We start from the raw sequence: 52,429 nt of genomic DNA on the forward strand, positions 1-52,429 counted from the left end.
CAGGGGTCGCGAACGTAGGGTGGTGCAAGTCGAGGTCTTCCGGCGGACGGGCAGTTGAGCGCCGAGCGCGACGGCGGTGTAGCGAGAGCGGAGCACGGATTGCCCCTTTCGGTGTGGCGGTCAGGTACTCATATAGGCCGCCGTCTCCGGGCTTCGCGGACACGCGAGGGTGTGGATCGTCGTGACGGCGGCCGCGGCCGCGGTTCTACGCTCGGGCGATGGACGACGCGATGGAGGCCCAGGTGCAGCCACGCTGTCGCGACTGCCGGGTGGTGATGCGAGACAGTCCCGGCGGATGGCGTTGCCCGGCGTGCGGGTTGGTGATCCCGGTTGACCAGTCGATCGTGGTGCCTGTGTTCTCCGGGCCGTCGATCTGGGGCGGCTGACCCGGGCCGCTATCCGGCGAGCTCGGCGGCGATCGTGACCAGCAGCGCCGCGGCGACCAGGTAAGGGCCAAACGGCAGGCGCGTGTCAGTGCCGGGTACGCGACGTCGACGAGCAAGCAGGATGCCGGCGTGCGGGATGGCGAGGATGTAGCCGGCGACGAGCGCGTACAGCGGCAGTAGCCAGCTGAACCATCCGGTGAGCAGCCCGATCGCGAGGAACAGCTTGATGTCTCCGGCGGCGAGAGTGCCGACCAGGGCGATCACCGCGGCGATAGCGAAGATCACCGCGGCGGTGATGGTCGCTTGAGCGAGCAGCTGCCACTGTCCGGTCGTGGTGGCGAGTCCCGCCCAGTACCCCAGTAGCCCGGCCGCCAACGGGAAGGTGCCTGCGTTGGGCAGTCGGCGGGTTCTGCCGTCGATGACGGCCAGGGGCACGCCCACGGCCGCGAACACGGCGATGGCGCCCCACTCTCCCACCCCGAGGCGCGATTCGGCCGCGAGAGGCGCTGTGAGAGCCGCTGAGAGCGCGAAACCGGCTGCGAGGGCACCGAGACACCACCACAGCAGCCGAGGAGCCGCAGGGCGTCGCTGCGGCTCCTCGGTGCGTGCGGACTGTTCGGTCACCATGGCGTCGGGGTCAGCTGGCGACAGCGTGCCGGCGGCGCAGCTGCTCGATGAGCTCTTCGGTCTCGGGTTCCGGCTCGGCGTAGTCCGGGTCGATCTGCGTCAGAGCGTGCTCGAGTTGCGTGACCAGGCGCTCGACGCCGGCGCTGTCGCCGGCCATGTGCTCGGCGCGGAGTGCGTCACGCCAGAAGACCTCGTTGATCGGGTCGACCATGCGGCCGATCGCGGCGGCCAGGCGTGCGTTGCGGGTGTTGCCCTCGCGCAGCGCTCTGGTGGCGAGCTCGTGGGCGGCGTCACCGATCGCGGCGATCATTTCCTGGCGCAGCGTCTCGGCCCACACGTAGTACTTCTCCTTGACGCCGGAGATCGGCTGGCCCTTGACCAGGCCGAGGGCGCGCACGAGGTTCTCGGTCGTCGCGGTGGTCGGGTCGGTGCCGATCAGGGCGAGCCATTCGTCCCAGTCGCTGGCGAACGTGTCGGTGAGGGCGTAGACACCCTTGGTGGCCGGGACGAGGTAGCTGTGCCCGGCGCGGTCCTTGCCGAGCCAGCGTCGCGCCGCCGTGGTGAGCCGGTTGCGCGACGACGTGCCTCGGGCCGGGTCGCTGCCGGGCCACAGCGCGTCGTGCACCTGCTCGGTGCTGGCCTCGGGGTGGGTGGCCACGAACGCGATGAGCTCGATCGCGCGCAGACGCTGCGAGTTCCACTGCTGCGCGTTGCTCGGTGCTTCACCCTGCGGGTTGAGCACGGTGACGGGGCCGAGCAGCTGCAGCCGGGGCGATCGCAGGTCGACGATCGGCGCGAGGGTGCTCAGGTCGTGCGCGTTGTCGTCGGCGGAGATCTCGGCGGTCGCGACCGTGTCTGCGGTCGGTGCTTCGTCGGCGACGGCGGTCGGCTCGAGCACCTGGTCGACGGGAGCGGCGTCGACCAGGTGCTCGGCGGGAAGCTCCTCGGCGTCGACGGCTGTGCCGTTCGGGTCGAGCTCGGCGGTCTCAGCCTCCGGGTAGGGAGCTTCGTCGGTGGCGCCCTGGAAGATCTCGTCGAGCGCGACTTCGGCCGACGCCGAGGAGTGCTCGACGGCGGGCTGGTCGTTGGCGACGGTGAACAGGGCGAGGATGCGGGCGTACTCCTCGTCGGTGACGACCTGCGGGGTCAGCGGCAGGGTCGCGCCGTCCGTGTCCGGGATCTCGAGCTCGGCTGTCGTGCGGTCCTGCAGACGGAAGTTCCAGCCTCCGGCCAAGTGGCCGGCGGAGATCGCGGCGATTCCCACGCGCGGCACGCGGCTGACGAGCTCGGCGAGCTCGAGCCGGGTGTGCTCGTCGGGCAGCTGGCCGAGCACGATGATCTCCGGGGTCCACGACTCCGCCAGGGGGCCGGCGGTGCGCGCCTGCTCGAGGCTGGTGATTCCGGCGTCCTCGAGCGCGGCGGTGACCTCCTCGGCCTGGCCGCGCAGATCCCGGATCAGTGCGTCGACGTCGTCGACGTGGCGGACCCTGCCGGACCCGACCGCGTCGGGAAGCCCGGCAGCGACACCCACGAGGGTGACCTGCAGGTTCTCCGCCCAGGTGCTGGTCGCGAGCTCGAGGGCCAGAGCGGTCAGCGTCGCCTCCTCGAGCTCGGGGGTGCCGTCGATGTTGAGCGAGCCGAGCTTCTCGAGATCCACGAGCAGGTGGGCGTCGTTCTCGTCGTGGCCGAGGGTGACCAGCGCCGGGTACGGCGCTGACGGGGTGCGCTCGAGCGGGGTGAGGTCGTCGAAGCCGATCGACCACGCCATTTCGTCCGGGGTGTCCTGGCGGAACGGCGCGGGCAGCTGAGCGGGCTCGTCGAGGAAGACCGAGATCTCGTCGGCCGAAAGGCGCAGCGCGTACAGGGCCGGGAGGGTGGCGCCGGTGTCCTGAGCCCACACGGCCAGCATCCGCAGCGCGTGGTCGACGGCGTCCATGCCTTGCGGGTTCTCTACGGCGCGAAGCTCGAGCTCGACGGTGGAGATCTCCTCCGCGGGCATCGCGATGCGCTGGCCGGGCTTGCGGTTGCGGCGCTGCTGGACGCGGCGCAGACCGAGGAAGCTGAGCAGACCGGCGGCGAGCACTCCCCCGATCCCGAGCGTGCGCCAGTCGGTGACGACGTCGGCCCAGTCGGGGGCGTCGCTCGCCTCGGCGGCCTCGTCGACCTCAGCCGGCACGGGTGCCGACTCGGCCGGCGCGTTCTCCTGCGTCGGCGCCGTCTCGGCCGCGCCACCATCGGTCACGAAGCCGAGGCCGGTGTCGGTGCCCGCGTTCTCGGCGGGCTCAGCAGCGGGCTCGTCGGCATCACCGGCGCCGCCCGCCTCGTCTACGGTGTCCTCGGTCGTCGACGACCCTTCACTGCCCACACTCTGATCGGTGTCGGTCGTCGCCGATCCGGCGTCGTCGGTCTCGGTCTGAGTGCCGTCGACGACAGCAGGGTCATCGGTGGCGCCCTCGGCGCCGTCGATGGCGGTCGGCGGCGTGGTCGGCGCGGGAGTCTCGGCCGGCGCCTCGGTGATCGACGCAGCCGCGGCGACGTAGGCGGCGGGGATGGCGACCGTCCATCCGGGCACGATGAGGCTGGGGTCGGAGATCTGCCGCCCGTCAGGCTGGGTGATGTCGCGGGAGGCCTCGTAGATCTCGGTGTACCGCTCCCCCGAGCCGAGCTCGTCTGCGGCGATGTCCCAGAGAGTGTCCCCGGAGACCACGGTGCGCTGCTCCTCGCCGGCCTGCGTCACGCTGGCGGCCGCGTCCGGGAGCTCGAGCACCATGCCGGGGTCGATGCCGTCGCGCTGCCCCACGGTGTAGCCGCCGGGCTGGGGGCGGTCGCGGTTGAGCTCGACGATCTCCTGGTAGCGCTGACCGTCGCCAAGGTGCTGCTCGGCGATCGCCCACAGAGAGTCGCCGGCCTTCACGGTGTAGGTCTGCGCAGCAGCAGGCGCCTGCTCCGCAGTGGCGGCCTCCGGTGCGCTTTCAGCTGCCGGGGCAGGTGCCTGGTCGGTGTAGCTGGTGACGCTGGCAGACACGCTCGCGGGGGCGACATCGGCAGCGGTCGGAGTGGCGGCCATGGCGGCGTTCGGCGCGAAGATTGCGATGATGGCTGCGATCAGGACGCCGGCAGCCTTCTGCTGCACGCCCAGGCCGGGCAGCTTCATCCGCTTCACGCCGGGGCCCGACATGGCGATGCGCAGCTGGTTCGGGATCTCCGCGAGGTAGCCGATCGCGAAGGTTGCCCACGCGGTCCACGCGATGAGCGGGATGACGGTGCCGACCAGGAACTCCCCGCCGTAGTCGGGCATCGTCAGCGCCGACATCAGGCGATCCCACGAGGGGATCGGGTTACCGGCCAGGAAGACCAGCGCGGCAGGCAGACCCACCAGCAGCGCGGCAGACAGGATGAGAGCTCCGAGCCCTGCGGTGATTCGCCTCACGGTCGTCTCCTCGATTTCAGCGTCAGCGCCCGCGCGGTGCGGGTCCTACGTCATATAGGCCCCACAGCTGGCGGTTCGCGGACATCTGGCTTTCACCCGCCGACGTTGACGGTCTGCAACTCGTTGATCTCGAGCGGGACCGAGCTCGAGGTCGTCAGGTTGATCGTGCCGGTGGGACCGGCGAGTGAGGTCCACTCCACAACCCACTGGCTCGTCGCGGTGACGGTGTAGCGATCGCCGCCCTGAGACTCCGAGGTCGTGCGGTAGCGGTAGCCGCAGGTCGGCGAATCAGTGACGCCGTAGCCGGTCGTGTACGCGGTGCCAGTGCCGCCGCAGACCTGCGATCCGCCGTCGCCCATGTCCCACCGAACGGAAGTCACGCGGGCGGTCGCGGTGATGGTCTGCCCGCCGAGGGTGGCCGTCTCGCTGTACGGTCCCCAGGTCAGCGGTTGCGGGTTCTCAACCCAGAGCCACACGGGTACGCCCAGGTAGGAGCGGCGGTGACCCCACGCGGGGTTGACCTCGGGCGCCATGCCGATGTCAATCCCGCGCAGCGCGAACGTCGAGATCAGCCGCTCGGCGGCGACGCCAGGGGGCAGAACCTGCAGGCCGGGCGGGACCGTCTCAGACCAGAAGTTGGTCTCTTGGCCGACACCAGGCGAACCGCCCGGCGTCGGGTTGAACATGATGCAGCCGTAGTAGCCGGCCTTGTCGGAGTACCCAGGGGGGCGCGTCGGCCAGACGCCGTCCTTCATGAACACGTAGCACTGCCGGGTATTCGACCAGTACGACGTCGAGCCACCGCAATCGATGATCGCGTAGAACCGCTGATAGCTGCCGCCGTCGAAGACGCGGATGTCGGCCTCGCTCCACCCCAGCTGCAGCAGGCCCGACTCCGAGTTCTCGTAGTAGCAAGTCGGCGCACCAGGCGTCCACCCGTTGCTGTCTGGGTTCGGCGCCGGGTCGGAGGGCACGTTGGAGATCGTGATGTAGCAGACGGCGAGATCGTTGCAGTAGACGCCGCCCGCAGCCTGAGCGGGGGCCGCAGCTACAACAGATCCAACCGCGATCATGAGTGCGGTGGCGAGGACCGCGAGCGTTCGCCTCAGCATGTGGTCCCCAGACTGATGCGGTCATTGACGAGCCACGTCTTCGTCTCGGCGTTGTAGATCACATGGAACTCGACCTCGTTGCGGGGGTTCGGGTTCTGCATTGCCGGCTTGCCATCGGCTGTCGTGATCTTGCGCTGAGAGCCATCGAGGCAACCCGGCACGATCACGAGTCCGTTGGCGATTCCCTCGTACTCCTGGCCGTAGCCGGTCGCGGGCTCGAAGATGAGAGACCCTTCGACGGTCGACTGCCCCTCGATGCTCTCGCCGTCCTCGTTCAGAATCGGTCCCTCGGCGATCCGGGTGGCGTCGTCCTGGAACTCGCGCAGGGCCTTCCCTGTGGCGACGGCTTCATACCGCTCGGGGTTCGCCCCGCCGGCCGCGCCGATCTCTGCCTGCGTCGCGAGCAGGAGGTCGATGGTCGCCTCGGCCTGGTCGATGGCTTCGTTCTCGTCGGCGGGTGCTTCGCCGGTGATCGCCGTAGCCGAGGGGGTGGGCGTGGGGGTCTCGCCCGCGCTGCCCGTGGGGTTGGGGGTGCCGGTGCCCGTGCAGGCGGTCAGCGTCAGTGCGGCAGCGATGATGCCGGCGATGGCGAGGCGCTTGGTGCTCATGGGGGGGCTCCTATTGCGTGATGATCTCGGCGGTGGCGGTCGCCCCAGCGGGGAGGGTGGTGATGCCGATGATGGAAACGAACTTCGTGCTGTACGACGTTTCGACGCTAACGGTGATCCGGTCTCCGACGACGTTCACGGTCCCGGTCATGCCGGACGCTTCGATGTAGTCGGTCGCAGCGGTGCGTGCCCGGTTGTTGTCGAGGCTGATGCCGCCGTTAGAGACGACCTGGGCGGCGACGGCGTTGGCTGCGGCGCGGCTGGCGCCGGAGGCGATGGCTTGCGCGTTCTCGTTAGCCTGGATCTTCCCGGCGCCGTCGACGACGAGCCCGACGATGAGGACGAGCGCGGGAACGAACACCACGAAGAACGGCGTGATGGAGCCGCGCTCGTCGTCGCGGAGCTTGCGGAGCAGCCGGCGGATGGTGGTCACGGGGTCAGCCTCGCTCTCGGTAGGCGTCGACGGGTGAGGCGGCCGACGAGCTCATGGTCCGGCTTCCGGGGATGCCTGGGAGGGTGATGTCGGCGAGGCTCACGTCGCAGTTGACGGCGGCGGAGACGGTACCGGTCGTGCCGATCGCGGTGTTCAGGCCGCTGGCGTCGACGCTCACGGTGAGGGTCGTGCAGGTGATGCCGGACTGGCTCATCGCGCGGCGTGCGGCGTCCTCGGCGTTGGTGACTGCGGTGCTGGCGTCTCGGGAGAGGGAGGCGGCTCGTGCGGCGGCGTAGGCGGCGCTCTGGGTCGCGTTGTCGGCGAGGGCGGTGCGGCCGCCGGCGACGAGGACGAGGACGAGCATCGCGATGACGGGGGCGATGATGACGATCTCGGCGGCGTTGGAGCCGCGCTCGTCGGCCACGAGGCGCTGCCGGAGGCGGGTGATCATGGCACCCACCTTTCGACGGGTCCGGTGATGGTCTTGGTGACGGTGGTGTTCACGCCGGGGATGAGGCCGGGCGTGATGGCGGTGACGGTTGCGGTGACCTCGGTGGCGTTGCGATCGACGTTCACGTTGACGTCGGTGAGCATGCCGCCGGCCTGATCGGCGGTCGCAGTGCCGGCATTGACGCCGTCTGCCGTGGTGGCGTCGTACAGGCGGGCTGCCTCGTAGGCGTTGACAGCTGCGGCCTGGACGAGGTTGGTGCCGTGGTACCAAAGGCCTCCCTGCACGATCGCGAGGATCAGCAGGAGCAGCGCCGGCAGCACGATCACGGTCTCGGCGGTCTCGAATCCGCGCTCGTCTCGCCCCGCCTTCCGAAGCGGACGGAGGAGGCGAGCGCGGATCGATGCCATGACCACGGGTTCAGTTGCTGGGCAGCAGTGCGATCTGGCCGGTCACGAAGGTCGTGATGGCGGCGATGGCGGCGGCAGCCAGGATGACCGCGCCGACCGTCAGGAAGATCTTCTCCGCGGTCTCGAGGCCCTCTTCGGGGGCCTCGGTGAGCTCGCGGTAGCGGCCCTTGGCGGACTCCACGGCGAGGGTGATGCGTTCGGTGATCTTGCTCATTTCTCTCTCTTTCCGGGGTTGGGTGGTGCGTGGACTGGGTGTCTTGAGTTGAAAGTCAACTATGGGGGCGGGCGACTTGGGGAGCCTTATGTCATATAGGCCGACCGATCAGGGGTTCGCGGACATGGCTCTTATGTCGCGAGGAGGTTCAGGATCAGCGGCGTGATGATGATCCCGACGTAGACGAACAGAGTGGTTGCCAGAGGCATCTGCATCCGCTCGCTCGCGCTGTTCGCTTTCTCGTGCTCCTCGGCGAGGAGCTTGTGCCGGAGGGTCTTTCCCCTCGATCTGAGTGTCTCATATATCGATGCGCCTTCCTCCCCCGAAAGTCGCACGATCTTGGCGACGTCGGCGAGGTCTGGGACGTCGATTTCCTCAGACAGGGACCGCAGTGCGTCCCACGGTGCGACACCGGCGTAGCGGGCTCGGGTGAGCTCCTGGCGGATGCGGACGAACACCCATGACCGGCCGACGTCGGCGGCTGTTTCGAGGGCGCGTGCAGCGGTGGCGCCGCGCTTGCGCTCAGCGGCGACGAGCTCGAGGTAGACGGCGACGGCTCGGGTGAACTCGGCGCGCGCGTCGTTGGCCTTCGAGCGGATGTCCTGGTCGACGCTGAACCACAGCCACGCGGCGAGGGGGATGCCGAGCAGCCCGGGGATGTAGAACGGCATGAATCCGAGGGCCTGCGCGAACAGTCCGAGCGCGAGGGGTGCCACCAGCCCGACGAGGGCGAGGAGCACCTTGTCGTAGTAGTACTTGTCCAGCGGCATCTGGATCAACCGCAGGTCAGTGGTCGGCACTTTGAGCCAGGAGCGCTCGGGAAGGTGCTGCGCCACCCACGACCCGACCCGGTGCTGCAGCGAGTCGTCGCCTGCGTCGGGTAGGGCGATGGTGGTTTCGGTGAGTCGGTCGAGGGTGGCCGCCAGGTGTGGCTGCCGTGGGATGAGGGCGCTGATGATCAGCGCCACGCCGGCGCCGAGGATCAGGCCGGGGATGAGAGCGAGCAGGTTCACAGCGCGTCCTCCTTCGTCTCGGGAGCCACGAGCAGCCGGGGGGCGGGCTTGCCGATGCTGATCGAGCGCATCCACATCAGGAGCAGTCCGAAGAGGACGACCCAGATGGTCAGGAGCACCTGGCCGAGCGGGGTGGCGTATGCGGCGGTGTAGGTGCCCAGGAACGGCAGTGCGGCCAGCACGACCAGGGTGGCGATCGCCACGATGCGGACCTGCGTGCGCGGCTTGGCGCGGTCGGTCTCGATCTGTCGCCGCACCTTCACTTCCTCGAAGATGATCTCCGCGAGGTCGTCGAGGGCTTCGGCGAGGCCGGCGCCGCGGGCCTGCTCTTTGAGCAGCAGGTGCATCACGATCAGGTCTGCGGTGGGATCGTCGAAGTCGCGGGCGAACGCCTCGAGGGCTTCCCGCGTGGGCCAGCGGGCGTTGAGCCGCGCGACGAGCGAGCCGACCTGCGTCTTGATCGTCTCGGGGGCGGAGGCGAGCGACGAGGTCAGTGTCTGCTCGAGGCCGGTGCCGGCGACGGTGAGACCGGAGAGGCTGCGCGTCCAGGTCTCGAGCGCCTCGAGGCGAGCGATCTTCTGCGGCGCGTCGCCCTTGCTCAGGAACAGCGGCAGGGTGGCGCCGGCGACGGCAGCGATGGGGATCAGGATGAACCACCCGGAGTAGAGGAACAGCAGCACGCCGGCGGCGAGGCCGATCAGCGCCCACATCTGCTGCTGCCTGCTGAACCGAGGGGTGGTGCGCTTGGCGCGCACGGGCTTTGCGCTGCCCGGTTCGGGGGGTTGGTAGGCGAGCCCGAGCACGATCAGGATGCCGCCGGCGGCGGCGACCAGAATCGCGATCAGGATGCCGGCGGTGTTCATGCGTTGGCCTCCTGCGAGTAGGGGCTGAGCTCGCTTTCGCGGAATCCGACCTCGGCGAGCTTGTCGAGCAGTTCGCGGGAGGGCAGCTGGCCGAGCTCGAGGGTCTGCGTCGCCTTGTCGAACGTGAAGATCTTGCTGATCGTGGGGCGGGCGACGCCGTAGCTGTCCTCACCGGGCTGCACTTCGCAGATCGACGTGATCACGCGCCGTGCCTTGCCGGTTTCGTGGTCACGGATCTTCGCCATCTGGATGATCAGGTCGATGTTCTGCGCGATCTGGCGGTAGCAGTATGCCGGGGTGGCGTTGGAGCCGTCCTTCATCATCAGGGTGACCATGCGCTCGATCGCGTCTTCGGGGCTCTGCGAGTGCAGGGTGCTCATCGAGCCAACGCCGGACTGCATGGCCTGCAGCATCGCGTTGATCTCCGATCCGCGAACCTCACCCACGATCAGCCGGTCGGTGGTGTGTCGCAGCGAATCCTCGAGGCCGCGGATCAGGGGGAACTCACCTGCCCGCTCCCCCGACGCCCCGGGCTCGCCCTCGCCGGGCCGGTACTCGAAGGCGATCACGAGGGGGTGCTTCGCGGGGTTCTTGTGCAGGTAGAGCTCGCGTTCCATTTCGATCGTTGCAAGCTTCTCGTCCGGCGGGATGCAGTCGGCCAGCGCGCGCAGCAGGGTCGTCTTGCCGCTGGACTGGAAGCCGTTGGTGACGAGACTGAGTCCTGCCAGAACCGAGGCCTCGAGGAACTTGGCCGCGAGGGTTGTGAGGGTGTGGGTCGCGACCAGGTCGCCGAGCGAGATGTCGACGTGACGGTGAATACGGATGGTCACTGAGGGTCGTTCGGCGACCGGTCGAGCAAGAGCGGCGAGACGCGCGCCGCCGGGCAGGTCAAGGTGCAGAGACGGGCGGGAGGCGTTGAACGATCGCGCTCCCTCACCGCGACGGGTGGCGATGAAGTTGATCTCGCGCTCGAGCTCGTCATCACTCACCGACACCGGGTGCGGGTACTTCTGCCGGTTGCCACCGGCGAAGGTCAGCCACACGTTGTCGTAGCCGACGATGTCGATGTTCTCGACGCCTTCGATGTCGACCAGCGGCTGCAGCCGGCCGAGGCGGAACATCGCATCGAAGACGGCTTGAGCGATGTCTTCCTGCAGCGTCGGGCTCCACTGCTCTCGGCCGTGCCGCGTGAGATCGTCGACCCGTGCGCGGATGAGCTCGGCCGTGTGCTGGCGGGCCATGATCTCGCGAGCTTCGTCGGTGAGGGTGGGGTCAGACTGACCGGCGTCGGCGAGGATCACCGAGACGGCGTCGCGGAACTCCGATACCGCGTCCCACGGGATGCGGCCCTGATCCTCGAACATCGCCGCAGCGCTTCGGCGGCTCGGAGGCACGACCGCTTGCGTCGTCGGGGGGATGGATGCGGCCGTGTCAGCGACCGCGAACGGGTCGATGGTCGGGGTCGGTGTCGCCGACTGTGCGGGCGCCTGCTGCTCGCCCCGAGCGGCGGCGCGCAGCAGGTGGCTCGCTGCGGGGTTCGCTGCAGGGCGCGGCGGCTGGTTGAACAGGGGCAGCGTGGAGAGGTCTGCGGGGTCTGGGGTGTCGTTCTTGGCCATGGTCAGTCCTGTGCTGTCGGCGTGTAGCGGCGGCCGGCGAGATCACCGTCGAGGGCGGTGATGATCTCTGTCAGTGCCTTGGTGTAGGGCGAGCGCTTTGCGGGGGCCGCGGCTCCGTGCGAGTAGTGCGCGGCGGTGGCGGGGTCCCAGGGCAGTGCGCCAACGAAGGGCAGGCCGGTCTTGGAGGAGATCTCGTTGGCGCTGTATCCCTGGCCACGCAGCGGCGTGGTGGTGATCGTGAGCCCGAGGTAGTCGCGGTGGCCGGATGCCTCGAGCGTGGTCGCGAAGGCACCCGCGCTCGCGTACAGGGAGTGGATGTCCGGGAGGGTGTTCCCGGTGACCACGAGCACGGCGTCTGCTGCAGCAATCAGCGGGCTGCGAGGGTCTCCGGGGGCGAACCGTCCGGCGTCGACGATGATGTCCAGGTCGGGAGCATCGGCCGTGCGCGGCAGCTGCTCGAGTGCGCGCAGCAGGTTCGCCCAGAACGCGCTGGTCGTTCCGCGTGCTCCGCCGAGGTCGTTGAACCCCGGGATGACGTAGCGGCCTTCGCCGAGACTGATCGTCTGCGCGAAGAGGGTCTCGCCGTCCAGGCCACCGCGGAGGTTGGCGATCGCGGCTTCGGTGAGGCTCTGGACGTGCTGGTACTGGCCGCGCAGGTAGCCGGAGAGGACGTGGCTGGTCTTGGCGATGTCGGCCTCGAGCAGGAGCGCCGGCCGCGGCCAGTTGAGTGTGAGGGCGGTTGCCAGGGTGGATACTCCCGGCGCGCCCGATGTGCTGGTGAGGTAGACGATCGACATCGGGGCTTACTCCCCCACGCCGTCGAGGACGATGGACACACGCTGTGTGGCGGCGCGCGCTGCGATCGATGCTGCTTCCCGCTCGGGGACCACGACGTCGACGATCCAGGTCTGGTTGGCCTCGTCGTAGGTGGTGGTGAACACGGTGGCGTCGAAGGTCTGCGGATCCGATGTCGGCGGCTCTCCCTGCGCGACCGGGGTGTCGACCAGGCGGACGGCGTCGCCGGCTGCGAGACGGTAGGAGGGCAGCTGGCTTGCGTTCACAGCGATGCCGACGATCGAGGAGCCTTCCGGGACCGGCAGCGTGTCGAGGGTGTTGCTGGTGGTCAGCAGCGATCCGGCGGGCAGGTCGACGGCTGCGACCTGCCCGACGATGTCGGATGCTTCCGAAGCGGGGATCGCGTCGACGTTCTGCCCGCCGGCGATCGAGATCGTCGTGAGGTCGTTCTGAGTGATCGCTTCACCGCGCTGGACGGTGTCGCTGACGGTCAGGACCGAGACGGTGCGCGACGTGGTGGTGGTGATGTACCAGGTGGCCAACGCGCCGATGAGGACGATGGTGATGCCGAGGGCGATCATCCACACGCGGCGACGAGACTTCGTCGGCTGCCCGACCGCGGCGGGTCGGGTCGGGGCCTTCTCGGTGTTCCGGGCTCGCTTGCTGGTCTTCTCAGGGGCGGTTGTGCTCATGGGTCAGCTCTTCTCGATGGTGGGCAGGTAGGCCTCGTAGGCCACGGTGATGAGGAAGTTGCGGCTGGGGGCGCCGACCTCGGCGGTGACGCGGTCGAGGACGTTCCTGTTGGTGTCGCTCATCTTCACGGTGTGCTTGACCCGGGCCTCCCCCGACGCCTTGGGCGCGGTGGGGTTGGGTCGGGCGAACAGGACCGTGCGCTCGGCCTTGCGGCTGGCTGCGGCGGTGGCTTCGGCGATGAGTTCAGGCAGGCGCTCATACGTCGTCTCGATCGCGTCGAGGAGGACGTTGTGGTGGCTCCACCGGGTGGTGGCCATGTACGCCTGCAGTCGCTCGTTGAGCTCCTCGGTCAGGTGCACCGGGACGCCCTTGGAGGCGGTCTCACGGTCGCTGTCACCGTCAGCGGCCGCGGCGGTGCGGCGAGGGCCGCGCGTCTTGCGGGCCGGCGTGCTGGTCTCCTCTGCGGCGGGAGGCGGCGTCGCCTTCTCGGTTGCCGGAGTCGGTGCCGGTTCAGTCTGCGCCGGTGGGGTCGGTGCGGCTGCCGGCGTAGGCGCCGCCTGCTCCCCCGCGGTCGGCGCGGGTGTGTCAGCGTCCTTGCCGACCAGTGATCCCAGGCTCTTGCGTGCCATCAGTTCGCTCCCTTCATGGCGGGCGTGGCCTCTAGTGCGGTCTGTAGTTCTCGGGCGACGGTGGTGAAGTCGAAGATCGCGTTCTGCGTCGCGCGGGTGTCGCTGTACTGGGTGACGACCTTCCCGTCCAGCGGGCCGTCCGCGATGCTCTTGCTCGCCCGGATGTACCCCTGGAAGCGGGGCATCTTGAGGCCGCCGTCGACGAGCTCCTGCCAGTCCTCGAGTTGGCCGAACACTCGGCGGTCGATCTTGTTCAGGAGCACCCGGTACTCGAGGCCGCGCGGTGCGATGTGCTGGGCGACGGTGCGACGCAGCGCCGGAACGACGAGGGGCTCGGGGTTGAGTGGGAGGACGACGAAGTCCGCCACGTCGAGGACGGCGGAGAGGACGGCGGTGTTGTCGAGGCTGCCGGGGGTGTCGATCAGGACGTAGTCGTAGTCGTCGGCGTTGCGGATCAGCGAGAGGTTGTTCGGGTCGACGTCGGCGGTGAAGTCGAAGGGCAGCTCCTCCCCCGCGTTCTCGGCCCACCAGGTCGTGGACTCCTGCGGGTCGACGTCGACCACGAGGACGCGGTTACCGCGCGTCAGGCAGGCCGCGACGTTCATGACGGTGGTCGTCTTGCCGACCCCGCCCTTCTGCCCGACGATCGCGATGACCTTCATCCGTCCCTCCCGTTCCTCATAAGCGCCGATGTGGTGGTGACGCTGCGACGACGTGGCGCATTAGCCACGCTCGACAGTAAGCACATGTGCAGATTCATGGCGGCAGTCTAGCGATCTACCCCCGACATACCCGCGCAAGACTGGCGCAACAGGAGTGCAATACCGCGGGGCGTATGCGAGTAGCTAAGGCGGCAGAAGGGCGCTAGACCCCCGCCATAGTTGCAACTGAGCATGCGCGCTACTGCCGGGGGTATGGCAAAGCTATTGCGCTACGCAAGTGGCGACACGGCGGCGATACGGCGCCAGTCGGGCGCAATACGTGGCGCAATACTGGTGCATCACACGCAGCATATATTGCCGCTGTATTGCGCTTGATGTTGCGCCGATGGGGCAAGGTAGGAGCGCGGATGGGGCGCGATGCTTGCGACTGTCGACCGCTGGTCATCCGGGATCTATTGCGCCCAGGTTGAGCAACCGGTCGTGCGTCGGTGTTGCGCCGATGAGCCTATAGACCTTGGTGGCGATGTTGCGGCCGATCGGTGGGGGAGCGGAGCACGTCAGGCGGGAGGGGGTTCGGTCCCGGCGGGCGAGGGGCTTCCATCGACCCGAATAGGTGTCGATGGGAGGGGACGCAGGAGCCGATCACGTCCTGCGCGGCCGTCAGAGCGATTCTGAGCGCCGAACGGGTTCGTGCGCGTGTGTCAGGGCGCCAGCAGGCGTGACAAAGCCCCTGGGGGCCATCCAGGGGCTTTGTCGGATCGGGGGGTCGAGCTCAGCTGCGGCGGGGGGCGTAGGAGACTCGCTCCTGCACGTCACCGCACACCGCGGTCATGAGCTTCGTGCGGACGCGGTGCACCCGGCGGTTGAGCGTGTCGCGGCTGATGCCGAGCTCGTCTGCTGCCTGCTGGCGCTCCTCGCCGGGGTTGCCCTCGGCGAGTTCGATCCGGGCGAGCAGGCGGACCTCGTCTGCCGTGAGGATGCCGTTGTCGATGGCCCAGGTGAACAGGGTGACGAGGTCGCGCAAGGGGTCGTCGATCTCGGTGTCGGCGTCGGCGTTCACGAGGTGCTCCAGGGTCTCGTCGTCGACTGCGAGCTCGACGTCGGCGGAGGCGCCGAAGCCTCGCTCGAGGAGCTTGATGCACTCGAGTCGGATGTTGCCGGCGACCGAGCTCGTGCGGTGCAGCGGGTAGGTGCGAATGACCTCCCACAGCGCGCCGATCGTGGTCGCGGTGGCGTCGGTGGGGGAGTTGCGCCAGATGGCGCGAACGCTGCTGCAGGTGCGTGCGAGACGGAACGCCAGGGGCAGGAAGGACTTGAGGATCACCTTGCCGGCGACGACGTCGCCGCCGTGCTCGAGCTCGAGCAGACGGCTGAGGATCTGGTCGCGGTCCTCGGCCAGCTGGGGCCGGCGGATGAGCTCGATCGCCTCGTCGCCGGTGAGCTCGCCGAGGACGCCGTAGTCGTGGCGCAAGGTCGCGAGCGTGCTGTTCCACTCATTCAGTAGTGCCCGCTCGAGGGTGGTGGCTGCGTTGTAGACGTGCATGGAAATGGCCCTTCGTCGCTACGTCGATTGACGGCGGCCACGTTCCTCAGCACCCCAGGGTCAACGTCTGGATAAGGGCGGGAGCGATCTGCGCACGCACTCGCGCGGTGGCAGTCGCGACTCTGGATCAGACCTAGAAAAAGCCCGGTCACAGGGATGAAAAGTGCGTGGCTAGAAGGGCGCAATATTCCTGCAAGAAATCTCGTCGTCCGGTGTCCGCGAAGCGGCGGAAGGGGGGCCTATATGACGTAGAGCCCCCGGTGCGGGGGAGTGAAGACGACGACGAGAAGGGAACGTGGCCGTGGCGGATGACAACCTCAGCGACCCGACCTGGGACAGCTTCAAGCCCGATGCCGCGCGCGCCATCCGTGCGACTCAGGGATTCGAGGATGCGGTAGCTCGGACCCTGGATCGCCCGTTCGACACGGGCACCTACGGGGGTGTCGAAGCGGCCCTCGCGGAACTGCGCGCAGCCGCGCCGGCAGCGATGCGGGTGGCCGGCATTCAGCTCAGCGGGGGTGCGTGATGGGCCTGCGCAAGCCGAAGGAAGCGAAGCCGTCCAAGGGGTCGAAGACGACGCCGGCGAAGGGCAGCGAGTGGACGGCCGGACGTGGGTTCGGTCAGAAGGCCGTCACCGGTGCGCTGATCGTCGCGGTCGCGTGCGGGCCGCTCGCGTTGGTCAACGCGACCATCAACGGGCAGCCTCGCCAAGCGGTCGCGCAGGTCGCCGTCGACGCCCCGCTGACCGCCCAGGAGCAGTCGGCGGGGGAGTACGGGGCGGCGTTCGTCGCGGCATGGCTGGGCGCTTCGCGCGAGGACGAAGGCACTCTCGCCGCGTACATCAACCCGGCCGCGGTCGGGCAGCTGTCGGCCACCGCATGGAAGTACCGCGACCTCGCCGTGGTGTCGGTGGAGAAGACGGACGAGTCGGACCTGATGAGCGTGGTCGTCGCCGCGAACGTCGAGGAGTTCGACATGGAAAGCGAGAGCGGCGCCACCGTCTGGCCGCGCCGCTACTTCGCCGTCACCGTTCGCGTCACCGACGTCGGTCTGTCGGTGGTGGGTCTGCCCGCCCCGATCGCTGCGCCGGCGAAGGAAGAGAGCGCCGTGCGTCTGGCGTATGGGCAGACGGTGCTGCAGACCTCGAGCGCCCGGCAGACGGTCGAAGCGTTCCTCTCCGCCTACCTGGCCGGCTCCGGGGAGATCAGTCGCTACGTCTCGCCCGGTTCGGAGATCTCCGCGATCACCCCCGCGCCGTACATGACCATCACGGTCACCGACGTCAAGAGCGACGTCGAGCCCAGTGACACCCCCAGCACGGGATCGGTGGTGCACGTCCTCGCGACAGCTGAGGTTTCGAGCGCCAGCGACCAGCGGCTGACCACGACCTACGCCCTCACGCTCACCGCGCGCGACGGGCGTTGGGAGACGACGTCCGTCGATCTCGCCCCACTGGAAAGCGCCGCGCCCGGCGCCGACCCCACACCCAACCCGTCTCGATAGCCCGGGACGCACCGAAAGGACAGCACTGCAATGGCACTCTCCGAATACCTCAACAACCTCTTCTCGACGTGGACCGGCGTCGTGCAGGCGTTCGCGCTGCTCGCCTCGATCGTCCTGGTCATCGTCGTGGCGATCGTCACCCGCCTGGCCTGGGGCAAGCTCCTGGTCACGTCGCTGGTGGCCGGCTTCGTCATCTGGGCGGTGACGATGAACGGTCTCGGCTGGTTCTCGCAGACCATCAACAACGAGACCAACGCCGCCCCCGCCGCCATCACCGACGTCGTCGGTCACGACCTGGCTGCCTGACTCGTGGCCAAAGAGGAGATCGCCCGCTTCTACACGCGGTCGCGCCGATTCCCGAAGATGATCGGTCGGATGACCGACGGGTCTCGCATCCCGGGTGGGCCGTACACGCTCACCCAGGTCGGCTTCGGCGGTGTGGCTCTCATGGGGCTGCTCGCGACGCGAACGCTGTGGAGCACCGGAGCGACTCTCCTCGATCTGGCTATCACGGTCGGTGTCGCCTGGGGCGTGACCTGGCTCGTCGGACTCATCCCGATGACTCGCCGCAACCTCGTCCTCGCCTTCGTCGGTGCGGTCGCGGCGATGTTCAAGCCGCACGGGGGGAGGTATCAGGCCCGCCCGATCCGCCTTGCGCGTCCGCACCAGGCGATCGGCTCGACCCGGATGCCGCCCCCCGTGGCGGACCCACAGGACGCCGAGCTCGAGGACGCTGCCCCCGAGCAGCCCCCGGCACTGCCCGAGCGCCGTCCCGAGCGCCCTGCCCCCGCGCCTGCTGCCAAGCCGCGCGCCGCCGTCAGCGCCGTCGAGCGTCTGCTGCAGCAGTCCAAGAACACGAACTAGGAGCACGTCTCATGCGCATTCCCGCAGCCTCTTTCGCCGGTCACCTGATGTGGACCCGTACCGGCACGATCTGGGCCACCTGGCGCCTGCAGGGCCTTCCGCACGGGTACGGCACCGACGAGCTCCGCCAGCTGGTGCTCGGCCAGCACCAGGCCCTTTTCCAGTCCCTCCGCGGAGAGGCGCTGCTGATCGGTCTGTGCGCGACGAGCGACCCCGTCGACATCGTCGACAAGATGCTCGCCGGCGTCGACATCCGCCAGCACCCCGAATGGGCCGAGGAATGCGCCCTCACCCTCGACTCCCTCGAGGAGATCGCACTGGGCGAGCGCGCCTACTGGCTCTCCATCCCCCTGTCCGCCGGCAACTGGCGCACCCGCTCGCAGGCGGCCTGGCGCGCCGGCCTCGAGCAGTTCCGCGAGCAGCTGGCGCTTCCTCGCACCACACCCGCCGACTCGGAGATCGCCGCGGCCATGGCCGCCGCGCAGGAGATCGAGAACCGCATCCCCGCCGACTTCTACGCGCGCCCCGCCACCGTCGCCGAATACGTCTGGATGGCGCTGCACTCCCAGCACCGCGGACTGGACATCGACGGCTCCGTCCCCGAGACCGGCGACGTCGGCATCGCGGAAGTGCCCGCCACTCAGCTGCCCACCGCCATGCCGAACCCGTGGCTCGACGAGGGCGGCCAGTCCGACCTCTCTCCGGCCGAGCTCAAGCGGTTCCTGCCGTTCAACCGCCGCTACCTCAAGGTGCAGAGCCCGCACGCCGATGCCCCCAGCTACCAGATCATGCAGGCCGTCGTGGGAGGCCCCAAGGGCGGATGGCTGATGCCCGGCGTCGAGTGGATCTCCCGCGTCGAGCAGTACGAGCTCGACGTCGACTGGGCCATCCGGCTCACGGTCACCAGCGCCGACGCCGTCAAGCGCCGCAACAAGCGCGCCGAGGAGCAGCTGCTCGATCAGGTCGACCAGCAGTCCGGCACCCTCGCCATCACCGGCAGCGGGTCAGATCTCGCGCAGGTCGCCGAGACCCTCGCGGCGTACCACGCCTCCCTCAACGCCAGCGACAAAGAGGTCGAGGTCCAAGCGACTGTGATCTACGCGGTCGGCGGTCCCGACCCCGCCACCGCGCAGGCTCGCGCCCGCTACATCGCCGCCGACTACAAGGCCTCCGACTTCCTCCTGGAAGCGCCCCTCGGCGGCCAGGAAGAGCTCTGGTGGGCGATGCAGCCGGGTGTGCCGACCTCGCGCATCGTGCGCGACCTGTCCCAGATCACCACCGGCCGCGAGTTCGCGTCCGGCCTGCCCGTCGTCAGCAGTGCCCTCGGCGATGACCGCGGCATCCGTCTCGGCGACAACATCACCACCGGCCGGCACACCCCGATCCTGGTCGACCTGTTCGGCAACATCCAGGCGGACTCCTCCGGCAGCTTCGGAGTCGTCGCCGAGCTCGGCGCCGGCAAGAGCGTCCTGCTTAAGAGCGTCGCCGGCGACGTGCTCGATCGCGGCGGGCTGATCGTGGCGCTGGACCGCACCGTGGCCCGCGAGTACGCCACGTTCGCCGAGTCGCTGCCGGGAACCTCCACCCGCGTCATCGACATGCTCGAGCCGCAGTGGTCGCTGGACCCGCTGCGGGTGCTCGGCCCGCGCAAGGGCGCCCGCATGGTGCAGTCGCTGTTCTCTCTGATGCTCGGCATCCAGACCATGGACACCCGCGGCGTGCAGCTGTCCGGGCTGCTGGAGGCGGAGTACATGGAGACGCACCGGATCACCAGCCTCGGTGCGCTCATCGAGCACCTGCGGCAGCTGGGGCAGCAGAACGCGGTGGCGGCAGAACTGCTCGGCCTGATCCGTGTCGTGGCCACCAAGGACTTCGGCGCCGTTCTGTTCGACGAGTCCCTGCCCCCGCTGGATCTCAAAGCCGTCGACGCGGTCGTGTTCACCACCCACGGGCTGAGCCTGCCCGACCGCGCCGAGGTCGAGAACGAGCACCTGTTCAAGCAGATGCCCATCGAGAAGATCGTCGGCCGAGCCATGTACGCGATGCTCGCCCAGCTGACTCGCGAGGTCTGCTTCATGGACCGTCACCGGTTCGCGCTGGCGATCTTCGACGAGACCCACCACATCAGCGCCTCCCGCGACGGCCAGGCCGAACTGCAGACGTTCTTCCGTGACGGCCGCAAGCACGCGGCCGCGGCCGCGGTCGGCTCCCACGACCCCCACGACTTCGGCGACGAGGTCACCCGAGGCCTGATCCCCATCCGCTTCGTCATGCGCCAGCGCGACGAGACCCTCGCCAAGCGCGCCGTCGACTGGCTGGGCCTGCCCGTCTCTCCCGAGCTCGTCCGCGAGGTCATGACCGACCTGAGCCCCATCGGCCCCGACCGGAAGGTGCCGCTCGAGCGCCGCGGCGAGGGGATCATGCGCGACGTCCGCGGCCGCTACGGCAAGTTCCGCAAAACGCTGCCCGCCCGCCCCGAGCGCCGTCAGGCGGTGCTGTCCACTCCCTCCGCCCCCGTGGAGATCTCATGATCACGTTCTACGTCGACGCCTTCCGCTCGATGGGCGGATGGGCCTGGCGCGCCCGGGTCTGGGCGCACCGGCACCCTCGGTGGGCGAGAACCCTCGCCACCGTCGCGCTCATCGGGTACTTCACGTTCATCCAGGGCCAGACCGCGCACGCGGTGAGCTTCCTCCCGGACGGCGTCGACTACACCGACAGCCACGGCAACCCGTTCTCCAAGTACGGGGTGATCGACATCAACGCCGGCGACGTGTGGACCCCGGGCACGGTCGTCGTCAACTTCATCGTGCAGCTGCTCTGGTCGATGCAGTACTTCGCGACCGGCGTGATCCTCTGGCTGTTCGACTTCCTCCTCAGCTTCGAGTGGGTCGCCTGGCTGGCCACCCCGTTCAACACCCTCGCGGTGTGGGTGCAGGAGCAGCTGGGCACGGTCAACTGGATTCCCTTCGCGCTGATGATCAGCGCCCTGGTGGGAGGCATCGCGCTCTACGTCGGGCGTGTGTCCGGCGGCCTCTGGGAAATGCTCGTCTCCGCCGTCCTCGCCGTCCTGGCGGTGGGGGTGCTCGCCAACCCGGTCGCCACCCTCACGGCCACCGGCGGCGTTCTGGATAACGCGCAGGAGTTCGGCAGCCAGCTGGCCAACTCGATCGTCGTGGACCCGGACGCCCAGAGCAGCGACGGGACGCTGTCGACCGCGGTCAACGCGACGCTGATGGACATCTTCGTGCGCGTCCCGTACCAGGTGATCTCCTACGCCCAGGTGCTGCCCGACAACTGCCAGGGGATCTTCGACACCTTCATCCAGTCCGGCGAGCCCCAGACGGCGCTGCGAGACTGCGCCCCCGAGGCGGCGAGGTTCGCGCACGACAACCCCGGCGGGATGAACATCCTCAACGCCATGGTCGCCGGCGGCGGCGTCTCCGTCATGTTCGTGTTCGGGATGGTGATCGCGGCGCTGCTGATGGTGTCGGTGGTGTTCTTCCTGGTCGCCGCGGTCAAGTCGATGCTGCTGGTGTACCTGTGCATCCTCCCGGTCAACCGCGAGCCGCTGTGGAAGGCGATCTCGGACACCTACATGGGCGCGATCAGCCTCGCGGTGATGACCGTCGTGATGGCGCTGTACCTCAAGATGACCACCTGGATCATGGGGCAGACCGGGTTCCTCCCGCACCAGCTGCGGATGGTTCTGCTGATCATCTTCCTGATCATCGTCATCGTCCTGGTGTGGCGTGCGCGTCGGGCGACCCTTCGCGCCGGCCGCGGCGTCGCCGGCCAGCTGAACAAGCTCGGCCTCGGCATGAAGCCCGGCCCGAAGGACTCCAACGCCCTGCTGAAGATGAGCGCGATCGCCAGCATGGCCAACACCGCGAAGGATCTGATCAAGCGCCGACCGGCCAAGCCGAGCGCCGCAGCACTGCCGGAGAAGCCCGCAGAGCCTGAGCCCGAGCCCGTGACGCTCACCCAGGTCCGCGACCCCGGCCGCGGCCCCCAGGGCGGCGCAGGAGGCGGCAGAGGCCCCTCCGGCGGCCGCGGACCCTCGCTCGCCCCCGGTGCCGCTCGCAAGGCACTCGGGGCAGCGACCACGGCAACCTCCGTCGCGCAGGGCGCCGCCACCGTCGCGAAGGGAGCGGCCAGTGGCGGCGTCGCCGGCGCGGCCGCGGCCGGTGCCGTGGTCGTCGGCAAGAGCGTCGCCCGGAAGACCGCAGCCAAGGCCACATCCGCCGCCACCAACGCCGCCGCACGTCGGGTGGCGCCCCAGGTCGTCGACGCCGGCGAGCTCAAGGTCGTCAAGGTCGCCGAGACCCGCGCCAGCCGCATCGAGGTCGACGCGCAGGGCGTGGCCACCGCGCACCGCAGAGCCGCGACCGGGGTGCAGGACATCTCCTCGCTGCCGCCTCGCCCGACCCAGCGGCCATCCGCCCGCTCGCTCGAGCGGCGTCGCCAGCTTGAGGCCTACCGCCCGCGGGAGCTCACGCGCTGATGACGGACCTGACAGTGGACGAGGAAGAGAGCCGTTCGCCGTGGAAGCGGATCGTCGCGGTCCTCTGCGTCGTCGGCCTGATCTTCGCCATGGTCGCCGGCGGGTTCCTCGCGCTGTTCATGGGCATCATCGCCTCCTCTGCCGGCGCCGTGGGATCGGACGGCTCCGGGTGCGTCCCCACGTCGACGACCGCCTCGGCGTCGTGGGGGGATGCGACGTCGACGCCACCGACCCCGCCGGCGTCGACGAGCTCGAAGCCGCCCGCCTCGTCGACGGGCTGGGGGAGCTCGTCGACGGGTGATGCGGCGCCGGCGGCCGCGGCCGCCCCCCAATCGATCGAGATCCCCTACGGCACCAGCGGCACCGTCACGCTGAACGAGAAGCAGATCGCGATCGCCACCCGCATCATCACGATCGGGCGCGACCTCGGCGTCTCCGACCAGGGCCTCAAGGTCGCGCTGATGACCGCCTTGCAGGAGTCCCGGCTGCGGATGCTCGCCAACTCCTCCGTCCCCGCGTCGCTCGACTACCCGCACGATGGGGTCGGCAGCGACCACGACAGCGTCAACCCGTTCCAGCAGCGCGTGTCGGGGTGGGGAACCGTCGCGGAGCTCATGGATCTCGACTACTCCATCAAGGCGTTCTTCGGCGGCCCCACCGGCCCCAACGGGGGCTCCCCTCGAGGCCTGCTCGACGTCAAGGGCTGGGAGAGCATGGCGCCCGGCGTCGCGGCTCAGACGGTGCAGGTCAGCGCGTTCCCGGACGCCTACGACAAGTGGGAGCCTGCGGCCGAGCAGCTGATCGCCACCCTCGGCGAGGGCATCACCGGCGGCGGCTGCAGCGGCAGCATCGAGGGCGAGATCCAGCTGCCCCTGCGCTCCGACTACAACATGACCAGCGGCTACGGACCCCGCAGCAGCGGCGTCCCCGGGGCCTCCACCTGGCACGCCGCCATCGACCTGCAGCGCTGGCCCAACCCGTGCGGCGACCCCGTCTACGCGATCCTGCCGGGGAAGGTCACCCTCTCGAGCGCCCTGTGGCTGTCGATTGAGCACGCAGACGGGTACGTGGTCTCCTACCTGCACATGTACAAGTCGCAGCGCCCGGTCGACGTCGGCGACACCGTCGAAGCCGGCGAGCAGATCGGCGTCGTGGGCAACGTCCCGCCCTCCGGCGGCTGCCACCTGGATCTGCGGATCAACGTCGCCAACAACACCAACCCCGAGGTCGCAAAGCTGATCCTCTCTCAGAACGACACCCGCCTACCGAGGCCGGCCACGCTCCCCGAGCACCAGAACTTCGTCAACCCGGAGGACTTCTTCGATCTCTGGGGCGTCGATCTCTGCCCGGCCGGTTCCTGCCAGTAGCAGTGCGGCTGAGCCCCGGACGTCTGGATAACCGGCGGGTAGGCTACCGACTACCCGAACACCTGCGGGCTCTGCCCGCCATTTTCCAGACGGTGATGTGTGACCGATCGACACGCCCCCCACGTCGACGATCAGGCAGTATCCGGTCCCGCTGCGCGCACCACAGCAACCGGATACCGATCTGTTTCGTACTACCTCCCGGCAGCGCTGCACGCGCGGCTCAAGGCTGCCTGGTGGGCGACTCGCGACTGCCCGGATGGTGCGCCGACGCTCTCGTCGCTCGTGGAGGGGATCTTCCTCGAGTACGTCACGAGGGCTGAGCTCGAGCACAACGGCGGCCGACCGTTCCCGCCCGCACCCCGGGGCGCGCAGGGGCCGCGAAGCGGCGCCTCGGAAGGTCACCGGCTCGTGGCGTACTACCTCCCCGCGGATCTGCACGCGCGACTCAAGGCCACCTGGTGGGCGCTGCGCGATGCGCGCACACCGGCGCTGTCATCGGTGGTCGAGGCGCTGTTCGTCGACGCGGCCGCGAACCTCGAGCAGCGGCACAATCACGGTACCCCGTTCCCACCGGCGCCCGACTCCGCACGCGGCGTCAGCCGGGCCGCGGCGGTGCGGCAGGGGGAGTGGATGCGGCGCGAGTGGGAGAATCGTCGCGGCGAGAGCTCCGCTCAGGGCTGAGGCGTCGACGCGGTCCCCGTACCCGGCTGACCCGTCGACGCGGCCGGTGAGGTCATGGCGCCCACCGCGCGCTGGAATGCGAAGCGCACCACGCTCCACGCTGCGCCCCAGAACCCTCGAGCGAGCCAGCGACCCAGCGCCAGCATCGCGAAGCCCGAGAAGGTCACCAGGGCAGGCCCCGCTGCTCCGGTCAGCGCCACCGCCACTCCGCTGAGAGCGAGAGAGGCGGAGGTCGAGATCCCGATACCTGTCGGCGTCATGGTGAGAACGGCCACCCATTGCAGAGCGCCCCTGGCATCCCGGTCGCGCGTGATCGCGAAGCCGAGCCCGACGACCACCGCGGCCATGACGCCCACGCCCACCCCTGCGACGAGGGCGATGAGGGCGCGCTGGAACAATTCGGAGGGTTCCGCCGGATCGACTATCTGATCGAGCGAGCCGGCAAGGATGAGCCCTCCCAGCGGCACGAGAACCCACCCGATGACCCACCGGGTCGCGGTGCGTCGATCGGGTGGCAGAAGGGTGCTGGCGGTCGCGGAGCTCACTCGCCATTTCTAACGCAGCTGCTGCACCGGCCCCGCGAGGGAACGTGTGCCGGGGGATGTGCGGCCCGGGTCGCCGCCGAGAGAGCGCAGCTGATGCGGTGATGCTGCGGGGATATTGCGGGCTGGATATTTCTTACGGCGGTGGGGGGTTTGCCCCGCTCCGCTTCCGACTTCGCTTCAGCTATGCGGGGCAAGCCTACCACTGTTGTCAAGCGCCAAGGTGGCGACGATATTGCGCTGATGTGCGGGAAAGTGCTGCGGCACTACGCCCGCAATACCTCTCGCCACATCGAGCGCGGCGGGTTCCCGGGTCGCTCGAAGCTGCCAGATCCAGATCCTCGTGTCCGCGAAGAGGGGTTCGCGGGGCCTATATGACGCAGAGGGCCGCGATCGCCGTGGCCCGGTTCAGGAGGCATCAGATGGCGACTCGAGTTGCTCGCCCGCCGGCACGTCCGTCGTCTGCGCCGGTCGCCCCATTGGGAGTGCTGCCGCGTCGGCAGGTGACGGGGATCTTCCCCGCACTGGTGGTGCTGGCGGCCGCGGTGGTGTTGACCGGAGTGAACATGCAGGCCCGCTTCACCGACGCGATCGCGTGGGTGTGGGTTGCGGCTGTGGTGATCGCGGCCGTGTCGGTCGCGTCCGGCATCCGTACCTACCAGAAGCAGAGCCGGCTCGATCCGGGCATCGAGGCGGTGCTGCCGTCGCTGGGTGCGCAGCGTCCGTCGCGCGATCTGGTCCGGGCGGTGAAGTGGACCCGCGGGTGGGTCGGCGTTCCTCGCAAGGTGACGATCCGGTATGCCTCCCACGTCGACGACCGTGATGTGCGTTTCGTCGATCAGATCGTCACGTCGTTCTCGCGCCGCATCGGCGAGGAGTACCGCGTGCTCAAGCACGTCCCCCGCCGCTGCCTCATCGTGCTCGAGCTCGCGCCGCCGACCACGCCGGTCTCTCGAGAGCAGCAGCGGGCCGAGCAGGTCGCGAAGCTGCTGCTGGGGGAGAGCGCCAAGGTCGAGGTCACCACCGACCCCGAATCCAACGACGTCCGCAAGATGAAGGTCAAGCACGACATGGGGCCGCGGCTGGCGATCCCGGCGCGACGAATGCAGATCGAGAAGGTGATCTCCTCGATGCTGCCGGGGCGTTGGCGGGCGCATTGGGATCTCGAGGGCGATGAGGTCACCTTCGAGATCCGTCCCCCGATGCCCGACATGGTGCTGCACGAGCCGGCGCCGTCGACGAAGCAGCTGACGCACGCCGAGTACAAGGCGTTCAAGATCCCGATCGGCGTCGACGAGGACGGGTCGGTGCAGACATGGCAGCCCTCGGTCTCCCCGCACATGCTCGTCATCGGTGGAACGGGCTCGGGCAAGACGTCGTTCCAGCACACGGTGCTCACCCACCTGGCGCAGGCCCGCTGGCGGGTGTGGGTGCTGGACGGGAAGCGGATCGAGTTCGCGGGGTTCCGCACCTGGCCGAACGTCGAGCTCGTCGCGGCCCGCGTCGAGCACCAGGTGCGGATGCTGCACGCAGCGCACGAGCTCATGGAGCAGCGTTACACCCAACTCGAGGAGGGCACCGCCCGCCTCGAGGACTTCGAGCCGCTCGCACTGATCATCGACGAGTACGCGACGTTCAAGGCTCGCGTGCAGCGTTGGTACAAGACGGTGAAGCCGAAGGGGGCGCCCACTCAGGCGCCGGTGCTCGAGCTCCTGTCGGATCTGGCCCGTCTGGCGCGAAGCGCGAAGATCCACATGCTGCTGGGCATCCAGCGCCCCGACGTCGAGTTCCTCGGCGGTGAAATGCGCGACAACTTCGGAGCCCGACTCTCCCTCGGCCGGCTCTCCCCGCAGGGCGCGATGATGATGTGGGACTCTCCGGCGATCGGCGTCGCGCTGCCTCGCAACAAGCGCGGCCGCGGCGTCACCCTCAGCGCCGAGTCGCTTCCGGTGGAAGTGCAGACCTTCTACACGCCCGACCCGGCCAAGCTCGACAAGTCCGACGCGCAGGACTGGGAGCACCTGCGCACGCTCACCCCGCTCGAGACTGATCACCCTCGCAAGACCATCGCCGAACCGTCTGCGCTCATCGACGGCGACGAGGAGCTCCCGCCGACCTACAACGACTGGGCGACCACCCGCATCACCCTCTTCGACGGCGTCGAGCCGCCGGCGGTGGAGACTCCCAAGGCCCTGCCCAGCAACGTCGTCGCGCTCGGCGCACGCAAGGCCGGCAATGTCCGGTTCGAGCCCGAGCCGTTGGACGTCGACGACGAACCCGCCGCGGCCGCCGATGACGACGAAGGCTACGGGGAGATCTCCGAGGGCCTGGCCGGCGACCTCGCGGTCGGCGACCTGGTGCTGTCCGATTCCACCCTCGGGATCTGGGTGGTCGTGGAGTCCGTGGAGCCGGACATCGTCGACGAGGACGCGATGGCGATCGAGTACCGCGAGCTCGACACCGGCGACGAGGGCCTGATGACCGTGTCGGACAACGAAGTGCTCACCTACCGGCGCCCCGCCGCCGCGTGAACGAAAGGAGCAGTGATGCAGAGCACTCAGAACCGGGCCGAGCTCGCGCACGAGCAGGCCTTCGCGTTCGCACTCACCCAGGGTGCTGCGCGCGAACGTGCGGAGGAGTTCGCCGGTGAGTACGTCAACGTGCTCGAGGACCGCGCCGGCGAGATCCGCTACCCGGACGCGCCGGCGCCCACGCCCGAGGAGGTGTGGATCTCATGACGCAGTCTGTGGCCGAGAACGAGGACGACCTGCTGACGCTGATGTTCATGCTCTGCGGAGGCATGGCGACCGGGATGTTCTCGTTCGGTGTGCTGCTCCACCCGGTGCGCGACTGGATGCTGCAGTACCACCTGCTCGCGAACGGCACCGAGGTCGTCATTCCGTTCATCGACGGCATCGGGTTCGGATGGCCGCAGATCGTCGTGGCCAGCGGCTTGATCGCCGCCCTGGTGGCCACCGTCGTCTGGCTGCGCCGCCGCGCCCGCGAGCGTGTCTGACCCGATCCACAAACTACGAGACCAAGAGAGGAGGATGAGTCACATGGCTGTCACGGTGTACACGAAGCCGTCGTGCGTCCAGTGCACGGCGACCTATCGCGCGCTGGATTCCAAGGGGATCGATTACGACGTTCTCGATCTGTCGGAAGATCCCGCCGCGCTCGAGCAGGTGAAGTCGCTCGGCTACCTGCAGGCGCCGGTTGTGATCACGGATCAGGATCACTGGTCCGGGTTCCGGCCGGACAAGATCGACGAGCTCGCCGCACGCCTGGTGTGAGCGAGCAAGTGACTGAGGGGCGTCCCGGATGGGGCGCCCCTCAGTCGTGTCAGGTCTGCTGCCGGGTGGCGTAGAGCCGAAGCAGCGCGTCGCGCAGATGGGTGTTGCGCTCGAGCGATCGCCGCAGCGCTTCCGCATCCGCGGGTCGTGGGTCGGGGCCTGCGCGCACGACGCCGGCGGAGATCGCCCACCGTGCGAGCTCGTCGAGTTCGACGTCGACGGTTGCGGTGGCGATCGCCTGCTGGGTCCAGGTGACCTTGTAGGCCGACATGGTGGCCTCAGCTGCTGCGGAAGAAGTCGATCACGCTGATCACGAGCGCCCACAGCAGCACGATCGCGGCCGCGGTCAGCAGGATCTTGCCCATGTGCGGCGCGAGGAGGATGCCGAGCCAGCCGGCGCCGACCGCGAGGCCGATCGTGAGCAGACCGATGATCATCCGGCGCAGCCGGGTGAGGATCTCGTCGGGGATGTCCGCGTGCTTGCGCGGAGTCGCGAGGCTCATCGGTCACCCACGTCCAGGGCCTTCGCGGCCGCGGCCACGGTCAGCGAGGATCGGAATCCGATCTCGCGCGTCCACTCGTCGACGGCGCGGCTGAGTCCGACGTACTCCACGACGCCGGGCTCCTGCGTGGATGCCTCGCGGGGATGGAAGTACAGGCGAGCCTCGATGCTCTGCTCGAGGCGGCTCAGCTGCCGGTTCGCTTCGGAGTCGTCCCACCCGGCGTGATGGCAGGAGACCTCCTCCATGTACAGCCGGCACCGCTCGATCTGCAGGATCTGCTCGGTGTCGATGCGGTCGCCCAGGAACTCCGCGACGGGACGCCACTCGTAGCGGGGCGCTGGAACGCTGCAGCGGTTGGCGAAGCTGACGCTGGCGTAGTTCTCGTCCCACAGCTGCTGACCGAGACGGTCGGCGTCGGCGAGAACTGCGGCGGGGGAGCGGCCCGAGGCGACGATCGGCACCCGGGCGGGAGACTGCGTGATGTCGGTGCTGCTGATCAGGATCGCTGTGACCAACAGGTCAACGACGTCCTGGGGGACGGGGAGCGCGCGCATGGCAACTACCTCCTAGTAAAGTTGTGTATCTGACCTACATAACAATATTTGGAAGCGGTCCAGTCGTCAAGGGGGAGAGCAAGTTAGGCATGGCGCAACAGGGTCCGTCACGGTGAATTGGAATACCCTAGGGGGGTAGGGGTGTTACGGTGGGGAGAGCCCCACTCAGGAGCACCACCCAGACGGAAGGAAACCCATCATGGCCACCAGCGAGTACCAGGTCACCGGCATGACGTGCGGACACTGTGAGATGTCCATCCGCGAAGAGGTCTCCCAGATCCCCGGGGTCGACGAGATCCAGGTGAGCGCCCAGAGCGGCAAGCTCGTCGTCTCGTCCACCAGCGACCTCGATGACGCCGCCGTGCTGGCCGCTGTCGACGAGGCTGGCTACTCGGCGGTGCGCGCCTGATGAACGCTGCGGGACGACTCAGCCTGTATGGCGCCGGCGTCGTCGTGGCCTTCGGCGCAGCGTTCGGCATCGCGGCAGCGGTCGTCCCGGACAGCGCCGTCGCCAACTGGACGGCCGCCGCCAGCGACGGCTCGATGGCCGACCACGCCGGCATGACCGACACCGACACCACCGAGACCGCGACCATCCCCGGTGTCTCCCTCTCCGGCTATGGGTACGAACTCAGCCCGATCACCGCGCCGACCGGCACGGGACAGGCCGGCGAGTTCAGCTTCCAGATCCTGGACGCCGACGGGACGCCGCTGACCGCCTACGAGACCTCGCACGAGAAGGACCTGCATCTGATCGTGGTGCGCACCGACGGAACCCAGTTCCGGCACGTGCACCCCACGTTTGATGAGGGCACCGGCACCTGGTCGGCATCGTGGGAGTGGGCCGAGGCCGGTACTTACCGGATCTACGCGGACTTCGTGCCGGACGTGACCGACGGCCCCGACAAGGTCACCCTGACCCGCACGGTCGACGTCGCGGGGGAGTTCACCCCGGACCCGGCGACCGCCACCTCCACGGCCAGCGAGGTCGACGGGTACACGGTCACCCTCGACGGTGACCTGACCGCGGGGGAGAGCTCCGAGCTGACCCTGTCGGTCGCCCGCGACGGGCAGCCGGTCACCACGCTGCAGCCGTACTTGGGCGCCTTCGGGCACCTGGTCGCGCTGCGCGACGGCGACCTGGCCTACCTGCACGTGCACGCCGAAGGCGACGAACCGCAGGACGGCGACACCGCCGGACCCGACATCCGGTTCGCGGCCGAGGCCCCCACCGCCGGCCGGTACCTGCTCTACCTCGACTTCCAGGTCGACGGGCAGGTCCACACCGCCGAGTTCGTCGTCGACGCCGGTCACAGCACCGGCGGCACGGACACGGACGACACACACAGCGACACGGGCGACGGTCACTGACCGCCCCGCGGTGATCTGAGAGAAGAAGGAACACCATGAGCACCACAGCCCCCGCAGGCTCGACCGCGGACTCCGCGGTCGAACTCCAGATCGGCGGGATGACCTGCGCGTCCTGCGCGATGCGGATCGAGAAGAAGCTGAACAAGCTCGACGGCGTCGCCGCGACGGTGAACTACGCCACCGAGAAGGCGAAGGTCACCGTGCCCGCCGGGTACGACCCGGCGCTGCTGATCGCCGAGGTCGAGAAGACCGGCTACAGCGCCGCGCTCCCGGCCCCCAAGAAGGCCAAGAACGACACTAGCCAGGGTGGGGACGCGGACGACGCCGACCCGGAGCTCACGTCGCTGCGCAACCGGCTGATCGTCTCGATCATTCTCAGCGTCCCGGTCATCGCCATGGCGATGGTCCCTGCGCTGCAGTTCACCTACTGGCAGTGGGCGTCTCTCGCGCTGGCCGCGCCGGTGATCGTGTGGGCGGCGTTCCCGTTCCACAAGGCCGCCTGGGCGAACCTGCGCCACGGTGCGGCGACGATGGACACGCTCATCTCGATGGGCACCACCGCCGCGTTCCTGTGGTCGCTGTACGCCCTGTTCTTCGGCACCGCCGGCGTCCCCGGCATGACGCACCCGTTCGAGCTGACCCTCGCCCCCTCCGACGGGGCGGCGAACATCTACCTCGAGGTCGCCGCCGGGGTGACGATGTTCATCCTCGCCGGCCGATACTTCGAGAAGCGGTCCAAGCGGCAGGCAGGAGCGGCGCTGCGCGCGCTGCTCGAGCTCGGCGCGAAGGAGGTCGCAGTCCTGCGCGATGGGGTGGAGACGAAGATCTCCGTCGACGAGCTGCAGGTCGGGGACGAGTTCGTCGTCCGCCCGGGCGAGAAGATCGCCACCGACGGGGTCGTCGTCTCCGGCACCTCCGCCGTCGACGCGTCCATGCTCACCGGCGAATCCGTCCCGGTCGAGGTCGGCGAGGGTGACCCGGTCACCGGCGCCACCGTGAACGCGGGCGGCCGCCTGGTCATCCGCGCCACCCGGGTCGGCTCCGACACGCAGCTGGCCCAGATGGCCAAGCTCGTCGAGGACGCCCAGACCGGCAAGGCCGAGGTGCAGCGCCTGGCCGACAAGATCTCCGGCGTGTTCGTGCCGATCGCGATCCTCATCGCAGTGATCGCGCTCGGTGCCTGGTGGGGGGCGGGCTTCCCGATCTCCGCCGCATTCACCGCCGCCGTCGCCGTCCTCGTGATCGCCTGCCCCTGCGCCCTGGGTCTGGCGACCCCGACCGCGCTGCTGGTCGGCACCGGCCGCGGCGCGCAGATGGGCATCCTGATCAAGGGCCCGGAGGTGCTGGAGTCCACCCGCAAGGTCGACACCGTGGTGCTGGACAAGACCGGCACCGTCACCACCGGCAAGATGACCCTGGTCGACGTGGTCACCGAGCCCGGTGTGGACCGGGACGAACTGCTCCGCCTCGCCGGTGCGCTCGAAGACGCCTCCGAGCACCCCATCGCGCAGGCGATCGCCAAGGGCGCCACCCAGGAAACCGGCAGCACCCTGCCGGCCGTGGAGGGGTTCACCAACCTCGAAGGCAAGGGCGTCCAGGGCGTCGTCGACGGGCACGCGCTGCTCGTGGGCCGGGAGTCTCTGCTGGCCGAGTGGTCGCTGCGCCTGAGCGCCGAGGTCGCCGCCGCGAAGGCGCAGGCCGAGAGCGAGGGCAAGACCGTCGTCGCCGTCGGATGGGACGGTGCCGCCCGCGGCATCCTCGTCGTCGCCGACACCGTCAAGCCGACCAGCAAGGAAGCCATCGCCCAGCTCAAGGCGCTGGGCCTGACCCCGGTGCTGCTCACCGGCGACAACGAGGCGGTCGCCCGCCAGATCGCCGCCGAGGTCGGCATCGACCAGGTCATCGCCGAGGTCATGCCCAAGGACAAGGTCGACGTCGTCACCCGCCTGCAGGGCGAGGGCAAGGTCGTCGCGATGGTCGGAGACGGCGTCAACGACGCCCCCGCGCTCGCGCAGGCCGACCTGGGACTTGCGATGGGCACCGGCACCGATGTCGCGATCGAAGCATCCGACATCACCCTGGTCCGCGGCGACCTGCGCAGCGCAGCCGACGCGATCCGCCTGTCCCGCAAGACCCTGGGCACGATCAAGACCAACCTGTTCTGGGCCTTCGCCTACAACACGGCTGCGATCCCGGTCGCCGCTCTCGGCCTCCTCAACCCGATGCTCGCCGGGGCCGCCATGGCCCTGTCCAGCGTGTTCGTCGTCGGCAACAGCCTGCGCCTGCGCGGATTCAAGAGCATCGCGCGCTGACCGGGCCCACCCGCCAGCGCACCCATCACCCACATCGGAAGGAACACCACCCATGTCCAGCTGTTGCAGCACCAGCGCCCCCGCCCCCGGCGGACGCGAGAACCTCCTCGACGGCACCACCGGCGCTGACATGACGACTTGCCCGGTCATGACCGGCACCCCCGTCAATAAGGCCACCGCCGAGGCCGCCGGCCTGTTCCGCGACTACGAGGGCGAGCGGTACTACTTCTGCTGCGCCGGCTGCGGTCCCGCGTTCGACGCGGACCCGGCCAAGTACGCCGCCGCCATGGCCTGATCCTCACTCCCGGGCCCACACCCACCGTGTGGGCCCGGGACACGGACACCCCACCATGACCATCCCCACACCCGCCGCGGACGGCTACATCACCGACCCGCGCACCTACCGCAACCGGCTCCGCCGCCTCGAGGGACAGCTCCGCGGAATCACCCGCATGATCGAGCAAGAACGCCCCTGCATCGACACCCTCACCCAGATCTCCGCCAGCAAACGCGCACTGGAAGGCGTAGCACTCAGCCTCCTCGACGACCACCTCCGCCACGCAAACACCACCGGGACCCTCACCGACGAGACCTCCCTCGCCGCCACCTCCGCGGCCATCGCCCGGCTGATCCAGCCCTAACCCCCACCCCTCTTCGCAGCGCAGCGGACACCGCACACAGACATGCCAGCCGCGCCCCGTCGCCGCTCGCCCAGGAGGACTCCTATGACCGCCGCAGCACTCGCGACCCGCGCCCGCGGCGGCTTCTGTCTGGCCATCACTGGCACCGTGCTGCTGATGGCCGCAGCCTCCGCCCCCTCACCGTTCTACCCGCAGCTCACCCAGCGGCTGCAGCTGGCACCGGTCGCGACCACCCTGATCTTCGCGATTTATGCCCTCCCGCTGCTGATCGCCCTGCTCACCCTCGGCTCCCTCTCCGACCGGATCGGACGACGCCGCGTCCTCAGCGTCGGGGCGGTGCTGCTCACCGTCAGCCTGCTGCTGTTCTGGGCCGCCGACTCGCTGCCCGCCCTGCTCACCGCCCGGGCCCTCCAAGGCCTCGCCGCGGGGCTGCTCGTCCCGGCGCTAAACGCGATGATGGTCGACTTCGAACCACCCCGCCGGCCGGGAGCCGCCGCGCTGGCCAACACCGCCGCCCCCATGGCCGGGCTCGCACTCGGCGCGCTCACCGCCGCGGTGCTGCTGGACCTGGACGGCATCGACGCGGGCACCATCTTCCTCGTGCTCGCCGCCGCGTTCGTCGTGCTCGCCGCGACCGCGTGGAGCATCCCCGACGCCGCCCCCGCCCGCCACGACCGGGGCCGTGCGCGTCGTGTTCCGCTGCCGCCGCGCACCCGGCGAGTGATCCTGTCCGTCGTCCCGGCGGTCATCTCCGGGTGGGTCACCAACGGCATGTTCCTGGCCCTGGGCACCGGGATCGTCGCCACCCAGTTCACCGCCGACACCCGCACTCAGGAAGCGGCGTCCATCGTGATCCTCGCTACCGCCGGTGTCGCAGCCGCGGTGCTGCTGCACCGCTCCAGCCCGCGACGCATCACCCTGTTCGGCAGCGTCAGCCTCGGATTGGGCACCCTGTTCAGCCTGCTCACCCTGCACGGGCACAGCCTCACCGGATACCTCGCCAGCGTCGCCATCGTCGGCGCCGGATTCGGGACCGCGTTCATGGGGGCCATGCGCACCCTGCTCCCACACGTCGACCCCGGCCAGCGCGCCACCGTTATGGCCGTGATCTACACGATCTCCTACCTGGCCATGTCGCTACCCACCGTGTTCGCCGGGCTCCTCGTGCCCGTGCTCACCCTGCCGGGCGCGGCGACCCTGCTTGGTGGGGCTGTTGTGGCGCTGAGCATCACCGCCATCCTCACCCGCCTGCTCCTGACCGACCAGCCCGCCCGCCGCGCGGCGGCCGCCCACCAGAAAGAGACCACGCGCCGATGACCACCCCCGCTCCTCGTCCCCGCCGCCAGCTCACCCGCCGCGGGTTCCTCTCCCTCAGCACCGGCGCCGTCGCCGCCGTGGCCCTCGCCGCCTGCACCCCGACCCCGGCATGGGTGACCCCCACCGGTGCCGCCGTGGACCGCGCCGAACGGGACCGGCGCGGCACCGGACGGGTCACCACCGCGGCGCTCACCGCCGCGGCCACCACCATCGACCTCGCCGGCACCGCCGCGGCGACGTTCTCCTACGGGTCGGTGCCCGGACCGGTCCTGCGGGTACGTGCCGGGGACACCCTGCAGGCGACGCTGCGCAACGATCTCCCCTTCGACACTTCCGTGCACTGGCACGGGCTCGCGCTGCGCAACGACATGGACGGTGTCCCCCCGCTCACCCAGCAGCCCATCGCCGCCGGCGACTCCTTCCGGTACGAGTTCACCGCCCCCGATCCGGGCACCCACTGGTTCCACCCGCACGTCGGCGCCCAGCTGGACACCGGACTGTACGGCGCGCTCATCGTCGAGGACCCCAACGAACCGCTCCGCTACGACGACGAATGGGTCATCATCCTCGACGACTGGCTCGACGGCGTCACCGCCACCCCCGACGAGGTGCTCGAGCAGCTGCGGCAGGGGATGGGGGAGATGGGCGGCCACGGTGACATGTTCATGCGGATGGGCAACATGCTGATGGGCGCGACCTCCGACCTGCTCGGCGGTGACGCCGGCGACGTCTACTACCCGCACTACCTGATCAACGGCAAACCGGCTCATCCCAATCGGGGGTGTAGGAGTTGGGGTCTGAAGCCGCCGGTCTCGAGCAGGCTTCGGGCGATGTAGTTGGTCAGGTTGCGGAACCCGAGTGCGGAGCCGCGCAGGTGTTCGAGCCGTCCGTTGAGTGCCTCGGTCGGCCCGTTGCTGGTGCCGGGTCGTTCGAAGTAGGCGAGCACGTCGGCGGCTCGCTTCTTCAGGGTCCGGCCCAGGGTGGTGAGCTCGGTGAGCACCTTGGGGACGCCGGCGCTGAGGTCGGTGATCAGCTTCTCCATGAGCTCGCGGCCACGTTGCCGGTCCTCGTGGCGATAGGCGGCGATCATCCGCTGGTAGACACCCCAGGTCGCCTCGACCTCGACGTGAGCGTCATCAACGAACAGCGCGCGTAGCCTGTCGCTCTGCTTGTCGGTGAGCAGGTCCGCGCCGGTGTGCAGCGTGCGCCGCGACTTGTAGAGCGGGTCGTCCCTGAACCCACGGTGCCCGTGGATCTCGAGTTGGACCCGGCGCCGGCACCTGTCGAGGGCGTCACCGGCCAGGCGCACGACGTGGAAGGGATCCATCACCGTGACCGCGTCCGGGATCTCCTCTGCAGCGGCGGTCTTGAACCCGGTGAAGCCGTCCATCGCGACCACCTCGACCGCGTCACGGAAGGCGTCGTCGCGGTCGGCGAGCCAGGTCTTGAACGCCGCCTTCGACCGGCCCTCGACCATGTCCAGCAGCCTTGCTGGGCCGGCGCCATCGCGGACCGGGGTGAGGTCGATGATCACGGTGACGTACTTGTCGCCACGCCTGGTGTGGCGCCAGACGTGCTCATCGACGCCAATGACCTTCACGCCCTCGAACCGCGTGGGGTCGTTGATCAGCAGCCGCTTGCCTTCAGCCAGGACCGCGTTGTTGGCGGTGTCCCACGCGACCCCGAGTCCCTCGGCGACACGTGCAACCGTCCCGGTCAGACCGCGGCGGACGCAGCTGAGGCGCGGGAGCTGAAGAAGCGGATCCGCCTCCTCGAGCAGGAGAACGAGGTCCTCAGGCGGGCGGCGGCGTATCTGTCGCAGGCGAACCTGAAACTCGGTGGCTCCCCAAAATGACGTACCCGCTCGTATCTGAGCTCGCCGACGCGGGGATTCCCGTGACGGTGTCGTGCCGGGTCCTCAAGCTCGCCCGCCAGCCCTACTACCGGTGGAGAGGCGACCCGATCCGGGACGCGGACGTGCTTCGGGCGCACCGGATCAACGCGCTCCACGACGCGCACCACGAGGACCCGACGTTCGGCTACCGATACCCTTGGTCTGGAACACTTCCAAGCACAAGAAAGACAAGCACAATTGCTGTCGCGACAAACCAAGCCACCGGCCACCACGGCCCGAGTGGCGGTCGCGGCCGGTGGCCTGTCGCTGACTCACCCCTACGCACGGCATGCCCGTTCACCTCCCAAGAGCCGGAGGGATATCGCTTGGACATCGGGTCATCAACTCCAGCCGAGCAGTTCGGCCAGGTCGGAGTCTCGTATGAGCCCGTCGAGGCGGGCAGTTTCCCGGCCATTCCGTAGCACGATGATCGTTGGGATGCTCATGACGCTGTACCGCTTGACGATGTCTGGTTGTGCGTCGACATCGATCCGGTAGCCTTCGAATGCGCCGGGATTGGCGCTGGCGAAGCGGTCGAGTCTGGGTTCCAGTGCCCGGCAGGGGCACAGCTGGCCTGCCAGAAATCCAGTAACACCAGCCCTGGTCCGCCGGTGACCCTCCCCAGCTCGGGTTCTTCGATGATGGGGAACTGGCTCACTTTTTCCTCTCATCCTCACCGTCGTCCGGGGTGGTACGCCCGACGCTGCTGATCGCTTCAAACAACAGGGAAGGCCGGCCGCCGAGGCTGTTGATGAAGATCGTGGTGACGGACAGCGCCATGGCCACCATGGCCCAGACTGGGTACACCAGTCCGGTCGTGGCCGCAGGGATTCCGATGCCGTTGAACAGGAACGCCAGGGAGACGTTCTGCCGGGTGCGCCGGTAACTGGAGCGGCTGGTCCGCTGGGCTTCAAGGATCGCGGTGAGGTCATCACGGACGATGACCACGTCCGCGGATTCCACGGCGATATCGGTCCCGCCACCCATGGCGATGCCGACGTCGGCCTGCATCAGGGCCGGAGCGTCGTTGATGCCATCGCCCACCATAGCCACGCGGTTACCGCCGGCTTGCAGTTCACGGACCAAAGCGGCTTTCTCCTCGGGAAGGATTCCCGCACGAATCTCCTCGATTCCCACTTCCGCGGCAACGTGGGCGGCGGCGCGGCCGTTATCCCCGGTGGCCAGCACCGGGCGGATCCCGGCCTCACGCATCTCCGTGACTGCTCGGATCGCGTCAGGGCGAATGTCATCGCCCAGGGCGATGACGCCTTGCAGGCGGCCGTCGACGGCGACCGCGACAACCGTGCGGCCGATATCCTCCAGGCGGGTGACCGCGGACGACAACGGGTTCAGGTCGATTCCCTGGTCGTGGAGGAAGGCCGGTCGCCCAACCAGGACGGGGTTCCCCTCGATCGAGGCTCTGACGCCAAGACCGGTGACGGATTCAAAATCATCCGACGTCGGGATCGTGAGCCCGCGTTGTTCGGCTGCGGTGACGATGGCTCGGGCCAGCGGATGCTCCGAAGGGTTCTCGGCCGCTGCCGCGGTCGCCAGCAGTTGTTCTTCATCGCCAATCGCTTCGATTTCGCGGACGGTGGGGCGCCCTTCAGTGAGGGTGCCGGTCTTGTCCAGGACGATCGTTTGCACTTGGCCGAAGGTCTGGAACGCTTCACCGGTGCGCATGATGATGCCCTTGTCGGCTGCTTCACCGGCGGCGCGGACGATCGCCAGCGGAGCGGCGATACCCACCGCGCATGGGTAGCCCATCACCAGTACGCCGATGCCGGCAAAAACGGCGCGGCGGACGTCGGGCTCGCCGGCCACCGCCCAACTGCCGACCAGCCAGCCCAGTAAGGCGACGGCGGCGACGATGAGCACTGTGGGGGTGTAGACACGCAGGACCCGATCTACCAGGTGCAGGATCCCGGGTTTCAGTGCCCGGGCGTCTTCGACGTGGCGGACCACCTGAGCCAGGAAACTGTCCGCTCCTGTGCGGGTCACTTCCACCAGCACCGAGCCGGCTCCGTTGATGGACCCGCCAATCAGCTCATCGCCTGTTGCACGTTCGATCGGCACCGGTTCACCGGTCACCAGGGACAGGTCGACAGTGGTATGTCCTTCGATGACCCGCCCATCAACAGGTACCCGGTCGCCGGGACGGACCCGCACAATGTCACCGACACTAATCTGAGCTACCGGGACTTCCTCTTCCCGGCCCTCGCGCACGAGCCGTGCGGTGTCGGGTTGCAGTTCAAGCAGTTTCCGTACCGCCTGGCTGGAGCGGGTCTTGACCAGCAGCGAGAGCCATTCGGAGAAGATGTGGTAGTTCGCCACCAGCACGGTTACTGCGAAGAACGGTGCGGTCGGGTAATCAGGGAAGATTCCTGTGAGCCCTATGATGCCGCCGGCAATCCCGGCGAAAGCGCCAACCTCCAGCAGGACGTGCTGGTTCAGGATGCCGCGTCGTGCTGCCTGGTACGCCATCCGCAGGATATGCGGGGCAACACCGAACACCACGGCCAAAGCCAGAACACCGGTCACCCAACCGGTCGCCGGGTCAGTGATCAGGCCTGTTTCCCGGCCTGCGTACGCCAACCCTGCCGGCGCAATGATCGCCAGCGCGCCCAGGGCGGCCCTGGTTTTCCCGGCGGGCAGCAGGATCGCGTAGGCGACCGGCACCATCAGTACCACCACCGACGCCGGGACCAGAACCGACCAGATCCCGGAGACCTCAAGGATCAGAGCGATGGCTGTCAGGCTAGCGGCGACGGCCAGGAGCAGTCGCTTGCCTTCGCGGATCAGGTCCGCTTCCTCGTCCTCAAACGGGCGCAGCTTCCGAGGGTCATACAGGTCATAGCCGATATCGCGCAGCGTGGCCAGGATTTCCTGCGGTTTAATCAGCTTCGGGTCGTAATCGATGAGCGCCTGCTCATGGGTCAGACTTACCGCGACCTGATCCACACCGGCCTGGCGGCCCAACGCCTTCTCAATGGTCCCTGTGCACAGGGAGCAGTGCAGCCCGGCGATCCGCGCGCGGATCCGGGCGCGGCCCTCCAGATGGCTGGGCTCTTCATCCCATAACTGCTCATCCTTAGTAGCGGTATCCGTAGTCATTACGCGGACCCCTCAGTGTCGGCCACTTCATAGCCGGCAACCACCACTCGTTCCTCGAGCGCTTCACGGTCAGTCGCGTCGGGGTCATACCGGATAGTGAGTTCACCGGTGCGGTGATCCGCTCGGGCTTCACTGACACCTTCAAGCCGGCGCAGCGCCGTGCCGAGCCGTTGTTCACACCCGGTGCAGGTCATTCCCTCAATCTTCAGAGTCACGTTTGTTGTTGCCATGGTGCTCACCTCGCACTTTCCTCATTAGGGTCGCTGTCCTGCGTAGGACCTGGCAGGACGGTGTAGTGAATGGTTTGGGCCTGAATTCGGCCGTCACGGATAAGGAAGGAATCCGCCCCGTCCTCGACGCGAGCACCGTTCGAGGCCCGGGCGGTCCACTCCAAAAGGGCCACCTCGCCAGCGACAACACGGGCCGTATACGTGAATTCCGCCTCCGGCAGCTGTCCGTTCAGCAACTCAGCCAGTTCCCGGATGCCATCGTGGCCATGGCGCGCACCGGCCCTTGTCAGCACCACCACGTCCGGCGCGTAATTCCGTTCCAGATCCTCATCCACGCTCCCATGTGCGCCCTGCTGCAGATGATCGTCGAACACCTCGCCAGCGCTCCGGGCCGTCAATTCGTCTTCCATGCCTCTCACCCTAGACCTTCCATCCGACTGGAATGTCAAGGACCGAATTATGGGCAGGCAGCTGAAAGGCTTGAGGTCAGGTGTTGACGTTCCAGCGGGGGGAAGGTCCACGATGGAAAGAGGCTCATCCCAATCGGGGGTGTAGGAGTTGGGGTCTGAAGCCGCCGGTCTCGAGCAGGCTTCGGGCGATGTAGTTGGTCAGGTTGCGGAACCCGAGTGCGGAGCCGCGCAGGTGTTCGAGCCGTCCGTTGAGTGCCTCGGTCGGCCCGTTGCTGGTGCCGGGTCGTTCGAAGTAGGCGAGCACGTCGGCGGCTCGCTTCTTCAGGGTCCGGCCCAGGGTGGTGAGCTCGGTGAGCACCTTGGGGACGCCGGCGCTGAGGTCGGTGATCAGCTTCTCCATGAGCTCGCGGCCACGTTGCCGGTCCTCGTGGCGATAGGCGGCGATCATCCGCTGGTAGACACCCCAGGTCGCCTCGACCTCGACGTGAGCGTCATCAACGAACAGCGCGCGTAGCCTGTCGCTCTGCTTGTCGGTGAGCAGGTCCGCGCCGGTGTGCAGCGTGCGCCGCGACTTGTAGAGCGGGTCGTCCCTGAACCCACGGTGCCCGTGGATCTCGAGTTGGACCCGGCGCCGGCACCTGTCGAGGGCGTCACCGGCCAGGCGCACGACGTGGAAGGGATCCATCACCGTGACCGCGTCCGGGATCTCCTCTGCAGCGGCGGTCTTGAACCCGGTGAAGCCGTCCATCGCGACCACCTCGACCGCGTCACGGAAGGCGTCGTCGCGGTCGGCGAGCCAGGTCTTGAACGCCGCCTTCGACCGGCCCTCGACCATGTCCAGCAGCCTTGCTGGGCCGGCGCCATCGCGGACCGGGGTGAGGTCGATGATCACGGTGACGTACTTGTCGCCACGCCTGGTGTGGCGCCAGACGTGCTCATCGACGCCAATGACCTTCACGCCCTCGAACCGCGTGGGGTCGTTGATCAGCAGCCGCTTGCCTTCAGCCAGGACCGCGTTGTTGGCGGTGTCCCACGCGACCCCGAGTCCCTCGGCGACACGTGCGACGGTGAGGTGTGCGACCACGATCCCTTCCAGCGCCCACCGCAGCCCGGTGCGCGAGAGCTTCGCGCGTGGCTCCGCCGCGGCGCTGGTGTCTTGGCGCCACACGTGTCCGCAGTCGGCACAGCGGTAGCGGCGCACTACAACTTCCAGCACGGTCGGTCGCCAGCCCAGCGGCTCGTGGGCCAACCGCCGGATCACGGTGTCACGAGCAACGCCTTCGCTGCCGCACCGCCGGCACCACTGATCTGGTTCCACCACGCGGCACGCGAGGACCGCACGATCCGGTTCAAGTCGTTGTCCGGTCACGCTCAGACCGAGGCCGTCGAGTCGAGCGAAGGCGGTCAGGTCAGGGCGGCCGAAGCCGGCCGGCGGGGTAGCGTCGGGCACGTCGAGGTCTTTCCGATGGATGGCGTAGGAACCTCCATCGTCGGGAGACCTCGACGTCTATCTGCGGACCGACGCGCCCGGCCGACCTACACCGTCATCTGAGAAGACCCGGCAAACCCGCCGCCGACCCCGCCCAGTTCACCGGCACCCCCGGATCCCGGGTCCGGATCCGCCTGATCAACGCCGGTGGAGACACCGCATTCCGGGTCGCGCTCGGCGGACACAGGCTCACCGTCACCCACACCGACGGGTACCCCGTCGACCCGGTCGAGGTCGACAGCGTCCTGCTGGGGATGGGCGAACGCTACGACGTGCTCGTCACCCTCGGCGACGGGGTGTTCCCGTTCATCGCCGACGCCGAAGGCAAACGCGAACGCGGCTTCGCGCTCGTCCGCACCGGCGGCGGGCAGGCTCCGGCCGCGGACGTGCAGATCACCGAGCTGGGGGAGGGCTCCCAGGTGGCGACCGCCGAGCTGCTGGCCGCGGCCTCCGCGGTCACCCTCGGACGGCGTGACGTCGACCGCACGATCGCGCTGACCCTCACCGGCAGCATGGCCGCCTACGACTGGGGCTTCAACGGCCGCCAGTTCGACATGCACGACCCACTCCGCGACGCGCACCCGCTCACCGCGGGCGAACGGGTGCGGCTGACCGTCACCAACGACACCGACATGTGGCACCCGTTCCACCTGCACGGGCACACCTACCAGCACACCGGCGGCGGCCCCCGCAAAGACACCTCCATCGTGCTTCCCAAGCAAACGCTCGAGCTGGAGTTCGACGCCGACAATCCCGGACGGTGGATGGCCCACTGCCACAACATCTACCACGGCGAGGCCGGCATGATGACCGTCCTCGCCTACCGCCAATGAGGTAGCCCCGGACGGGAATAGCAGGCGGCACCCGCCTGTTGTGATACCCATACGGGGTATACGCTAGGGGAGTCCCAGGCGCACACCGTGCCGGACCGACGGCCATCCCGCCGTCGACCACCGACAGAAAGAACACCCGCCATGAGCCACGACCACGACCACCACCACGAGGCCCCCGCCGACGCGGACGATGTCGTCGTCTGTCCCGTGATGCCCGGCAGCACCGTCAGCAAGAGCGTCGCCGAAGCCCAGGGCCTGTACCGGGACTACGAAGGCGAGCGGTACTGGTTCTGCTGCGCCGCGTGCGGTCCGCTCTTCGACGCCGACCCCGAAAAGTACGTCAAGGCCGCCTGACGGCCAGCCCTTCGGGGCCCGAGAGCCGCCGTGTCCTCGGGCCCCACCATCAGCCATCAAGGAGCGAAATGTCCCCCCAGAAGGTTCTCGTCCTGGGTGCCGGCGCCGCCGGCACGTCCGCTGCCCGCGTTCTCGCGGGCTCGGATGCGGTGACCGTCACCCTGATCGGCCGCACCGACGAAACCCCCTACAACCGCACCCTCGTGAACAAGGGAGTCGCGATCGGCTTGCTGACTCCCGAACAGGCCGTCATCCCCGGCGTCGAAGCGCTCGGTGACACCGTCCTCGAGGTAGACACGGACACGAAGACGGTGCGGTTCGCGTCCGGCCGTGTCGAGGACTACGACGCACTCATTCTCGCCACCGGCAGTGTGCCACGCCTCCCCGGAGACAGCGTTCGCGGGGCCTCATCGGACCGAATCACCACGCTGCACTCTCTGGATGACGCCATCGCGGTCCGGAATCTTCTCACCGGCCTCGGACGGCCCGCGCAGGTGGTCATCTCCGGTGCCGGGCTTGTCGCCGCGGAGACCGCAACACTGCTGCGCGAACGTGGGCATCAGATCACCCTCCTCGCCCGCACACAGACCCCCGGTGCCACCGTGTTCGGCGACGAGCTCGCGCAGCGGCTGGCCACCGCGCACCAGCAGCACCTGGACACCGCATTCGGTCGCACGCTGACCGCGGTCCGTGAAACCGGCGACCGCCTCGAGCTGACATTCGATGACGGCACCGAGCTGCCCGCCGACCTGCTGATCGTGGCGCACGGCACCACCCCCACCGCACCGTCCCCCTGGGACGGGCCTGTGGCGGTCGACGACAGCCTGCGCGCCGCGGCCGCGCACGTCTACGCCGCCGGCGGTGTCGCCGTGCACGATGACCCCACCCTGGGCGTGTGGCGGATCGATCACTGGTCCGACGCGGCCGCGCAGGGCGAGCACGCCGCCCGCACCCTGCTCGCCGATCTCGGCGCGGGGGAGCAGCCCGGCAGCTACCAGCCTCGCGCCCCGTTCACCGCCACAGTCCACGGCGCGATGATCGCCGGCGCCGGACTGACCGACACCCGCACCGACACCCGCATCGACAGCTCCGAGCCGCTGGTGGTCATCCGCCAGCACGGCCCGGTCCCCGTCGGTGTCCTCGGCTTGGACGCCGCCCCCGCCGTCTTCGGCTGGATGCCCAAGCTGCACACCCCGACCGGCCCCGACGCGGAGGCCCTCGCCTCCACCGGGACCGGCACGGCAGACTCGAAATAACCGCTAGGCACAGGGAAGTGAACTGATGACCGACCCGCACGCACACCACACCAACCACCCCACCGGCAAGGCCGCCACCGCCACCGGCGAGCACGGCGACCACACCCCGGAGCCGCCCACGCAGCACGACACCCACACCGGGCACGACGTGCAGCCCAGCCACGGCCAGCACGCCGGCGGCCAGATGGACCACTCCGGCCACGGCGGAGGCCATGGCGGGCACGCCGGGCACGGCGACCACGTCGGCCAGTTCCGGCGGCTGTTCTGGATCAACCTGATCATCGCCGTCCCCGTGGTGGCGTTCTCCCCGATGTTCGCGATGATCCTCGGCTACGAGGTCCCCGGCTGGGCACGGTTCATCGCCCCGGTGCTCGGCACCGTCATGTACGGGTGGGGCGGGTGGCCGTTCCTGACCGGCGCGGTCAGCGAGCTGCGCTCCCGCAAGCCCGGCATGATGCTGCTGATCGGCCTGGCGATCACGGTCGCGTTCTTCGCGTCCTGGGGTGCCACCCTCGGGCTGCTGCACCACGAGCTCGAGTTCTGGTGGGAGCTGGCGCTGCTGATCGTGATCATGCTGCTCGGTCACTGGATCGAGATGCGCTCCCTCGCACAGACCAGCTCCGCGCTGGACACCCTGGCCGCGCTGCTGCCCGATGAGGCCGAGCGGGTCGAAGGGGACCAGATCGTCAAGGTCTCACCCGCCGACCTGGCCGTCGGCGATGTCGTCGTGGTCCGCCCCGGCGGCAGCGTCCCCGCCGACGGCAAGATCGTCGACGGCCGCGCCGACATGGACGAGTCCATGGTCACCGGCGAGTCCCGCCCGGTCGCCCGCGGCACCGGCGACCCGGTCACCGCCGGCACCGTCGCCACCGACTCCGGCCTGCGGGTGGAGGTCACCGCCACCGGCGATGAAACCACCCTCGCCGGCATCCAGCGGCTGGTCACCGATGCGCAGAACTCCTCCTCCCGCGCGCAGCGGATCGCGGACCGTGCCGCGGCCCTGCTGTTCTGGTTCGCGCTGATCGCCGCCGCCATCACCGCGGTGGTGTGGACCCTCGTCGGCAACCCCGACGAAGCCGTCGTCCGCACCATCACCGTCCTGGTCATCGCCTGCCCCCACGCGCTGGGCCTCGCGATCCCCCTGGTGGTCTCCATCGCCACCGAGCGCGCCGCCCGCGGCGGGGTGCTGGTGAAGGACCGGCTCGCGCTGGAGAGCATGCGCACCGTCGACACCGTCCTGTTCGACAAGACCGGCACCCTCACCAAGGGTGAGCCCACCGTCTCCGCCGTGGAACCGGTCGGTGACCTGGACGCTGACCAGGTGCTCGCGATCGCCGCCGCCGCCGAAGCCGACAGTGAGCACCCGCTCGCCAAGGCCATCGTCCGCGCCGCGCAGGAGAAGAACCTCACCCTACCCAAGGCAACCGGGTTCACCTCCTCACCCGCGGTCGGCGTCACCGCCACCGTCGACGGTGCGGAGATCCGCGTCGGCGGACCCCGCCTGCTCGAAGAGGTCGGCGCCCGTGAGGTCGACCAGGCTGACAACTGGCGTGGCGAGGGCGCGATCATCCTGCACGTCACCCGCGACGGGAAAGTCATCGGCGGGCTCAAGCTCGCCGACGAGATCCGTCCCGAGTCCCGCGAAGCCGTCGAGGCGCTGCACAAGCTGGGCGTGCAGGTGGTCATGATCACCGGCGACGCCGAAGCCGTCGCGAACGCCGTCGGCACCGAGCTGGGCATCGACCGGGTGTTCGCGCACGTGCGCCCCGAGGACAAGTCCAGCAAGGTCGCCGAGCTGCAGAAGGAAGGCCGCAAGGTCGCCATGGTCGGAGACGGCGTCAACGACGCCCCCGCCCTCGCACAGGCCGACGTCGGCATCGCGATTGGCGCCGGCACGGACGTCGCGATCGCCTCCGCCGGAGTGATCCTCGCCAGCTCCGACCCCCGGTCGGTGCTGTCGGTGATCCAGCTCTCCCGCGCGGCGTACGGGAAGATGAAGCAGAATCTGTGGTGGGCTGCAGGCTACAACCTGATCTCCGTGCCGCTCGCCGCCGGCGTGCTCGCCCCGATCGGGTTCGTCCTTCCCATGTCGGTCGGCGCGATCCTGATGTCACTGTCCACCGTCGTGGTCGCCCTGAACGCGCAGCTACTGCGCCGAATCGACCTCACACCCGAAGCGAGCACCCGCGCGGTCCTCGACCGCTGACCGAAGGAACCGGCCATGTCCACACCCACCGTCGACACGACGCACACCACTCACGGGTACATCACCGACAAAGACAAGTACCTGAACCGGCTCAAGCGCATCGAGGGTCAGGCGCGCGGGATCTCGAAGATGGTCGATGACGAGAAGTACTGCATCGACATCCTCACCCAGATCAGCGCCCTCACCAGCGCCCTGCAGGCCGTCGCGATCGGGCTGCTCGACGATCACCTCAAGCACTGTGTGATCGACGCAGCCCGGATGGACGGCGACCAGGCCGAGCAGAAGATCAAGGAAGCCAGCGACGCGATCGCCCGTCTGGTCAGGTCCTAACCCGGACCAGACGGACGACCGTCCGGCCTCCCCCGCCCCGCGTCGGGCGGGAACCTGGTGCCTTGGCCGAGCGGCGAGGCAGCGGCCTGCAAAGCCGCCCAGACGGGTTCGACTCCCGTAGGCACCTCCACCCGTCACCGCAGCCGCCGTGCGGCCCCCGCTACTGGGGCAGCACGGTGATGCCGCTGGCGTCGACCACGACGACCCGGCCGTCCGCGTCGATCCCCACCGCCTGCGCCTGCTCGTGCACCGTGCCGGCCTCCCGCCACTGGTCCTCCCCGGACCCGAGCACCCAGATCCGGTCATCGGTGCCGACCCCGACCAGCCGCTTCCGATCCGGGGACGCTCCCAGCGTGTACAGCAGCGGCGCATCCGGCCACGCCGAGAACGACGCCCCCCGGTCCGTGCTCACGGTCACCCCGTCCGCGGTCGCCGCGACCACCCGGCCGCTGGCATCCGCGGTCAAACTCACCGCCGGCACCTGCGCGCCCGTCGGAGTCCAGGTGGCGCCGGCATCGACGCTGCGCAACAGGTCGGTGTCGTCGGTCGCCAACCCGTACACGGTGTCATCGGCGCCCGCGGTGAGCGCATGGAAGTCTTTCTCCCCGGTGAACGCGACGGGTTCCCAGTTCGCGCCGCCGTCGACACTGCGGATCACTCCCAGATTCGGTGCTCCCCACTCTTCGGGGGTCTGCGGGCCCGGGTGCCCGGACGCGATCAGGCCCTGCGACGTCGCCGTCAACCCCATCGCGTCGAAGTCGGCGGTACTGACCCGGCCGCCGAGCTCACCCGATTCGGACACCTCGTAGATGCCCTCGTGGGTGCCCAGCAGCAGCTGCCCCGTCTCCGGGTCCACGACCACCGCGTGCACATGCGTGGACAACGCGGTGTGTTCTTCCCCTGTCGACGCGGGCGTGCTCGCGCACCCCGCCAACACGACAGGCACGGACATGACGGCGGCGATCACGGCCGCCGCCTTGAAACGGACGCGCATATGCACCCTCCACGATCAGGGTGGGGCGCCACCATCGGTGACGCCCCACCGGGGTGCCTCAGAGCTGAGCGAGCAGATCTTCCATGGTGGTGATCTCCGCGGACTGCGTGTCCACCACCGCCTGGGCCAGTTCCTTCGCGTCCGGGTTCTTCCCGTCGGCCAGCTCGGTCTCGGCCATCTCGATCGCGCCCTTGTGGTGCTCGATCATCTGCTCGAGGAACATCCGGGCAGCGTCGGCGCCGGTCGCGGCCTCCAGCTGCGCCATGTCCTCCTCGGACATCATCCCGCCGCCGTGGTCCACGTCGCCCATGTCCATATCGTCGGCGGACATGCCCCAGTCATCGAGCCAGCCCTGCATCGTGTCGATCTCCGGCTGCTGCGCATCCTTGATCTGCTGCGCCAGATCCAGCACCTGCTGGTCGACGTCGCTCTTGGCGAGGATCATGTCGCTCATCTCCACCGCCTGCTGGTGGTGGGGGATCATCATCATCGCGAACATCGAATCGGCCATGTTGAAGTCCGCCTCTGCGGACTCCGATGGCGCCGACGAGGACCCGCCGCCGTGATCCATGCCCGGCATCGAGTCGCCGCTGCCGGCGCACCCAGCGAGGAACAGGGCCGTCGCCAGCGGAACGGCGACGAGTGCTGCGGTGCGGAGCTTCTTCTTCATCATCATCAATCAGTCCTTCTCTTGGGTGTACGTGAACGCCCGCGAACGGGCACGGCAACAAACCCCACCGGACGGCGGGGTCCGGCGCGTTCACGTCCGACTGATCGACAACTCCCGCAGTGAAGGCGGGCGGCTCGGAGCCGGCCGCGCTACGAACATCACCGGCCACCATGTGGCCCGTTCCTGCGGTGTCCCGCGGATCAGCCGAGGGAGCAGGAGGAGCAGCACCGTCGCCAGCAGCGCCAGCACGCACATCACCATCAGCGCGTCGTGACCGCCCTCCGGGCTGCACGTCACACACCCGTGCCCCGCGTCGTCCACCGGGGCAGTGGCTGCGCCGTGATGACCCTCGGGAACGGTGGCGCCGGTCATCTCCGCCGTCGACGACATCGCCGGCGCGTGGGAGGAGGCCAGGGTGTGCATGCCCATCAGCCCGACGATGATCGCGGCCGCGAAGCACACCAGGAGCAGCCACCGCGTCGAACGCGGCAGCCGGGTACGCAGCGCGGACAGGAGGAGCCAGGGGCACGAGCAGGCACACCACCAATCGTGGGTACCCTGCGGGGGTAGGCTATACGGGTCTGAGCCTCCTTCGCACCGACCGGCTCGGCGAAAAGGAGCGCCATGCTGATCCAACCCATCGACTACTTCCTGGTCGGCTGGTTCGTCCTTGTAGCCATCAGTACCCTTTGGGTCGGCGTCGACCAGTTCCGAAGCAACCCCGAGCCCACCGTGATGAAGTGGGGCTTTATCCTCGTCACCCTCTACCTCGGACCCATCGGTGCGCTCCTATATGTCCTGGCGGACAAGGAGCCACGGCCGGGGGAGCACGAAGAGTTCACAAAGCCCCTCTGGAAGCAGGGCATCGGATCGACCATTCACTGCGTGGCCGGAGACGCGACGGGAATCATCGCCGCCGCGGTGATCGTCTCTACCCTGGGCCTGCCGATGTGGCTCGATCTGATCATCGAGTACATCGCCGGATTCGCTTTCGGGCTCTTCATCTTCCAGGCCCTGTTCATGAAGAACATGATGGGAGGCACCTACTGGCAGAACGTGCGCCGCTCGTTCCTGCCGGAATTCATCAGCATGAACTTCATGATGGCCGGGATGGCGCCGGTGATGTCGCTGCTGATGATGGGCCGCGACATGCGGGCCATGGTCCCCACCGAACTGATCTTCTGGGGTGTGATGTCCGTCGGCGTCGCCGCCGGCTTCGCGCTGGCCTACCCCTCCAACGTGTGGATGGTGAAGAAGGGCATCAAGCACGGGCTGATGACCCAACGCAAGGAGCCGGCCACCGATCCGCAGACCGAACACGCCGGGCACGCGGCGATGGCCGCCGGATCCGGGGCGGGGCGTGACGAGGCGCAGCCGCCGTCCGAGCATGAGCAGCATCAGCCCCGCGGGACGAGTAAGGTCACCGTCCCGCAGCTGACCGTCGTCGCCTCGTTCGCGACGATCGCACTGATCGTGGGCATGGTCGCCCCCGCCAACGCGGTCAACATGACCCTCAGCGCCGAAGACGTCGGAGGTCTGATCATGCCGCCGGGCATGATCATGACCCGCGACACTCCCGCCGAGGCGATGGAGGACATGGCTGCGGTCGATCCGCGGGACGTCACCAGCGCCTACGACGTGGACACCCGTGGTGACGAGGTCCTCGAGCCTTCCCGGATCGAGGATGGCGTGAAGATCTACGAGCTCACTGTCTCCCTGATCCGATGGGAGATCCTCCCTGGTGTTGCCGTCGACGCATACGCGTACAACGGGCAGGTGCCCGGGCCCCGGCTGAACTTCACCCAAGGCGACCGGATCCGCATCGACGTCACCAACAAGCTCGACGAGACCACCACCGTGCACTGGCACGGCCTGGACGTCCCCAACGAGATGGACGGCCCCGCCGGCATCACCCAGGACCCGATCCAGCCCGGTGCCACGTACAGCTACGAGTACACCGTCAAGCAATGGGGCACCTTCTTCTACCACTCCCACGACCACGCCGACCGGCAGCAGGCGCTCGGCCTGTACGGGGCACTCATCATCGACCCGGCCGACCCGTCCCAGCAGCCCGCGGCGGATCACGACTACACGATCCAGCTGCAGGAATGGCTCAACAGAGAAGGCCTGACCTACCCGGCGATGCCGATGGAAGGAGGAATGCCGAACTACTTCACCATCAACGGGAAGGCGTACCCGGCCACCGAAACCATCGACATGAAAATCGGCGAGACCCTCAAGGTCCGCTTCATCGGCTCCAACACCGTCGGCATCCACCCGATGCACATCCACGGCGGCCCGTTCACCGTCGTCGCCCGCGACGGCGAAGCCCTCGCCGAAGACCAACAATTCAAAGCCGACACCATCAACATCGGGCCCGGTCAACGCTACGACGTGATCTGGGAGGCGCTGGAGCCCGGCAAGTGGCTCATCCACTGCCACATCAACCACCACACGACCAACAACAACGTCGAGACCGACGGCGCCGGCGGGCTCACGATGATCATCAACGTCACCGAGTAGACCCTACTGATGACCTATGTGATCGCACTGCCCTGCGTGGACGTCACCGACCGCGCCTGTCTGGACGAGTGCCCGGTGGACTGCATCTACGAGGGCGACCGGATGCTCTACATCCATCCCGACGAATGCGTCGACTGCGGTGCCTGCGAGCCCGTCTGCCCGGTCGAAGCGATCTACTACGAAGATGACCTCCCCGACGAGTGGGCCGACTACTACACCGTCAACGTCGAGTTCTTCACCGAGCTCGGTTCACCCGGCGGTGCCGCCAAGACCGGTGTTCTCGGTCTCGACCACCCCACTGTCGCTGCCCTCCCGCTGCAGCACCCGCGCGGCCTCGACTGACCCACCCCACCCCGAAGGACACCCATGACCGCCACCCTGCTCATCCTCGGCGCCGGACCCGGCACCGGCCGCGCCCTCGCACACACCTACGCCGCCGAAGGCTGGAACGTCGCCCTCGTCGCCCGCCGATCCGACCCGCTCACCGCTCTGGCCGACAGCATCCGCCGCAACGGCGGCGAGATCGCCGCGTTCCCCGCCGACATCACAAACCCGCACGAGCTGCGCACGGTCATCGACCAGGTGCGCGAGCGGCTCGGGCGGATCGACGCGATCGCCTTCACCGCGGCCTCCGACGACGGATTCGTCCCGGCGGCAGATCTCACCAGCGAACAGGCCCGCACCTTCGCGGACCTGTTCCTCTACCCGCTGATCACCACCGTTCAACTCACCCTGGCGGACCTCCGAGGTAGCGAGCACGGTGCGATCTTCTACGTCAACGGCGCCAGCGCCCTGGGCGCACCCGCCGGGATGAGTGGTCCCGCCCCGGCGATGGCCGCCGCCCGCAACTACCTCGCTACCCTGCGCGATGAGCTCGCCGGCGATGTGTTCGTCGGGGCAACCTTCGTCGCCGCGATGATCGAGGGCAGCGCCGCCGCGGACGCCGCCGCCGAATGGAACGCGGACGGCAGCTTCCCCAGCATCGACGCCGCCCAGATCGCCGGCTCCATCTGGGACCGGCATCAGCACGGCGGGGCCTTCGAGACACTGCTCCCGTGAGCTGCTAGCCGCGCTCAGCGGTGCCGGACCAGGGCCGACTCGTCCTCGGTGAGGTGCGCGGTCTCGACCTGGAAGGTCGAGTGCTGGATCGACACCGGGAAGTGCCCGGCCACGCATTCGCGGACCTCGTGCA

General features: G+C 68.8%; 56 protein-coding genes, 1 tRNA gene and 1 pseudogene. 29 read left to right on the top strand and 29 right to left on the bottom strand.

What is annotated here, in order from left to right; translation table 11 throughout:
- Positions 1–218: 218 nt before the first annotated feature.
- Entirely contained in the window at positions 219–386 is a 168-nt protein-coding gene (locus Q0568_RS15220; RefSeq protein ID WP_298868016.1) for a hypothetical protein, read from the top strand.
- A gap of 9 nt (positions 387–395) precedes the next feature.
- On the opposite strand, the gene Q0568_RS15225 is transcribed toward Q0568_RS15220, so the two are convergent.
- The 16 genes from Q0568_RS15225 to Q0568_RS15300 form a co-directional block, all read right to left on the bottom strand.
- Positions 396–1,013, bottom strand: coding sequence for a prepilin peptidase (locus Q0568_RS15225; RefSeq protein WP_298868019.1), 618 nt, complete (start codon positions 1,011–1,013; stop codon positions 396–398).
- Positions 1,014–1,023: 10 nt separating this feature from the next.
- Complete coding sequence (locus tag Q0568_RS15230) at positions 1,024–4,443, bottom strand: LysM peptidoglycan-binding domain-containing protein (protein ID WP_298868021.1); 3,420 nt, start codon at positions 4,441–4,443, stop codon at positions 1,024–1,026.
- A gap of 92 nt (positions 4,444–4,535) precedes the next feature.
- Positions 4,536–5,555, bottom strand: coding sequence for a hypothetical protein (locus tag Q0568_RS15235; RefSeq protein ID WP_292684370.1), 1,020 nt, complete (start codon positions 5,553–5,555; stop codon positions 4,536–4,538).
- Complete coding sequence (locus tag Q0568_RS15240; protein WP_292684368.1) at positions 5,549–6,163, bottom strand: hypothetical protein; 615 nt, start codon at positions 6,161–6,163, stop codon at positions 5,549–5,551. The genes Q0568_RS15235 and Q0568_RS15240 overlap by 7 nt, the downstream gene beginning before the upstream one ends.
- Positions 6,164–6,173: 10 nt before the next feature.
- Complete coding sequence (locus Q0568_RS15245) at positions 6,174–6,596, bottom strand: pilus assembly protein TadG-related protein (protein ID WP_292684366.1); 423 nt, start codon at positions 6,594–6,596, stop codon at positions 6,174–6,176.
- 4 nt (positions 6,597–6,600) lie between these two features.
- Positions 6,601–7,047, bottom strand: a complete 447-nt coding sequence (locus Q0568_RS15250; protein ID WP_292684364.1) for a TadE/TadG family type IV pilus assembly protein — start codon at positions 7,045–7,047, stop codon at positions 6,601–6,603.
- A complete protein-coding gene (locus Q0568_RS15255) occupies positions 7,044–7,454 on the bottom strand; it encodes a TadE/TadG family type IV pilus assembly protein (protein WP_292684362.1) in 411 nt (136 codons plus the stop codon). Before Q0568_RS15255 ends, Q0568_RS15250 begins: the two co-directional genes overlap by 4 nt.
- Positions 7,455–7,464: 10 nt before the next feature.
- A complete protein-coding gene (locus Q0568_RS15260) occupies positions 7,465–7,668 on the bottom strand; it encodes a hypothetical protein (RefSeq protein WP_292684360.1) in 204 nt (67 codons plus the stop codon).
- Positions 7,669–7,799: 131 nt separating this feature from the next.
- Positions 7,800–8,681, bottom strand: a complete 882-nt coding sequence (locus Q0568_RS15265) for a type II secretion system F family protein (protein ID WP_292684358.1) — start codon at positions 8,679–8,681, stop codon at positions 7,800–7,802.
- Positions 8,678–9,544, bottom strand: a complete 867-nt coding sequence (locus Q0568_RS15270) for a type II secretion system F family protein (RefSeq protein WP_292684356.1) — start codon at positions 9,542–9,544, stop codon at positions 8,678–8,680. The genes Q0568_RS15265 and Q0568_RS15270 overlap by 4 nt, the downstream gene beginning before the upstream one ends.
- On the bottom strand, positions 9,541–11,160 hold the full coding sequence (locus Q0568_RS15275) for an ATPase, T2SS/T4P/T4SS family (protein ID WP_292684354.1): 1,620 nt from the start codon (positions 11,158–11,160) through the stop codon (positions 9,541–9,543). Before Q0568_RS15275 ends, Q0568_RS15270 begins: the two co-directional genes overlap by 4 nt.
- Before the next feature lie 2 nt (positions 11,161–11,162).
- Entirely contained in the window at positions 11,163–11,957 is a 795-nt protein-coding gene (locus Q0568_RS15280; protein ID WP_292684352.1) for a hypothetical protein, read from the bottom strand.
- 6 nt (positions 11,958–11,963) lie between these two features.
- Complete coding sequence (locus Q0568_RS15285) at positions 11,964–12,647, bottom strand: SAF domain-containing protein (RefSeq protein ID WP_292684350.1); 684 nt, start codon at positions 12,645–12,647, stop codon at positions 11,964–11,966.
- Positions 12,648–12,650: 3 nt separating this feature from the next.
- The gene (locus Q0568_RS15290) at positions 12,651–13,277 is read right to left on the bottom strand and encodes a hypothetical protein (protein ID WP_292684348.1); all 627 of its coding nucleotides are present in this window, start codon (positions 13,275–13,277) and stop codon (positions 12,651–12,653) included.
- Positions 13,277–13,939 carry a ParA family protein gene (locus Q0568_RS15295; protein WP_298868029.1) on the bottom strand — a complete coding sequence of 221 codons (663 nt, stop codon included), beginning with the start codon at positions 13,937–13,939 and terminating at the stop codon, positions 13,277–13,279. The genes Q0568_RS15290 and Q0568_RS15295 overlap by 1 nt, the downstream gene beginning before the upstream one ends.
- 772 nt (positions 13,940–14,711) lie before the next feature.
- Positions 14,712–15,482, bottom strand: coding sequence for a hypothetical protein (locus Q0568_RS15300; RefSeq protein ID WP_292684423.1), 771 nt, complete (start codon positions 15,480–15,482; stop codon positions 14,712–14,714).
- A 295-nt stretch (positions 15,483–15,777) separates the two neighbouring features.
- Between Q0568_RS15300 and Q0568_RS15305 the strand changes: the two genes are divergently transcribed.
- From Q0568_RS15305 to Q0568_RS15340, 8 genes are all read left to right on the top strand, one after another.
- A complete protein-coding gene (locus Q0568_RS15305; RefSeq protein WP_292684421.1) occupies positions 15,778–16,008 on the top strand; it encodes a hypothetical protein in 231 nt (76 codons plus the stop codon).
- The gene (locus Q0568_RS15310) at positions 16,008–16,985 is read left to right on the top strand and encodes a conjugal transfer protein (RefSeq protein ID WP_292684425.1); all 978 of its coding nucleotides are present in this window, start codon (positions 16,008–16,010) and stop codon (positions 16,983–16,985) included. The genes Q0568_RS15305 and Q0568_RS15310 overlap by 1 nt, the downstream gene beginning before the upstream one ends.
- A 30-nt stretch (positions 16,986–17,015) precedes the next feature.
- Entirely contained in the window at positions 17,016–17,291 is a 276-nt protein-coding gene (locus Q0568_RS15315) for a hypothetical protein (RefSeq protein WP_061018411.1), read from the top strand.
- A gap of 69 nt (positions 17,292–17,360) precedes the next feature.
- Entirely contained in the window at positions 17,361–17,849 is a 489-nt protein-coding gene (locus Q0568_RS15320) for a hypothetical protein (protein ID WP_292684418.1), read from the top strand.
- 11 nt (positions 17,850–17,860) lie between these two features.
- Positions 17,861–20,380 (top strand): ATP-binding protein, encoded by a 2,520-nt coding sequence (locus Q0568_RS15325; RefSeq protein ID WP_292684416.1) that lies wholly within the window; start codon positions 17,861–17,863, stop codon positions 20,378–20,380.
- Complete coding sequence (locus Q0568_RS15330; protein WP_298868032.1) at positions 20,377–22,353, top strand: hypothetical protein; 1,977 nt, start codon at positions 20,377–20,379, stop codon at positions 22,351–22,353. Before Q0568_RS15325 ends, Q0568_RS15330 begins: the two co-directional genes overlap by 4 nt.
- Positions 22,353–23,720 (top strand): M23 family metallopeptidase, encoded by a 1,368-nt coding sequence (locus Q0568_RS15335; protein WP_298868035.1) that lies wholly within the window; start codon positions 22,353–22,355, stop codon positions 23,718–23,720. Before Q0568_RS15330 ends, Q0568_RS15335 begins: the two co-directional genes overlap by 1 nt.
- A 99-nt stretch (positions 23,721–23,819) precedes the next feature.
- Complete coding sequence (locus Q0568_RS15340; protein ID WP_292684410.1) at positions 23,820–24,401, top strand: hypothetical protein; 582 nt, start codon at positions 23,820–23,822, stop codon at positions 24,399–24,401.
- On the opposite strand, the gene Q0568_RS15345 is transcribed toward Q0568_RS15340, so the two are convergent.
- A complete protein-coding gene (locus tag Q0568_RS15345; protein WP_292684408.1) occupies positions 24,392–24,946 on the bottom strand; it encodes a hypothetical protein in 555 nt (184 codons plus the stop codon). The genes Q0568_RS15340 and Q0568_RS15345 overlap by 10 nt on opposite strands.
- Positions 24,947–25,365: 419 nt before the next feature.
- On the opposite strand from Q0568_RS15345, the gene Q0568_RS15350 reads away from it, so the two are divergent.
- From Q0568_RS15350 to nrdH, 4 genes are read left to right on the top strand one after another with little or no spacing between them, the layout of a single operon-like run.
- Complete coding sequence (locus Q0568_RS15350) at positions 25,366–27,474, top strand: FtsK/SpoIIIE domain-containing protein (protein WP_298868040.1); 2,109 nt, start codon at positions 25,366–25,368, stop codon at positions 27,472–27,474.
- A gap of 15 nt (positions 27,475–27,489) precedes the next feature.
- Positions 27,490–27,681 (top strand): hypothetical protein, encoded by a 192-nt coding sequence (locus Q0568_RS15355; RefSeq protein WP_061018396.1) that lies wholly within the window; start codon positions 27,490–27,492, stop codon positions 27,679–27,681.
- Positions 27,678–27,959 (top strand): hypothetical protein, encoded by a 282-nt coding sequence (locus Q0568_RS15360; RefSeq protein WP_061018394.1) that lies wholly within the window; start codon positions 27,678–27,680, stop codon positions 27,957–27,959. The genes Q0568_RS15355 and Q0568_RS15360 overlap by 4 nt, the downstream gene beginning before the upstream one ends.
- A 43-nt stretch (positions 27,960–28,002) precedes the next feature.
- A complete protein-coding gene (gene nrdH / locus Q0568_RS15365; RefSeq protein ID WP_061018392.1) occupies positions 28,003–28,236 on the top strand; it encodes a glutaredoxin-like protein NrdH in 234 nt (77 codons plus the stop codon).
- Between the two features lie 49 nt (positions 28,237–28,285).
- On the opposite strand, the gene Q0568_RS15370 is transcribed toward nrdH, so the two are convergent.
- The 3 genes from Q0568_RS15370 to Q0568_RS15380 are packed head-to-tail and all read right to left on the bottom strand — an operon-like array spanning position 28,286 to position 29,293.
- Entirely contained in the window at positions 28,286–28,507 is a 222-nt protein-coding gene (locus Q0568_RS15370) for a hypothetical protein (protein ID WP_061018390.1), read from the bottom strand.
- 7 nt (positions 28,508–28,514) lie between these two features.
- Positions 28,515–28,739 carry a hypothetical protein gene (locus Q0568_RS15375; RefSeq protein ID WP_061018388.1) on the bottom strand — a complete coding sequence of 75 codons (225 nt, stop codon included), beginning with the start codon at positions 28,737–28,739 and terminating at the stop codon, positions 28,515–28,517.
- On the bottom strand, positions 28,736–29,293 hold the full coding sequence (locus tag Q0568_RS15380; RefSeq protein ID WP_061018386.1) for a hypothetical protein: 558 nt from the start codon (positions 29,291–29,293) through the stop codon (positions 28,736–28,738). The genes Q0568_RS15375 and Q0568_RS15380 overlap by 4 nt, the downstream gene beginning before the upstream one ends.
- Before the next feature lie 199 nt (positions 29,294–29,492).
- Here Q0568_RS15380 and Q0568_RS15385 point away from each other — a divergent pair, with 199 nt between their 5' ends.
- From Q0568_RS15385 to Q0568_RS15415, 7 genes are all read left to right on the top strand, one after another.
- Positions 29,493–29,702: a heavy-metal-associated domain-containing protein gene (locus Q0568_RS15385; RefSeq protein WP_061018383.1), complete on the top strand. Its 210-nt coding sequence runs from the start codon at positions 29,493–29,495 to the stop codon at positions 29,700–29,702.
- The gene (locus Q0568_RS15390; protein ID WP_298868049.1) at positions 29,702–30,664 is read left to right on the top strand and encodes a heavy-metal-associated domain-containing protein; all 963 of its coding nucleotides are present in this window, start codon (positions 29,702–29,704) and stop codon (positions 30,662–30,664) included. The genes Q0568_RS15385 and Q0568_RS15390 overlap by 1 nt, the downstream gene beginning before the upstream one ends.
- A 35-nt stretch (positions 30,665–30,699) precedes the next feature.
- On the top strand, positions 30,700–32,976 hold the full coding sequence (locus Q0568_RS15395; RefSeq protein ID WP_298866787.1) for a cation-translocating P-type ATPase: 2,277 nt from the start codon (positions 30,700–30,702) through the stop codon (positions 32,974–32,976).
- 52 nt (positions 32,977–33,028) lie between these two features.
- Positions 33,029–33,271 carry a YHS domain-containing protein gene (locus tag Q0568_RS15400; RefSeq protein WP_298866789.1) on the top strand — a complete coding sequence of 81 codons (243 nt, stop codon included), beginning with the start codon at positions 33,029–33,031 and terminating at the stop codon, positions 33,269–33,271.
- A gap of 55 nt (positions 33,272–33,326) precedes the next feature.
- Positions 33,327–33,617, top strand: coding sequence for a metal-sensitive transcriptional regulator (locus Q0568_RS15405; protein WP_061018374.1), 291 nt, complete (start codon positions 33,327–33,329; stop codon positions 33,615–33,617).
- Between the two features lie 84 nt (positions 33,618–33,701).
- Positions 33,702–34,934 (top strand): MFS transporter, encoded by a 1,233-nt coding sequence (locus tag Q0568_RS15410; RefSeq protein ID WP_061018372.1) that lies wholly within the window; start codon positions 33,702–33,704, stop codon positions 34,932–34,934.
- Positions 34,931–35,770: a multicopper oxidase domain-containing protein gene (locus Q0568_RS15415; RefSeq protein WP_292680174.1), complete on the top strand. Its 840-nt coding sequence runs from the start codon at positions 34,931–34,933 to the stop codon at positions 35,768–35,770. Before Q0568_RS15410 ends, Q0568_RS15415 begins: the two co-directional genes overlap by 4 nt.
- On the opposite strand, the pseudogene Q0568_RS15420 reads toward Q0568_RS15415, so the two are convergent.
- From Q0568_RS15420 to Q0568_RS15440, 6 genes and pseudogenes are all read right to left on the bottom strand, one after another.
- A pseudogene (locus tag Q0568_RS15420) lies at positions 35,701–36,645 on the bottom strand (ISL3-like element ISPfr2 family transposase); the annotation flags it as partial. The gene Q0568_RS15415 and the pseudogene Q0568_RS15420 overlap by 70 nt on opposite strands.
- A 524-nt stretch (positions 36,646–37,169) precedes the next feature.
- The gene (locus Q0568_RS17230; protein ID WP_363331260.1) at positions 37,170–37,499 is read right to left on the bottom strand and encodes a thioredoxin family protein; all 330 of its coding nucleotides are present in this window, start codon (positions 37,497–37,499) and stop codon (positions 37,170–37,172) included.
- Positions 37,483–39,942: a cation-translocating P-type ATPase gene (locus Q0568_RS15425; protein WP_292680176.1), complete on the bottom strand. Its 2,460-nt coding sequence runs from the start codon at positions 39,940–39,942 to the stop codon at positions 37,483–37,485. Before Q0568_RS15425 ends, Q0568_RS17230 begins: the two co-directional genes overlap by 17 nt.
- On the bottom strand, positions 39,942–40,172 hold the full coding sequence (locus Q0568_RS15430; protein WP_292680185.1) for a cation transporter: 231 nt from the start codon (positions 40,170–40,172) through the stop codon (positions 39,942–39,944). Before Q0568_RS15430 ends, Q0568_RS15425 begins: the two co-directional genes overlap by 1 nt.
- A 5-nt stretch (positions 40,173–40,177) precedes the next feature.
- On the bottom strand, positions 40,178–40,582 hold the full coding sequence (locus tag Q0568_RS15435) for a nuclear transport factor 2 family protein (protein WP_292680178.1): 405 nt from the start codon (positions 40,580–40,582) through the stop codon (positions 40,178–40,180).
- Between the two features lie 124 nt (positions 40,583–40,706).
- Complete coding sequence (locus Q0568_RS15440) at positions 40,707–42,032, bottom strand: ISL3-like element ISPfr2 family transposase (RefSeq protein WP_298868056.1); 1,326 nt, start codon at positions 42,030–42,032, stop codon at positions 40,707–40,709.
- A gap of 98 nt (positions 42,033–42,130) precedes the next feature.
- Here Q0568_RS15440 and Q0568_RS15445 point away from each other — a divergent pair, with 98 nt between their 5' ends.
- The 6 genes from Q0568_RS15445 to Q0568_RS15470 all read left to right on the top strand — a co-directional run bounded on the left by Q0568_RS15445 (position 42,131) and on the right by Q0568_RS15470 (position 47,180).
- On the top strand, positions 42,131–42,904 hold the full coding sequence (locus tag Q0568_RS15445) for a multicopper oxidase family protein (protein ID WP_298868069.1): 774 nt from the start codon (positions 42,131–42,133) through the stop codon (positions 42,902–42,904).
- A gap of 141 nt (positions 42,905–43,045) precedes the next feature.
- Positions 43,046–43,258, top strand: a complete 213-nt coding sequence (locus Q0568_RS15450) for a YHS domain-containing protein (protein WP_298866799.1) — start codon at positions 43,046–43,048, stop codon at positions 43,256–43,258.
- 68 nt (positions 43,259–43,326) lie between these two features.
- Positions 43,327–44,514: an NAD(P)/FAD-dependent oxidoreductase gene (locus Q0568_RS15455; protein WP_298868058.1), complete on the top strand. Its 1,188-nt coding sequence runs from the start codon at positions 43,327–43,329 to the stop codon at positions 44,512–44,514.
- 25 nt (positions 44,515–44,539) lie between these two features.
- Positions 44,540–46,720 (top strand): heavy metal translocating P-type ATPase, encoded by a 2,181-nt coding sequence (locus Q0568_RS15460; RefSeq protein ID WP_298868060.1) that lies wholly within the window; start codon positions 44,540–44,542, stop codon positions 46,718–46,720.
- A 15-nt stretch (positions 46,721–46,735) separates the two neighbouring features.
- Positions 46,736–47,050 (top strand): metal-sensitive transcriptional regulator, encoded by a 315-nt coding sequence (locus Q0568_RS15465; protein ID WP_061018364.1) that lies wholly within the window; start codon positions 46,736–46,738, stop codon positions 47,048–47,050.
- 56 nt (positions 47,051–47,106) lie between these two features.
- A tRNA-Cys gene (locus Q0568_RS15470) sits at positions 47,107–47,180 on the top strand.
- Positions 47,181–47,210: 30 nt separating this feature from the next.
- Here Q0568_RS15470 and Q0568_RS15475 read toward each other — a convergent pair.
- The 3 genes from Q0568_RS15475 to Q0568_RS15485 form a co-directional block, all read right to left on the bottom strand.
- Positions 47,211–48,044 (bottom strand): F510_1955 family glycosylhydrolase, encoded by an 834-nt coding sequence (locus Q0568_RS15475; RefSeq protein ID WP_061018362.1) that lies wholly within the window; start codon positions 48,042–48,044, stop codon positions 47,211–47,213.
- A gap of 58 nt (positions 48,045–48,102) precedes the next feature.
- Entirely contained in the window at positions 48,103–48,720 is a 618-nt protein-coding gene (locus Q0568_RS15480; RefSeq protein ID WP_363331261.1) for a DUF305 domain-containing protein, read from the bottom strand.
- Between the two features lie 84 nt (positions 48,721–48,804).
- Complete coding sequence (locus Q0568_RS15485; protein ID WP_288121646.1) at positions 48,805–49,176, bottom strand: DUF6153 family protein; 372 nt, start codon at positions 49,174–49,176, stop codon at positions 48,805–48,807.
- 162 nt (positions 49,177–49,338) lie between these two features.
- Between Q0568_RS15485 and Q0568_RS15490 the strand changes: the two genes are divergently transcribed.
- The 3 genes from Q0568_RS15490 to Q0568_RS15500 are packed head-to-tail and all read left to right on the top strand — an operon-like array spanning position 49,339 to position 52,296.
- Complete coding sequence (locus tag Q0568_RS15490; RefSeq protein WP_298868065.1) at positions 49,339–51,237, top strand: DUF4396 domain-containing protein; 1,899 nt, start codon at positions 49,339–49,341, stop codon at positions 51,235–51,237.
- Between the two features lie 9 nt (positions 51,238–51,246).
- Complete coding sequence (gene fdxA / locus Q0568_RS15495; protein WP_061018348.1) at positions 51,247–51,579, top strand: ferredoxin; 333 nt, start codon at positions 51,247–51,249, stop codon at positions 51,577–51,579.
- Between the two features lie 24 nt (positions 51,580–51,603).
- Entirely contained in the window at positions 51,604–52,296 is a 693-nt protein-coding gene (locus Q0568_RS15500; protein WP_061018346.1) for an SDR family NAD(P)-dependent oxidoreductase, read from the top strand.
- Positions 52,297–52,429 lie beyond the last annotated feature (133 nt).

Source organism: uncultured Microbacterium sp. (assembly GCF_937927635.1).
Taxonomy (GTDB): Bacteria; Actinomycetota; Actinomycetes; order Actinomycetales; family Microbacteriaceae; genus Microbacterium.

Excerpts from the sequence above, each read along its gene's own strand:
- Q0568_RS15430 (WP_292680185.1), bottom strand. The coding sequence starts at position 40,172 with ATGGCAACAACAAACGTGACTCTGAAGATTGAGGGAATGACCTGCACC.
- nrdH (WP_061018392.1), top strand. The coding sequence starts at position 28,003 with ATGGCTGTCACGGTGTACACGAAGCCGTCGTGCGTCCAGTGCACGGCG.
- Q0568_RS15370 (WP_061018390.1), bottom strand. The coding sequence starts at position 28,507 with ATGTCGGCCTACAAGGTCACCTGGACCCAGCAGGCGATCGCCACCGCA.
- Q0568_RS15475 (WP_061018362.1), bottom strand. The coding sequence starts at position 48,044 with ATGCGCGTCCGTTTCAAGGCGGCGGCCGTGATCGCCGCCGTCATGTCC.
- Q0568_RS15315 (WP_061018411.1), top strand. The coding sequence starts at position 17,016 with ATGGCACTCTCCGAATACCTCAACAACCTCTTCTCGACGTGGACCGGC.
- Q0568_RS15310 (WP_292684425.1), top strand. The coding sequence starts at position 16,008 with ATGGGCCTGCGCAAGCCGAAGGAAGCGAAGCCGTCCAAGGGGTCGAAG.
- Q0568_RS15260 (WP_292684360.1), bottom strand. The coding sequence starts at position 7,668 with ATGAGCAAGATCACCGAACGCATCACCCTCGCCGTGGAGTCCGCCAAG.
- Q0568_RS15235 (WP_292684370.1), bottom strand. The coding sequence starts at position 5,555 with ATGCTGAGGCGAACGCTCGCGGTCCTCGCCACCGCACTCATGATCGCG.
- Q0568_RS15240 (WP_292684368.1), bottom strand. The coding sequence starts at position 6,163 with ATGAGCACCAAGCGCCTCGCCATCGCCGGCATCATCGCTGCCGCACTG.
- Q0568_RS15375 (WP_061018388.1), bottom strand. The coding sequence starts at position 28,739 with ATGAGCCTCGCGACTCCGCGCAAGCACGCGGACATCCCCGACGAGATC.
- Q0568_RS15450 (WP_298866799.1), top strand. The coding sequence starts at position 43,046 with ATGAGCCACGACCACGACCACCACCACGAGGCCCCCGCCGACGCGGAC.
- Q0568_RS17230 (WP_363331260.1), bottom strand. The coding sequence starts at position 37,499 with ATGAGAGGAAAAAGTGAGCCAGTTCCCCATCATCGAAGAACCCGAGCT.
- Q0568_RS15350 (WP_298868040.1), top strand. The coding sequence starts at position 25,366 with ATGGCGACTCGAGTTGCTCGCCCGCCGGCACGTCCGTCGTCTGCGCCG.
- Q0568_RS15395 (WP_298866787.1), top strand. The coding sequence starts at position 30,700 with ATGAGCACCACAGCCCCCGCAGGCTCGACCGCGGACTCCGCGGTCGAA.
- Q0568_RS15405 (WP_061018374.1), top strand. The coding sequence starts at position 33,327 with ATGACCATCCCCACACCCGCCGCGGACGGCTACATCACCGACCCGCGC.
- Q0568_RS15410 (WP_061018372.1), top strand. The coding sequence starts at position 33,702 with ATGACCGCCGCAGCACTCGCGACCCGCGCCCGCGGCGGCTTCTGTCTG.
- Q0568_RS15480 (WP_363331261.1), bottom strand. The coding sequence starts at position 48,720 with ATGATGATGAAGAAGAAGCTCCGCACCGCAGCACTCGTCGCCGTTCCG.
- Q0568_RS15355 (WP_061018396.1), top strand. The coding sequence starts at position 27,490 with ATGCAGAGCACTCAGAACCGGGCCGAGCTCGCGCACGAGCAGGCCTTC.
- Q0568_RS15415 (WP_292680174.1), top strand. The coding sequence starts at position 34,931 with ATGACCACCCCCGCTCCTCGTCCCCGCCGCCAGCTCACCCGCCGCGGG.
- Q0568_RS15280 (WP_292684352.1), bottom strand. The coding sequence starts at position 11,957 with ATGTCGATCGTCTACCTCACCAGCACATCGGGCGCGCCGGGAGTATCC.
- Q0568_RS15425 (WP_292680176.1), bottom strand. The coding sequence starts at position 39,942 with ATGACTACGGATACCGCTACTAAGGATGAGCAGTTATGGGATGAAGAG.
- Q0568_RS15460 (WP_298868060.1), top strand. The coding sequence starts at position 44,540 with ATGACCGACCCGCACGCACACCACACCAACCACCCCACCGGCAAGGCC.
- Q0568_RS15270 (WP_292684356.1), bottom strand. The coding sequence starts at position 9,544 with ATGAACACCGCCGGCATCCTGATCGCGATTCTGGTCGCCGCCGCCGGC.
- Q0568_RS15435 (WP_292680178.1), bottom strand. The coding sequence starts at position 40,582 with ATGGAAGACGAATTGACGGCCCGGAGCGCTGGCGAGGTGTTCGACGAT.
- Q0568_RS15275 (WP_292684354.1), bottom strand. The coding sequence starts at position 11,160 with ATGGCCAAGAACGACACCCCAGACCCCGCAGACCTCTCCACGCTGCCC.
- Q0568_RS15290 (WP_292684348.1), bottom strand. The coding sequence starts at position 13,277 with ATGGCACGCAAGAGCCTGGGATCACTGGTCGGCAAGGACGCTGACACA.
- Q0568_RS15455 (WP_298868058.1), top strand. The coding sequence starts at position 43,327 with ATGTCCCCCCAGAAGGTTCTCGTCCTGGGTGCCGGCGCCGCCGGCACG.
- Q0568_RS15360 (WP_061018394.1), top strand. The coding sequence starts at position 27,678 with ATGACGCAGTCTGTGGCCGAGAACGAGGACGACCTGCTGACGCTGATG.
- Q0568_RS15300 (WP_292684423.1), bottom strand. The coding sequence starts at position 15,482 with ATGCACGTCTACAACGCAGCCACCACCCTCGAGCGGGCACTACTGAAT.
- Q0568_RS15325 (WP_292684416.1), top strand. The coding sequence starts at position 17,861 with ATGCGCATTCCCGCAGCCTCTTTCGCCGGTCACCTGATGTGGACCCGT.
- Q0568_RS15330 (WP_298868032.1), top strand. The coding sequence starts at position 20,377 with ATGATCACGTTCTACGTCGACGCCTTCCGCTCGATGGGCGGATGGGCC.
- Q0568_RS15465 (WP_061018364.1), top strand. The coding sequence starts at position 46,736 with ATGTCCACACCCACCGTCGACACGACGCACACCACTCACGGGTACATC.
- Q0568_RS15295 (WP_298868029.1), bottom strand. The coding sequence starts at position 13,939 with ATGAAGGTCATCGCGATCGTCGGGCAGAAGGGCGGGGTCGGCAAGACG.
- Q0568_RS15390 (WP_298868049.1), top strand. The coding sequence starts at position 29,702 with ATGAACGCTGCGGGACGACTCAGCCTGTATGGCGCCGGCGTCGTCGTG.
- Q0568_RS15335 (WP_298868035.1), top strand. The coding sequence starts at position 22,353 with ATGACGGACCTGACAGTGGACGAGGAAGAGAGCCGTTCGCCGTGGAAG.
- Q0568_RS15400 (WP_298866789.1), top strand. The coding sequence starts at position 33,029 with ATGTCCAGCTGTTGCAGCACCAGCGCCCCCGCCCCCGGCGGACGCGAG.
- Q0568_RS15380 (WP_061018386.1), bottom strand. The coding sequence starts at position 29,293 with ATGCGCGCGCTCCCCGTCCCCCAGGACGTCGTTGACCTGTTGGTCACA.
- Q0568_RS15285 (WP_292684350.1), bottom strand. The coding sequence starts at position 12,647 with ATGAGCACAACCGCCCCTGAGAAGACCAGCAAGCGAGCCCGGAACACC.
- Q0568_RS15490 (WP_298868065.1), top strand. The coding sequence starts at position 49,339 with ATGCTGATCCAACCCATCGACTACTTCCTGGTCGGCTGGTTCGTCCTT.
- Q0568_RS15250 (WP_292684364.1), bottom strand. The coding sequence starts at position 7,047 with ATGATCACCCGCCTCCGGCAGCGCCTCGTGGCCGACGAGCGCGGCTCC.
- Q0568_RS15320 (WP_292684418.1), top strand. The coding sequence starts at position 17,361 with ATGACCGACGGGTCTCGCATCCCGGGTGGGCCGTACACGCTCACCCAG.
- Q0568_RS15225 (WP_298868019.1), bottom strand. The coding sequence starts at position 1,013 with ATGGTGACCGAACAGTCCGCACGCACCGAGGAGCCGCAGCGACGCCCT.
- Q0568_RS15500 (WP_061018346.1), top strand. The coding sequence starts at position 51,604 with ATGACCGCCACCCTGCTCATCCTCGGCGCCGGACCCGGCACCGGCCGC.
- Q0568_RS15220 (WP_298868016.1), top strand. The coding sequence starts at position 219 with ATGGACGACGCGATGGAGGCCCAGGTGCAGCCACGCTGTCGCGACTGC.
- fdxA (WP_061018348.1), top strand. The coding sequence starts at position 51,247 with ATGACCTATGTGATCGCACTGCCCTGCGTGGACGTCACCGACCGCGCC.
- Q0568_RS15385 (WP_061018383.1), top strand. The coding sequence starts at position 29,493 with ATGGCCACCAGCGAGTACCAGGTCACCGGCATGACGTGCGGACACTGT.
- Q0568_RS15255 (WP_292684362.1), bottom strand. The coding sequence starts at position 7,454 with ATGGCATCGATCCGCGCTCGCCTCCTCCGTCCGCTTCGGAAGGCGGGG.